Annotated in this window: 38 protein-coding genes and 2 pseudogenes; 15 read left to right on the top strand and 25 right to left on the bottom strand. The window is 70.6% G+C overall.

The genetic code is table 11. From position 1 onward, the window contains the following. The 5 genes from ABFX54_RS40450 to ABFX54_RS40430 form a co-directional block, all read right to left on the bottom strand. A partial coding sequence (locus ABFX54_RS40450) for a hypothetical protein (RefSeq protein WP_428834623.1) occupies window positions 1-310 on the bottom strand: 310 nt, incomplete at its 3' end. Window positions 311-334: 24 nt separating this feature from the next. Next, a complete protein-coding gene (locus ABFX54_RS40445; protein WP_346112141.1) occupies window positions 335-1,345 on the bottom strand; it encodes a phosphotransferase family protein in 1,011 nt (336 codons plus the stop codon). Continuing rightward, window positions 1,345-2,364 (bottom strand): MupA/Atu3671 family FMN-dependent luciferase-like monooxygenase, encoded by a 1,020-nt coding sequence (locus ABFX54_RS40440; protein WP_346112140.1) that lies wholly within the window; start codon window positions 2,362-2,364, stop codon window positions 1,345-1,347. Before ABFX54_RS40440 ends, ABFX54_RS40445 begins: the two co-directional genes overlap by 1 nt. Further along, window positions 2,354-3,817 (bottom strand): AMP-binding protein, encoded by a 1,464-nt coding sequence (locus ABFX54_RS40435; protein WP_346112139.1) that lies wholly within the window; start codon window positions 3,815-3,817, stop codon window positions 2,354-2,356. Before ABFX54_RS40435 ends, ABFX54_RS40440 begins: the two co-directional genes overlap by 11 nt. Beyond that, window positions 3,814-5,535: a condensation domain-containing protein gene (locus ABFX54_RS40430; RefSeq protein WP_346112137.1), complete on the bottom strand. Its 1,722-nt coding sequence runs from the start codon at window positions 5,533-5,535 to the stop codon at window positions 3,814-3,816. The genes ABFX54_RS40435 and ABFX54_RS40430 overlap by 4 nt, the downstream gene beginning before the upstream one ends. 297 nt (window positions 5,536-5,832) lie before the next feature. On the opposite strand from ABFX54_RS40430, the gene ABFX54_RS40425 reads away from it, so the two are divergent. Continuing rightward, entirely contained in the window at window positions 5,833-7,611 is a 1,779-nt protein-coding gene (locus ABFX54_RS40425) for an ABC transporter ATP-binding protein (RefSeq protein WP_346112136.1), read from the top strand. Next, complete coding sequence (locus tag ABFX54_RS40420; protein WP_346112134.1) at window positions 7,608-9,359, top strand: ABC transporter ATP-binding protein; 1,752 nt, start codon at window positions 7,608-7,610, stop codon at window positions 9,357-9,359. The genes ABFX54_RS40425 and ABFX54_RS40420 overlap by 4 nt, the downstream gene beginning before the upstream one ends. Before the next feature lie 6 nt (window positions 9,360-9,365). Here ABFX54_RS40420 and ABFX54_RS40415 read toward each other — a convergent pair whose 3' ends face one another. Further along, window positions 9,366-10,103, bottom strand: a complete 738-nt coding sequence (locus tag ABFX54_RS40415; RefSeq protein WP_346112133.1) for an NAD-dependent epimerase/dehydratase family protein — start codon at window positions 10,101-10,103, stop codon at window positions 9,366-9,368. Between the two features lie 310 nt (window positions 10,104-10,413). Here ABFX54_RS40415 and ABFX54_RS40410 point away from each other — a divergent pair, with 310 nt between their 5' ends. From ABFX54_RS40410 to ABFX54_RS40400, 3 genes are all read left to right on the top strand, one after another. Further along, the gene (locus ABFX54_RS40410; RefSeq protein WP_346112132.1) at window positions 10,414-12,138 is read left to right on the top strand and encodes a protein kinase domain-containing protein; all 1,725 of its coding nucleotides are present in this window, start codon (window positions 10,414-10,416) and stop codon (window positions 12,136-12,138) included. A gap of 30 nt (window positions 12,139-12,168) precedes the next feature. Further along, a complete protein-coding gene (locus ABFX54_RS40405; RefSeq protein ID WP_346112130.1) occupies window positions 12,169-12,519 on the top strand; it encodes a hypothetical protein in 351 nt (116 codons plus the stop codon). Between the two features lie 87 nt (window positions 12,520-12,606). After that, window positions 12,607-13,197 (top strand): DUF1707 SHOCT-like domain-containing protein, encoded by a 591-nt coding sequence (locus ABFX54_RS40400; RefSeq protein ID WP_346112129.1) that lies wholly within the window; start codon window positions 12,607-12,609, stop codon window positions 13,195-13,197. 39 nt (window positions 13,198-13,236) lie between these two features. Here the strand turns inward: ABFX54_RS40400 and ABFX54_RS40395 are convergent, their stop codons facing one another. From ABFX54_RS40395 to argH, 8 genes are read right to left on the bottom strand one after another with little or no spacing between them, the layout of a single operon-like run. Continuing rightward, window positions 13,237-14,544 (bottom strand): MmgE/PrpD family protein, encoded by a 1,308-nt coding sequence (locus tag ABFX54_RS40395; RefSeq protein WP_346112128.1) that lies wholly within the window; start codon window positions 14,542-14,544, stop codon window positions 13,237-13,239. Further along, window positions 14,541-15,380 carry a polysaccharide deacetylase family protein gene (locus ABFX54_RS40390; protein ID WP_346112127.1) on the bottom strand — a complete coding sequence of 280 codons (840 nt, stop codon included), beginning with the start codon at window positions 15,378-15,380 and terminating at the stop codon, window positions 14,541-14,543. The genes ABFX54_RS40395 and ABFX54_RS40390 overlap by 4 nt, the downstream gene beginning before the upstream one ends. Further along, entirely contained in the window at window positions 15,364-16,152 is a 789-nt protein-coding gene (locus ABFX54_RS40385; protein WP_346112126.1) for a polysaccharide deacetylase family protein, read from the bottom strand. Before ABFX54_RS40385 ends, ABFX54_RS40390 begins: the two co-directional genes overlap by 17 nt. Window positions 16,153-16,195: 43 nt before the next feature. Beyond that, a complete protein-coding gene (locus tag ABFX54_RS40380) occupies window positions 16,196-17,035 on the bottom strand; it encodes an ABC transporter substrate-binding protein (protein WP_346112124.1) in 840 nt (279 codons plus the stop codon). An 8-nt stretch (window positions 17,036-17,043) separates the two neighbouring features. Further along, window positions 17,044-17,796, bottom strand: coding sequence for an amino acid ABC transporter ATP-binding protein (locus ABFX54_RS40375; RefSeq protein ID WP_346112123.1), 753 nt, complete (start codon window positions 17,794-17,796; stop codon window positions 17,044-17,046). After that, the gene (locus tag ABFX54_RS40370; protein WP_346112122.1) at window positions 17,793-18,614 is read right to left on the bottom strand and encodes an amino acid ABC transporter permease; all 822 of its coding nucleotides are present in this window, start codon (window positions 18,612-18,614) and stop codon (window positions 17,793-17,795) included. The genes ABFX54_RS40375 and ABFX54_RS40370 overlap by 4 nt, the downstream gene beginning before the upstream one ends. 10 nt (window positions 18,615-18,624) lie before the next feature. Further along, window positions 18,625-19,191, bottom strand: coding sequence for a helix-turn-helix domain-containing protein (locus ABFX54_RS40365; protein WP_346112121.1), 567 nt, complete (start codon window positions 19,189-19,191; stop codon window positions 18,625-18,627). After that, window positions 19,188-20,606: an argininosuccinate lyase gene (argH, locus tag ABFX54_RS40360; RefSeq protein WP_346112119.1), complete on the bottom strand. Its 1,419-nt coding sequence runs from the start codon at window positions 20,604-20,606 to the stop codon at window positions 19,188-19,190. Before argH ends, ABFX54_RS40365 begins: the two co-directional genes overlap by 4 nt. A gap of 106 nt (window positions 20,607-20,712) precedes the next feature. Here argH and speB point away from each other — a divergent pair, with 106 nt between their 5' ends. Then, window positions 20,713-21,645: an agmatinase gene (gene speB, locus ABFX54_RS40355; RefSeq protein WP_346112118.1), complete on the top strand. Its 933-nt coding sequence runs from the start codon at window positions 20,713-20,715 to the stop codon at window positions 21,643-21,645. Between the two features lie 37 nt (window positions 21,646-21,682). Further along, window positions 21,683-23,257 carry a thiamine pyrophosphate-binding protein gene (locus ABFX54_RS40350; RefSeq protein WP_346112117.1) on the top strand — a complete coding sequence of 525 codons (1,575 nt, stop codon included), beginning with the start codon at window positions 21,683-21,685 and terminating at the stop codon, window positions 23,255-23,257. A gap of 217 nt (window positions 23,258-23,474) precedes the next feature. Here ABFX54_RS40350 and modA read toward each other — a convergent pair whose 3' ends face one another. From modA to ABFX54_RS40335, 3 genes are all read right to left on the bottom strand, one after another. Further along, window positions 23,475-24,284, bottom strand: a complete 810-nt coding sequence (gene modA, locus ABFX54_RS40345) for a molybdate ABC transporter substrate-binding protein (RefSeq protein ID WP_346112116.1) — start codon at window positions 24,282-24,284, stop codon at window positions 23,475-23,477. A gap of 207 nt (window positions 24,285-24,491) precedes the next feature. Next, entirely contained in the window at window positions 24,492-25,034 is a 543-nt protein-coding gene (locus tag ABFX54_RS40340) for a hypothetical protein (protein ID WP_346112115.1), read from the bottom strand. A gap of 288 nt (window positions 25,035-25,322) precedes the next feature. Then, the gene (locus ABFX54_RS40335; protein WP_346112114.1) at window positions 25,323-25,604 is read right to left on the bottom strand and encodes a DUF1876 domain-containing protein; all 282 of its coding nucleotides are present in this window, start codon (window positions 25,602-25,604) and stop codon (window positions 25,323-25,325) included. 326 nt (window positions 25,605-25,930) lie between these two features. Between ABFX54_RS40335 and ABFX54_RS40330 the strand changes: the two genes are divergently transcribed. After that, on the top strand, window positions 25,931-26,218 hold the full coding sequence (locus ABFX54_RS40330; RefSeq protein ID WP_346112113.1) for a hypothetical protein: 288 nt from the start codon (window positions 25,931-25,933) through the stop codon (window positions 26,216-26,218). 160 nt (window positions 26,219-26,378) lie between these two features. Here the strand turns inward: ABFX54_RS40330 and ABFX54_RS40325 are convergent. The 3 genes and pseudogenes from ABFX54_RS40325 to ABFX54_RS40315 all read right to left on the bottom strand — a co-directional run. Next, window positions 26,379-26,761: pseudogene (locus ABFX54_RS40325) on the bottom strand (ATP-binding cassette domain-containing protein); the annotation flags it as partial. Window positions 26,762-26,878: 117 nt separating this feature from the next. Beyond that, entirely contained in the window at window positions 26,879-28,135 is a 1,257-nt protein-coding gene (gene nhaA / locus ABFX54_RS40320) for a Na+/H+ antiporter NhaA (RefSeq protein ID WP_346112112.1), read from the bottom strand. A 178-nt stretch (window positions 28,136-28,313) separates the two neighbouring features. Continuing rightward, entirely contained in the window at window positions 28,314-29,666 is a 1,353-nt protein-coding gene (locus ABFX54_RS40315) for a TrkH family potassium uptake protein (protein ID WP_346112111.1), read from the bottom strand. 595 nt (window positions 29,667-30,261) lie between these two features. Here ABFX54_RS40315 and ABFX54_RS40310 point away from each other — a divergent pair. From ABFX54_RS40310 to ABFX54_RS40300, 3 genes and pseudogenes are all read left to right on the top strand, one after another. After that, window positions 30,262-30,720 (top strand): annotated as a pseudogene (locus ABFX54_RS40310) (CocE/NonD family hydrolase); the annotation flags it as partial. Between the two features lie 284 nt (window positions 30,721-31,004). Continuing rightward, entirely contained in the window at window positions 31,005-31,139 is a 135-nt protein-coding gene (locus ABFX54_RS40305; protein WP_346112110.1) for a hypothetical protein, read from the top strand. A 393-nt stretch (window positions 31,140-31,532) separates the two neighbouring features. Next, complete coding sequence (locus ABFX54_RS40300; protein WP_346112108.1) at window positions 31,533-33,965, top strand: PEP/pyruvate-binding domain-containing protein; 2,433 nt, start codon at window positions 31,533-31,535, stop codon at window positions 33,963-33,965. Between the two features lie 148 nt (window positions 33,966-34,113). Here the strand turns inward: ABFX54_RS40300 and ABFX54_RS40295 are convergent, their stop codons facing one another. The 4 genes from ABFX54_RS40295 to ABFX54_RS40280 all read right to left on the bottom strand — a co-directional run bounded on the left by ABFX54_RS40295 (window position 34,114) and on the right by ABFX54_RS40280 (window position 37,628). Continuing rightward, complete coding sequence (locus tag ABFX54_RS40295) at window positions 34,114-35,679, bottom strand: ABC transporter permease (protein ID WP_346112107.1); 1,566 nt, start codon at window positions 35,677-35,679, stop codon at window positions 34,114-34,116. Next, window positions 35,676-36,548, bottom strand: coding sequence for an ABC transporter ATP-binding protein (locus ABFX54_RS40290; RefSeq protein WP_346112106.1), 873 nt, complete (start codon window positions 36,546-36,548; stop codon window positions 35,676-35,678). Before ABFX54_RS40290 ends, ABFX54_RS40295 begins: the two co-directional genes overlap by 4 nt. Beyond that, window positions 36,545-37,207 carry a TetR/AcrR family transcriptional regulator gene (locus tag ABFX54_RS40285; RefSeq protein ID WP_346112105.1) on the bottom strand — a complete coding sequence of 221 codons (663 nt, stop codon included), beginning with the start codon at window positions 37,205-37,207 and terminating at the stop codon, window positions 36,545-36,547. Before ABFX54_RS40285 ends, ABFX54_RS40290 begins: the two co-directional genes overlap by 4 nt. Window positions 37,208-37,418: 211 nt before the next feature. After that, window positions 37,419-37,628: a hypothetical protein gene (locus ABFX54_RS40280; RefSeq protein WP_346112104.1), complete on the bottom strand. Its 210-nt coding sequence runs from the start codon at window positions 37,626-37,628 to the stop codon at window positions 37,419-37,421. Between the two features lie 242 nt (window positions 37,629-37,870). On the opposite strand from ABFX54_RS40280, the gene ABFX54_RS40275 reads away from it, so the two are divergent. Further along, window positions 37,871-38,314, top strand: coding sequence for a CBS domain-containing protein (locus ABFX54_RS40275; protein ID WP_346112103.1), 444 nt, complete (start codon window positions 37,871-37,873; stop codon window positions 38,312-38,314). Further along, window positions 38,311-39,600 carry an ArsB/NhaD family transporter gene (locus tag ABFX54_RS40270; protein WP_346112101.1) on the top strand — a complete coding sequence of 430 codons (1,290 nt, stop codon included), beginning with the start codon at window positions 38,311-38,313 and terminating at the stop codon, window positions 39,598-39,600. Before ABFX54_RS40275 ends, ABFX54_RS40270 begins: the two co-directional genes overlap by 4 nt. Window positions 39,601-39,831: 231 nt before the next feature. On the opposite strand, the gene ABFX54_RS40265 is transcribed toward ABFX54_RS40270, so the two are convergent. Beyond that, window positions 39,832-41,058 (bottom strand): cation:proton antiporter, encoded by a 1,227-nt coding sequence (locus tag ABFX54_RS40265; RefSeq protein ID WP_346112100.1) that lies wholly within the window; start codon window positions 41,056-41,058, stop codon window positions 39,832-39,834. Window positions 41,059-41,326: 268 nt separating this feature from the next. Between ABFX54_RS40265 and ABFX54_RS40260 the strand changes: the two genes are divergently transcribed. Further along, window positions 41,327-41,779: a GbsR/MarR family transcriptional regulator gene (locus ABFX54_RS40260; RefSeq protein ID WP_106247049.1), complete on the top strand. Its 453-nt coding sequence runs from the start codon at window positions 41,327-41,329 to the stop codon at window positions 41,777-41,779. Further along, a complete protein-coding gene (locus tag ABFX54_RS40255) occupies window positions 41,776-42,993 on the top strand; it encodes a glycosyltransferase (protein WP_346112098.1) in 1,218 nt (405 codons plus the stop codon). The genes ABFX54_RS40260 and ABFX54_RS40255 overlap by 4 nt, the downstream gene beginning before the upstream one ends. Window positions 42,994-43,384 lie beyond the last annotated feature (391 nt).

The following is a 43,384-nucleotide window of genomic DNA, read 5'->3' as shown; positions in this document are numbered from 1 at the left end:
TGGGCCTGGTCTCGTCCGTCTCGCGGAGCAGCCGTTCGAGCACCTCGATGTCCAGCTCGGCGGTCACCCGGTCTCTGCCGTAGTCGCGCAGGAAGCCCTGGTCGTTCCACTGGAAACAGTGGTCGCAGCGCAGGTTGCAGGAGTAGGTGAGCTGCAGGCTGAGCTCATTGGGCAGGTCGGTGGCGTAGCCGGGATCGGCTCCGACCCCTCTCTTGGTCCGCGACCGCACCGTGAGCTTGCGCCGGACGTCGGCGAACTCGGTCGGGGTCAGCGTTCTGCTGGATCGATTCTCGGTAAGCCGTCTCTCCACCTTTGGTCATCTCCCTGCGCGGTGTCAGCGGATCAGCTGTTCGAGGAGCCCTTTCACGATGCGGTCATGGCGGTCGGCGTCATCGAATCCCCGGGGCTTCTCCTCGATGATCATGATCAGATAGAGGTAGGTCCGGTAGAGGGCGAGCCGGGTGAGCGCGCCCTCGGTGAGTTCCAGGCGACCGCCGGCCTGCCGGTAGCCCCGCAGCAGGTCCGGGTCGTGCTCGGCCCTGCCGTACACGTCGAGGGAGACGAAGTCGGCCAGCGGGTCCCCCCAGAACGCGCGTTCGTGGTCGATCAGCGCCGCGATGCGCGGCGGCCGGCGGTCCCGGTCCCGGTCCAGGTCCAGGTCCAGGTCCAGGTCCAGGTCCAGGTCCAGCAGGATGTTGCCGGGCCACAGATCGAAGTGGACCAGGGCCGGCTCGGTGACCTCGTCGAGCGCGCCGGCGCCGGCCCGTACGGCATGCGCGATCTCGCCGGCCGGCCAGGGCAGGTCGGCGTCGAACCGGACGGCGTCGGCGAGGAGGCCGTCGACCATGGCCAGGAAGGCCTCCTTCCAGGTGGCGGCCCTCATCCCGGGCAGGTGCGGGTAGCCGAACTCGGTCCCCTTGACGCGATGGAGCGCGGCGACGTACTGCCCGAGCGTGCCGCGCAGCCGCCGGGACTCCTCCTCGGCCAGCCGTTCGGCCGCCTCCGACCACGGGATGCCCTCGACCGCGGTCATGATCAGGTGCGGTACGGGGTCGTCGAGGCAGGCGTGCAGCAGCCGGGGCTGCGGCACGCCGGTCCCCTCGGCGAGGGGGTAGAACATCGCCTCCGTCCGGATGATGTCCCGCTCGTAGGCGAGGAGTGCGGCATCGCCGGGAGGGCTCAGCTTGACGACCACCTCGCGGCCGTCGTCCAGCCGGACCCGCCACAGCGCGGCGAACGTGCCCGCTCCCAGCTCCCGCGCGGCGACGGCGCGCCGCCCCAGCGCGCGGTGGACGAGCCCGTTGACCTCGGCCTCGGGCAGGTGCCTCTTGGTGTGCGCGTCCATCAGCGATCACCGCTGTCCAGCAGCTTGCCCAGCTGGTCCAGGCTCCCGAGGACCGCGGACGTCTCCAGGCCGAAGTCGATGAGGCAGGCGATCTCGTCCACCCCGATCGCGGCCAGCCGGCGGACGCGTTCCGCCGCGACGTCCAGTTCGCCCAGCAGGCCCGCCTCGTCGAAGAAGCGTTTGACGGCTCTGCGCGTCATGAACTCGACGCCCTTGCGCCCGAGCGCGGCGGGGTCGACGCCGCGCGCCGAGCCCGCGCTCGAACCGAGGTGCAGGCCGACCGAGCTGCGTACGTACGCCGTCAGCGCCTCCCGCACCGCGTCGGTCACCGGCCCGAGGTGGGTGTGCAGCATCACCACGACGTCGCCGGGCCGGCCGGCGAGTTCCGCACGGTATTCCTTGATCTTGAGTGCCAGTTCGTCGACGCTCTGGCTGAGCAGGTTGGTCAGGACGCCGACGCCGAGGGCGCCGGCCGTACGGAACGTCTGGACGCTGCCGGAGCTCGTCAGCCAGACCGGGAGCTCCGGCTGGACGGGCGGCGGGAAGACGCGGACCCGTTGCTCCTCGCCCACCCCGGTGACGACGCTCACTTCCTCCCCCCGCCACAGCCGGCGGACCTGTTCCAGCGTCTCGACGGTGATACGGGTCCTGTCGGCGTACCCGCCGGGGTTGAAGGCGAAGTCCACCGCGTGCCACCCGGAGGCGAAGGACACGCCCACCCGCCCGCCGGACAGGTTGTCGACCACGGCCCAGTCCTCCGCGATGCGGATCGGGTGATGCAGCGGGGCGACCACGCTGCCGGCGCGGACAGCCACGCGTTCGGTGACCGCGGCGACGGCCGCGCCGGTCACCGCTGAGTTCGGATAGAGCCCGCCGAAGGCGTGGAAGTGGCGCTCTGGCGTCCACACGGCCGTGAAACCGTGCGCGTCCGCGTAGCGTGCTCCCTCCAGGAGCAGCTCGTAGCGGTCGGCGGAAGGCTGCGTGCTGTCGTCGGCGAAGTAGAACAGGCTAAAACGCATCGGCTCTTTCTCTTCCGCGGGGCTTGTCCGGAGGCTGGGGCAGCCGGGGGCGGTCGACCTTCCCGCTCAAGGTACGTGGCAGCTCGTCGAGCCAGACGAACACGGCGGGAATGACGCCGGGGGGGAGCTGCTCGCGCAGCTGGCGCAGCAGCCGCTGCTCGTGGGGGCCGTCCTCGGCGACCACGTACGCGCAGAGCTTCTCACCCGTGAGGACGACGTGGGCGTCGTGGACCCCGGGACAGCGCATGAGCACGTTCGCGACGTCGTCGAGCTCGACGCGCACGCCGTTCACCTTGACCTGCCGGTCGCGTCTGCCCAGGAGCTCAAGGGAGCCGTCCGGCCGGAACCGCCCGAGGTCGCCCGTCCGGAACCGGTGCGGATCGGACGGGTCGAAGCCGCCCTGCCGTTCCCCGAGGTAGCCGTGGAGCGGGAAGGGCGTGCGCAGCTCGACCTCGCCCGGCTCCAGGAGCCGCACCGCCACGCCGGGGAGCGGCCGGCCGACGGGGACCGAGTCCGCGGTCGCGTCCGCGGCGGTTATGCGGTGGAAGAGCTTGGTCATCGTGGTCTCGGTAGGGCCGTAGAGGTTGATCAGCTCCTTCTCCGTCCCGAAGAGCTCCTGCCAGAAGCGGACGTCGGAGGGGCGTACCGGCTCTCCTGCCAGCAGGACGGCGCGCAGCTCCGGCAGCGACCCGGGGCCCAGGCCCGCCGCCCGGAGCGTGCGGAACACCGTGGGAACGCAGTGGAGGATCTGGACGCGGTTGCTCTCCAGCCAGCGGGCGAGCCCCTGGCCACCGCGGGCGCTGTGCGGAGCCACGACCATCGTCCCGCCCGAGCACAGCGGGACGAAGGCGTCGCGCAGGAAGGCGTCGAATCCGGCGGAGGTGAGCGAGGAGACGCGCGTGCCCCTGTCCGCGTCCAGGAGGTCGATCTCCCAGGTGACGAAGTGCGTGATCGCCGGGAGGCTGCCGATGACCCCCTTCGGCCGGCCCGTGGTTCCCGAGGTGAAATAGACGTAGCCGGGGCCGTCCGGCTCGTCGCGGTGCCATCGTGCCGGATCCACGGCGTGGTCCCGTACGTCCCGGGCGTCCAGGGTCCGGAACCCCTCCCTGCCGGTCGCGGCCACGACCGGAGATCCGGTCCGGTCGGCGACGACCGCTCCCGGCCGCAGGTCGTCGATGGCCATGGCCAGCCGCGCGGGCGGCGTCCGTACGTCCGCGGGGGCGAACACGCGCCCGCAGGCCATGGCCGCGAGCATCGCGGCGACGGTCTCCACCGGATCGGCGCACACGATGAGCACGGGATCGCCGCCTGGGACGGCATCGAGTTCCGCCAGGTGCCCCGAGGCCCGGGTGGCGAGGTCGTGGTAGGTGGCGACCCGGCTCCTGCCGTGGATCGCGACGTCTCCGGGATGGGTCTGTACGTGGCGCATCCACCGGCCGGCGACGCCGGTCATCCCGGGTGCCCCGTCGTACGGCCCGCGCCCTGCGCCACCACGGGCCGGCTCAGCCAGGCGTCCAGGTCGGTCACGTCGTCCGGGGCGCGATCGCAGAGCACGTAGCGGCGGGGTGTCATCGCGGTGGGCCGGTGGGACAGGCCCTCCATGCAGAGCGTGTGCGCCTCCTCGGCGGATCGGACCCGCGGGCCGCGGGCGAGGAAGGCCACCAGCGGCTCGCCCCGGACCTCGGGGAAGACCCGGGCGGGCAGCGGCGCGAGCACCTCGTCCAGGAGCCGCTGCACGTCGCCGAGCTGGATCCAGCACGAGTCGACCAGCAGCCAGTCACCGTCCCGTGGGAGCGGGTCCAGCCCGGTGACCTCGTCCATTCTCGGACGGCTCAGATCCTCCGAGGCCGCCGACAGGAGGAGGTTCTCGATCGCCAGCAGGATGCGTTCGAGCTCGCCCTTGGGGACCCGGTCCAGGTGGCCGGTCCACAGCCGCAGGCGGAGCGTTTCCGCCGCGGCGAACAGGTCGAACCTGAGCATGACGTCGGTGTCCACCATCGGCGCCCAGGTCACAGTGGTCCCGGCCGGTGCCTCCTGAGGCGGGGAGTCGATCCCGCCCACCACGAGATTGTTGAACAAGGGCTCGAAGCAGAAGCGGACACCTCGCCGATGCTCGGCCCGCGCGGCCAGGCGCGAGCGTTCCTCGACGTCGTAGATCCCGTGCCTGCCCGCCTTCACGGTCGCCAGCCAGGCCTGATGGACACAGCCGTCGAAACTCATGGCCGCCAGGTCGACGCGCATGGGGGCCGACTGGACGAGGGTCCCGAGGTAGTCCGCCGACCGGCTGTCGTACCGGTTGCTGGAGAGCGTCAGGAAGTCACCGGCACTCCGGCCGGTGCGCTGGGAGAGCACGATGCAGACCGCGGCCAGGACGATCGCCGGGAGGCCTGACCCGGTACGCGCCTCTATCGTGGCCAGGGCCGCCGCCGCGGCCGGAGAACACAGCTCGGCGGCGACCGAGCCGCGCGGCGCGCCCGTGGAGGCGGCCGTGTAGAGGTGGTGTGGCGCCCGGTTCAGCACGCTCTCCCACGCCGTCAGAGCGCTCGCCGTACGGCGTGCCAGCGGCGCCCGCCGCTCGGCCCGGGCCTGGTCCAGCGGCTGATGGCGGGCCGGCCCGGCCTCGCGGTCCGCGGGGTGACGCAACAGGTGCGCGAACTCGCGGCCGAAGACGGCCAGGCCGAGGAAGTCCGCGGTCAGGTGGGAGAGGTCCATGACGCCGGCGAGGACCTTGCCGCCACGCGTGGCCAGGGCGACACGCAGCGGATGCGTCTTGGGACTGTGCGGCGCGCGCGTGTCCAGGAGGTGCCCGAGCTCCGCCGCCTCGACCGGTCGTGTGCCGGCGTCGAAGCGGTGGATGACGAGCTCGCCCGCCGCGGCGACCCGCTGGGCCGGGGGAGGGCCGGCCGCGTAGGTGGAGCGCAGCCCTTCATGGCGGGCCAGCAGAACGGCGAAGGTCTCGGTGACGTCGTCCAGGCCGGTGCCCTCGGGCAGCTCCAGCTCCCACCGCATCCAGCCGTGGGAGTCGGGGAAGGCGTCCAGCCAGCGCAGGATGTTGAGCTGGCCGAGGGTCAGGGGCCCGTCACCGGCGCGATCGCCCTGGAAGGGAACGACGATCGGTTCGCACTCCGTCAGCGTGAGCTCGTGAGCGAGCGCGGTGGAGACGTTCGGCATCGATGCAGATCACCCTCGCAGACACGTGCTTCGCGTGGACTGAAGGACCTTGCTCACCTGCATTCAGCCCATCGCGGAGCCCAGCTGCCGAAAGTTTCGGACTACCCCCGATAAGCTAGCCGGAGCGTATGTGAGCGCTTTCTGGTCGTCAAGAGCTGTGTTATCGGTAATCGCGGCGTTGAGCGGACAGCTGCCGCAGAGGAAAGGTGTATTGACCGATTCGCAGAACCGGACATACGCTGCGCAAGATTTCGCGAGGGAATGGAAAGTTTCGTCGGCCTTGCCTGAGGGATGCCCATGCGAGAAAGGCTGGACCTGCTGGGGCTCTTCCGCCATGCGGGCCCGGCGGTGACTATCGCGTTGACCGCGATGGTCCTCATCGACGCGGTGGTGCCCGCGGGCATCGCGATCGCGGTCCAGGAGCTGGTGGCGGCGGACGGCCGATCCGCGCTCGGGCCGGTGCTGCTCATGAGCGGCGTGGTCCTGGCCGGACAGCTGGCGCTGGCCTTCCGGTTCCCCGTGGGACGGCTGGCGGCCGATCGTATCGACGGCGCGCACCGTACGCGGATCGCCGCCCTGGTGATGGGCGTGCCGACCGTGGACGTGGCCGAGCGGCAGGACGTCCAGGACCGGGTGAAGACCACCACCGCGGAGCCGCGGGACTGGGTCGACCGGACGTCGGGCGACGGCGCCGTGAGCCAGCTGGAGCTGGTGGGCCACGCCGTCGCGCTGGTGTCTTCCTCGGTGGTCCTGTCCTGGTGGTCGTGGTGGCTGGTGCCGGCGACGGTCATCCCGGCGGTGTGCTTCCGTACGATGCACGGCCGCCAGTGGGTCCGGCATTTCCGGATCTGGGTGGAAGGAGTCCTGTACCACCGGCGGTGGAAGTACTGGGGCGAGGTCGCCACCACGCCGGCGGCAGGCCGGGAGCTGCGCGTCTTCGGAGCGGGCGAATGGCTGCTCGGGCACTACACGCGTGACATGCGCACCCACGTGGACCCCGTGTGGGAGGACGACCGGCGGGTGCTGCGCGGGCTGTGGCTGGCCCTGCTCCTCCCGCTGGCCGGATGCACCGTGGCCTTCACCTGGGTGGCCCTCGGCACGGCGGCCGGACAGGGCACCATCGCCCTGGAGGTGGCCGTGGTGACCGCGGCCTGGTCGGTGTTCAGCGTGGCCATCAGGACCGACGACGTGATCTCCCTGGAAGGGGCTCGGCCGGTCAGGCGGGCCGCCGCTGAGCTGGAGCGGATCAACCCCGCGCCGATCCCGCCGCGCGCGCACGCCGGGACGGCCGCGGCGCCACCGCCGCTGGTGCGCTTCGAGAACGTGTGCTTCAGCTATCCGGGCCGGCAGGTGCTCAACGGCGTCGACCTGGAGATCAGGCCGGGGGAGTCGCTGGCGCTGGTCGGGCTCAACGGCGCGGGCAAGTCGACGCTGACCAAGCTCCTGGCCGGGCTGTACCGGCCCGACTCGGGCAGGATCCTCGCCGACGGGACGGACATCGCCGACATCCCCGGCTGGCAGTCCCGGTTGAGCGTGGTGTTCCAGGACTTCCTGAAATACCCCCTCTCCCTGCGCGACAACATCGCGCTCGGAGCCGACGACCCCGGCCTGCTCACCGGCGTCGTCCGGGACGCCGGGCTGGCCCCCGTGGTGAGCCGGCTGCCCGGCGGGTACGACACGCCGCTGTCGCGCAGCCGTACCGCGGGGGTGGACCTGTCGGGCGGGCAGTGGCAGCAGGTCGCGCTCGCCCGCGCCCTCTACGCCACCCGCCGGGGCGCCAGGATCCTGGTGCTGGACGAGCCCACCGCCCACCTGGACGTCCGCACCGAGCACGACCTCTTCCAGCGGCTGCCGGACATCACCGAGGAGATCAGCGTGGTGCTGATCTCGCACCGCCTGTCGACGGTACGGCAGGCGGACCGGATCGTGCTGCTCGACGGCGGCCGGATCACCGAGTCCGGAACGCACGAGGAGCTCATGGCCGGGGGCGGGCAGTACGCCACCATGTACGCGCTTCAAGCCCGGCGCTTCAGCCAGGGATACGAGGACCGGCTGGACGAAGGAGACCTCGCGTGAGGAAGTACGCGCGCTTGTGGCGCGAGCTGATCGTGCTGTGCCTGCGGCGCTATCCCGGGTCGACCGCCTTCCTGATCGGCTGGCACGTGGTCTCGACGGTCATGTTCGCGGCGGTGGGGCTCACGCTGCGCGCGCTGGTGGAGGCCACCCAGGCGGGCACCGCCACCGCGATAGGGGTGGCGGCGCTGGGCGCCGCGCTGGTGCTCACCCTCAACCTCGGCGTCGAGCACATCGCCTACCTGCGGACCATCCATCTGGTGGAACGGATCAGCCTCACCGAGGTCGAACCCCGGATCCTGCGCGCCTGCGCGGAGCTGCCGCAGGTGCGGCACCTGGAGGACCCGGAGTTCCTGGACCGGGTCACCACGTTGCGCGGCCAGTCCGGCGCGCTGGTGGACTGGGCGTGGTCGGTCCTTCAGGCCATCGCCGCCGCGATCGGCCTGCTGGTGGCGCTCGCGGTGCTCGGCGGAGTGAACCCCTGGCTGCTCGCGCTGCTGCCGTGCGCGGCCGTACAGCTGGCCATGGAACGGCTGGGCCGCAAGAAGATCGCCCAAGAGGACCTGGCCTCGGCCGAGGACCTGCGCCTGCACCGTGAGCTGTACGACGACATCTGCGTGAACCCGGCCGCCCTGAAGGAGCTGCGCGTCTACGGCGCCGCGGCGCAGGCGCTCAAGCTGCAGGCCGAAGCCTGGGAACGGGTGACGCGCTCCCGCGCCCGCGCCGCCCTGATCGCCGCCGGCTGGTCCTCGGCGGGCTGGCTGGTCTTCGGCGCCGGATTCACCCTGGCGATCTTCCTGGTCACCGCGGCGGGCCGGCCGGGGGACATCATCCTGGCCGTGTCCATGGGCGTCCAGTTCCGCAATGTCGTCGAGCACGCGCTGCACCGATCGATGCAGGTCGGCGGGTACCGCCGGCTGCTGCGGCCCTACCTGTGGCTCATGGAGTACGCCCGGACCCACCGCGACACCGCCGACGCGGCCCCACCCGCCCGGCTGCGGCGCGGGATCGAGCTGCGGAACGTGTCCTTCACCTACCCGGGGACCACCAAGCCCGTCCTGGAGGACCTGTCCGTGCACCTGCCCGCCGGAGCGGTGGTCGCGGTGGTCGGCGAGTACGGTTCCGGCAAGACCACGCTGGTCAAGCTGCTGGCGAAGATGTACGCCCCGGACTCGGGCAGCATCCTCGTCGACGACGTGGAGCTGTCGGCCCTGGACACCGCCGGCTGGCGGGCCTCGATGAGCGCCGCCTTCCAGGACTTCGGCCGCTACTGCACCACCTTCGAGGACTCCGTCATGATGGGCGGCCGGGGCGACCTGAACTCCACGGTGCGCGACGCCGACGCCGAAGCGCTGGTCTCCCGCCTGCCCGACGGTCCCGCCACCGAGCTCGGCCGCCGTTTCGGCGGGATCGAGCTGTCGGAGGGCCAGTGGCAGAAGGTGGCGCTGGCCCGCTCCGGCGCACGGCCGCGCCCCCTGCTGTTCGTCCTGGACGAGCCCACCGCCTCCCTGGACGCTCCGAGCGAGCACGCCATCTTCACCCGCTACGCGCGGCGTTCCCGCGAACTCGCGGCCTTGAACGGAGCGATCAGCGTCATCGTCTCCCACCGTTTCTCCACCGTGGCCGACGCCGACCTCATTCTCGTGATGGCCGCGGGAAAACTGGTGGAGTCGGGCAGGCATGACGAGCTGCTCACCCGGAACGGCATGTACGCGGATCTCTACGGCATTCACGCGGCCGCGCACGCCTGAATTCCCTCAGCGACGGTAATAGCGGTCGATGACGTTTCTGTAGTAGGTCGGCGAGAAACCCATCCGGGCCGTCGAGGGCGCGTGCCGTGTCATTTTTTTCGTCGACACATTGTAGTCGTTGGCCGGGACGTCCACGTAGACCTTGGTGGCGGCCCGGCCGGAAATCTCCAGCAGATGGGAGACTATTTCATCGGCGGTCACCGGATGGCCCGATGCGATGTTGACCGTCGCGTGACGGAGGTCGCCACGAAGGATTTCCGCGGCGATGGTCACGAGGTCCGCGACGTCGACGAGATCGCGCCGCGCGCCCCGGTAGACGGTCACGACACCCTCGTTCACCTGGTCGGACAGCGCGGGCAGCAGTTGGTGCCGCCGCTGGTGCGGCCCGACGACCTCCGTCACCCGGAGGATGAGATGGTCCACCCCGGAGGTCCTTATCAGGTGCTCCATCGCCACCTTGTGGCGGCCGTACGCGGTGGTGGGGTGAACCGGGTCCTCTTCCGAACGGGGCGACCCGTCGCCGTTTCCGTAAAGATGCGCCGACGCGGTGGAGAAGTAGAGGAGCCGGCGCCGCCCGGCTCGGGCATCGCCTATCGTCTCATGGAGCAGATCGGCTTCCCGGCCGAACTCCGTCGCTTCGGTGGTGGTCGACCGCGACACTCCGGCGGCGAACACCACCACGTCCATCCGCATCCTTGAACTGACGAAAGCCCGGGCAATCATTCCGTCACCGACGACCTCCATGAAATCTATTCTCATATGCGGACAGGATTTCCGGGAGTGCGCCTGCCCAAAAAATGCCGCGCGCTCGCCGGCCATCAGGAGAGAGCAGGCACGACGCGTACAACGCGCCCGGCACTTGCGCACGGGGGAGGCCCGAAACGCCGGCACCGTCGTCCCGAACGTCCGCGATCACCCGAATTATCGCGCTGAGATCACCTCGGTGAAGTCCATCCGAACCGATTGATGGCGACCGGACGAGCCGCGTCTTCTCCGTGTCAGGGGCTTGACTCGTCGAACGCACATTTCGCGGATGGGACGGCTCATGGCGCGGATGTCTGCGAGAACGTACGCGAAAGCCCTGCTCCAGGAGATCGAGGACCCTGGCCCCGAGCGGCGCGCGCGCCGCCTCATGGAGCAGGACGAGGCGACCACGCAAAAGGGCGCCGAGGCCTTTCTCAACGACATCCTCGACCACATCTCCAATTACGAGATGGAGCAGCGCACCGATTTCATGACCGCCTGCGAGGACGCGCGGCGCAGGATCTCCGCCCTGCCCGGCTCGCTGCTCCACGGCGTCATGGCACTGGTGTGCGTGACGGTCAAGCTGCTGGACCGCCGGTTCAAGTCGCCGGACCTGGCGGCGCAGCGCGAGACCGACGAATACTGTGCGGAGTTGTTCGCCGACCCGTGGCTGAAGGAGGCGATCCGGGTCGTTTACCGGCCGGTGGACCGCCCGGAACAGTCCGCCGAGGCGCGCACGTGGGACGACATTGACTTCAGCAGCATCGAGTACCACAAAGCGGGCACCACCTCGTTCATCGTGAAAGGCCGCGGCAGCCGGGCGGTGAACGAGGCGGGCGCCAGGCCGCTCCTGGCCATAAAATGCGTGCTCTTCCCGTGGAACAAACTCGCCGCCATCGCCAGGGCCACCGACACGTACGCGGCCACGTACGGCGCCGACGAGATGACCTCCGTCGTGGTGAAGCCCATCTCCTCCTCTGACCGCTGGGTCGTCATGCCGTTCCAGCGAGGGGAGACGCTGGGCGAGCACCTGGCGGCCTTCGAGGCCGAAGAGCCCGGCATCGCCTCCCGGCTCAGGAAGGCCCAGCAGATCGCCGCGAAACTGACGACCGCCCTCCACCTGCTGGCCGGCGGCGCCCCGGTGGACGCGAAGAATCCGCGCGGCCAGCACCTCGACCTGTCCCCCAACAACGTCATCCTCGACAGGGAGACGGCCGAGGTACGCCTGATCGACCTCGGGATCAATCACCTCTACAGCCGTCAGGTGGGCATCGCCGAGCACGACGACTCGGTCTACATCGCGCCCGAGATCAAGAACAGGCGGCCCGAATCCGTCACCGCGGACGCCTATTCGCTGGGCATCATCCTGATGGAGATCCTGACCGGCAGTCCGCCGAGGGACGGCAGGACTCCCGACGAGATCTGGACGACGAGCCCCATTCTGGGCCGCGTACTGGAAGACCTGATAGACGAGCGCCCCGAACGACGGCTGTTGCTGCTGCCCGATGGCGAGGAATTCTCGTTCGCCGCCCTCGGCGAGCACCTGGACTTTCACTTCGAACTGGTACAGCAGGAATCCGAGGTGCAGGAGAACGACTTCGCCCGCCCGTTCGCGAAATACGCCCCCACCTCGCGCGAAGTGGCCACGCAGTTCAAGCAGGTGCTGGCGTGGCGGAACCTGGGGGAGCGGCGACCGCGGCGCGAGGAATACCTGCTGCTCTTCTCGGTGCTGGCCACCGCGTCCTGGTGGTTCATCGCCGCGAAGACCGCGCTGCTGAAACTCGACGACCTTCTCACGGGCGAGCTGGACCTGGCGGAGTTCACCGCCGACGCCGGGCTCGCGGCCAACATCATCGCGTTCTGCCAGGGCTTGGCGGCGGCCAAGTACTATCAGACCATTTTCGCGAGACTCTCCGTCAGGGCCGTCCCCGGCGGGCTGGCGACGACGGCGGAAGTCCTCATGGGCTCAATGGCGATGGTGGCGATTCCCACGACGATTCTCTCGACGTTCTCGAAGGAGCTGTACTGGACCTAGCCGTGGACCTCCGCGGCGGGCGCCCTCGCGGTGACGGCGTGCAACGGCGTCACGCTCCTGCTGGCGACGCGGACCATTCGCGACTCACGCAAGGAGTTCTCCACCATTCCCGAGCGCGGAAAGGTCTTCGCCCGCGGGTTCGAGCAATGGTGGTGGACGATGCTCATCTACGCCGTGCTCATCATCATTCTCGCCTCCAGCTACACCGCCGGCCTCTTGGTGGACATCTGGGCGTACGTGTTCATCGCCGTCGTGGTCACGGTGGGCGTTCATTACATCTCCAAGTGCGTGGGCGCCGGAGCGGCGGTTCGTGGCAGCCTCGCGCGGGCCTTCTTCGCGGGCGAACGCATGGCGATCCTGGCCCGGCGTCGGCTCTCCTGAAGAGGCGGACGCCTCGGCTGTAAGTTGTGGTTCGGTGAAAGGCTTCTCGACCACGCCACAGGCGACACCTGTCCGTATTATTGGGACATGACTGCTGGCCCGCAGGAACCCGCCGGGGAGTGGCGCGTCTCGCATGACGAGCGTGAAGCGGTGGTGGAACGGCTGAACCGGGCGGCCGCCGAGGGCCGGATCGACCTCGCCGAGCTGGACACGCGGCTTGGCCTGGCGCTGAACGCCAAGACGTACGCCGACCTGGCGCCCCTCACCGCCGATCTGCCGCCGGACGTCCCGGTGGATCAGGAGCCGCTGGTCCTCAGAGGCGGCATGAACGGCCTGACCCGTTCCGGGCCCTGGGAGGTGTCCGGGCGCATCCTCGTGTACGGCGGGATGGGCGCCGTCAAGCTCGACTTCACCCAGGCCGAATGCCGGCTGCCCGAGATCCAGATCGAGGCGGAAGGTCAGATGGGCGGCGTCACGATCGTCATCCCCGACGGCTGGGCGGCGGAGACCTCCCGGATGACCGAGGGCCTCGGGGGGTTCAGGGACAAGACGACGTCGCAGCGGCTCCCCAGGACGCCGCTGGTCCGCCTCTCCGGCACCGGCGGCGCCGGAGGAGTGGTCATCCGGCATCCCAACTCCTGGGAACGCCGTAAGCAGCGGCGCCTTCAAGCACGCTGAGGGCGGGCAGGCGACCGTACTCGGTGAAGCCCAGCCGTCCTAGCGCGCGCCGCACAGAAGGGGGAGCAGGTCTCGCGCGTCGGAGCGGGTGTCGAGGGTCATGACGTGCTCCGCCAGGTGCTCCCTGCCCGGCGCGAGGCCGTGGAACTTGGCCAGGAGCCGCTCGTCGGAGAGAGGGTTGGCGGGGGAGCCGAGCGGATGCCTCACCCTGGCGCGACGGACGGCGCCCGAGGTCGTGGTGACGGTCAGGGCCGGCTCGTCGATGCCGCCCATCGCCGTGTCCACTTCCAGGTCGATGAGGTTCATGAGCTCGGCGGCCCGGGGGTCGGCGCGTCGTTCGGGGGAGTAGGCGGCCAGGTCGGCGTCGCCGTACAGGACTCTGGCGGCGATGCCGTACGGCAGGCTGAGCTGGGCGCGGGGGAGGGTGGAGACGTCGCGTCCGCCGCACATGCCGGCCACGAGCGGGCTCAGGCGCACGTGGATGCGGGCGATCTCGCCGGGGTGCAGGTTCAGGCCGCCGATCGCGTCGATGGAGGAGTGGGTGCTGCGGCAGGACGCGTACGGTTTGATCGAGCAGCGGGAGATCCGCCACTCCTTGCCGAGGTCGCGGGTCAGCGCGCCGGGGTCGGCGTCGGGGCCCGCGTAGGTGCGCAGGAACCCCCCCCACACGCCGTCAAAGACGGGGCCGGGCCCGTGCGTGCCGGCGGCCGCCAGCAGCGCGGCGGCCAGGCCGCCCTCGGCGGCGCGGCCCGCGTGCAGCCGCTTGCTCGGTGCGCCGTCGTGCACGAAGGCCCACAGGCCGCCGGAGAATCCGGCCGCCAGGCCCAGCGCGTCGGCGGGCCGCGCGCCGTCCAGCCCGAGCAGTCGCGCGCCGGCCGCCGCCGCGCCGAACGTGCCGCAGGTGCCCGTCGAGTGCCATCCGGCCTCGTTGTGGGCGGCGTAGCCGCCGCACGCCTCCAGCAGGCGGCGGGCCACCTCGTAGCCCAGGACGACCGCCGCCAGCAGTTCGGAGCCGGGGACCGGGCGGTCGGCGAGGCTGAGGAAGGCGAGTGCGGCGGGCACCACGACGGCTCCCGAATGGTCGCAGCCGCCGGTGTCGTCCAGCTCCAGCGCGTGTGCCGCGATGCCGTTGAGCAGTGCCGCGTCCCTCGGGGCCACGCTCAGGCCGGTGCCCCAGACGGGTGCGTTCCCGGGCGCGGTCAGGCCGGGAGCCGGCGTGGTGGCCCCGGCCAGGGCGGCGCCGAGCGTGTCGAGCAGGTGCCGTTTGGCCCGTTCGATCACCTCGATCGGGAACGGGGCGGGCGCGGCGACAAGACCGGCCAGCTCGGCAAGGGGGTGGCGTGTCATGAGGTCAGCTCCGCGAAGACGTCGGCGGGATGGCCGGGTTCGTTGCCCGTGCGGGTGGCGCGCCAGTGATCCGCCGCCTGGCTGCCGGTCGCGAACCACACGCCCGGCCGTTCGCGCATGACCGCCAGCAGCGACCGCAGCAGCCCGATGCGCCCCGGCGTCCCGATCACCTCGGGCTGCAGGCGCAGCACGTAGCACAGTCCGAAACGATGGTAGGCGTCGAACTCCTGGATCCAGTTCTCCAGCACCGCGGCGTAGGGGGAGATGCGCGACTGCCCGGCGGGGAAGGGCGGGTCGAGGTTGAACATGAAGGCGGGGTGGTCCTCCAGCTCGTGGTGGAGCGGGAGCTCCACCAGGCCCGACGGATGGAAGTAGGGCAGGTCGTCGCCCCGCCACGAGGAGGACCAGTCGATGCCCAGCGCGGGCAGCCCGGCCGCGAGCCCAAGCTTCCATTCGCCGGCCGGGGTGCGGAAGCCGCGTGGGAGGGAGCCGGTGGCCTCGGCCAGCGCGTCCTGGCCGCGCCTGACCGCGTCGAGCTGTCCGGCGAGGTCGAGCGGGTCGAAGTCCTCGTGCGCGTGGCCGTGGTTGGCGATCTCGTGGCCGGCCTGGTGCGCCTCGCGGACGAGGCCCGCGTTCATGCCGGGCGTGAACCAGGTCGACGGCACCCCGTCCAGCGCGCCGAGCAGCCGTTCGACGCCGCGGGTGGCGCCGTACCGGCCGACGGAGAGGGTTTTGACGCGGTCGCGGGTGCTCGCGTCGGCGGCCAGGATCGCCAGCTCGGTGTCGAGGTCGACGGTGATCAGTACGGCGCAGCGCGCCTCATCCGGCCAGGCCATGTCGCTCCTTCCACCAGGCGGCCACGTCATGGCCGGTGGCGAACCAGACGTCGTCGTGCCCGCGCATGTGCTCGAACAGCCGCTCCAGCAGCAGGATCCGGCCCGGTTTGCCGGACACCTTGGGATGCCACAACGTGCTCAGGCACAACCCCTCGGCGTGGTAGCCGTCGAACTCCCGCTTGAAGTTGTCGAGCGTCGAGCCGTAGCCCGCGATGCGGTCGAGCCCGGCGGGGTAGTCGGGGCGGCGGGTGTAGGCGAGGTAGGCGTAGTCGTCCATGTCCCAGCGGACCGGGATCTCCACCAGTCCGCCGGGATGCAGGTAGGGGCGGTCGTCGCCGCGCATCGAGCTGGAGTAGAGGAACCCCTCCTCGGCCAGGATCCGCGCCGTCACCGGCGACCAGTCGCCCGACGGCGTGCGGAAGCCGGTCGCCTCGACGCCGAGCACGTCCATGAAGATCGCCTGGCTGCGCGTGAGGATGTCGCGCTGCTCGGCCTCGGACCTGCCGAAGTACGGCTCGTGCCGGTAGCCGTGGTGGGCCACCTCGTGCCCGCGCTCCACGATCGCCCGGCAGCGCTGCGGCCACGTCTGGACGATCCAGGCGGGGGTGTAGAAGGTGGCGGGCAGCTTGAAGGCGTCCAGCAGGTCGAGGATCCTGGGCAGCGCCCGCCACGGCCCGTACGAGCCGAGCGTGAAGTATTCGGGCTTGGCCCAGATGCTGCCGTCCAGCATCGCGCCGCCCGTCGGCCCGTCGAGGTCGAAGGCCAGCGACACGCACGACCTCTTCCCGTGCGGCCATCGGCTCACGAGCGGGCTCTCACGCGGCGGCCCCGTTGAGGGTGACCTGCTTGATGGCGTTGCCCTGCAGGCCCCACTTGTCGAGCAGGCGCGCGTACGTGCCGTCCTGCTGCAGGGCGCGCAGCGCCTTGATGACCGCGTCGCGCAGGCGCGGGTCCTGCTTGCCGAAGCCCATGGCCTGGTTGACCTGGGTGAACGGCTCGCCGATGACGTTGAACTTGCCGGGGTCCTGCTTGGAGATGTACGGAAGGGTCTCGCTGCCCTGGACCGCCGCGTCGAGCCTGCCCTGGGTGAGCTGGGTGCGCGCGTCCGCGGAGCCCTCCGTGCCGACGACCTTGATCGGCTTGGCGGAGCAGTTCTGCTCGCTCCACTTCTTGATCTCACCGGGGAAGGAGGTACGGCGGCTGGCGCCCACGGTCTTGCCGCACAGGTCCTTCGGATCGGCGACCTTGGCGGTGGAGAAGAACTGCGCGCCCGAGCTCATGTAGCCGACCAGGTCGAGCGTCTCGCGGCGCTCGGGCAGATCGCTCATCCCTGAGAGGATCATGTCGATCCGCCCGGTGGTGACCGCGCTCTGCAGCTGCTCGAACGAGGTCTCCTGCCACTTGACCGTGACGCCGAGCTGCTTGCCGACGGCCTCGCCGAGGTCGATGTCGAAGCCGGTGAGCTTGTTGGTCGCGGGGTCCTTGAACTCCAGCGGCGGGTAGTTGGGCACGTTCCCGACCACCAGGGTCCGGGATTCGGCGATCTTCGGCGGCAGGCCGCCGTCCGAGGTGGCCTTGAGGTTCTCGGGCGCTTTGGCGGTGCAGGCGGTCGCGGCCACGGCGAGGCAGGCGAGCAGCAGGACGGGACGAGACAAGGTGACTCCTAAAGGACTGCTGAGAGGAAGGTCTTCGTACGCTCGTGAGCGGGATTGGCCAGGACCTGGTCGGGCGTTCCCGTCTCGACGACGCGGCCGTCGTCCATGAACACGACCTGGTTCGCGACCTCCTTGGCGAACCCCAGCTCGTGGGTGACGACGATCATGGTCATGCCCGAGCCGGCCAGGTCGCGCATGACCGCCAGCACCTCGCCGACCAGCTCGGGATCGAGCGCCGAGGTGGGCTCGTCGAACAACATCAGCCGCGGCCGCATCGCCAGGGCACGGGCGATGGCCACCCGCTGCTGCTGGCCGCCCGACAGGGTCGAGGGGTAGGCGTCGCCCTTGTGCTTCAGCCCCACCCGTTCCAGCAGCTCCAGCCCGCGGGCGCGGGCGCTGTCGCGTGATTCGCGCAGCACCCTGATCGGGCCCTCGACCACGTTCTCCAGCGCGGTCATGTGCGGGAACAGGTTGAAGCGCTGGAACACCATCCCGATGGGGCGCCGCTGCCGGGCGATCTGGGCGTCGCTGAGCTGGTGCAGCCTCCCGCCGCGCTCCACGTACCCGAGCAGCTCGCCGTCGATCCAGACGGCGCCCTCGTCGATCGTCTCCAGCTGGTTGATGCAGCGCAGGAACGTGCTCTTGCCCGAGCCGGACGGCCCGATGACGCACAGCACCTCGCCCGCGGCCACCTCCAGCGAGATGCCCTTGAGCACGTGGTTGGCGCCGAAGCGCTTGTGAACGTCGACCGCCTTGATCATCTCTTCACTCCCCGGGAGAAACGGCGCTCGACGACCAGCTGGCCCAGGCTCAGCAGGCTGACCACGATCAGGTACCAGAACGTCGCCACGAACAGCAGCTCCATGACGCGGTTGTTGGCGTAGTAGATGTTCTGGGCGCTGTGCAGCACCTCCTGGTACTGGATCGCGCTGGCCAGGGACGTGAGCTTCACCATGCTGATGAACTCGTTGCCGATCGGCGGCAGGATGACCCGCATCGCCTGCGGCAGCACGATCCTGCGCAGCGTCTGGAAGCGCGTCATCCCGATCGCCTGCGCGGCCTCGGTCTGCCCGTGGTCGACCGAGAGGATGCCGCCGCGCACCACCTCCGAGGTGTAGGCGCCCTGGCAGATGCCCAGCCCGAGCAGCGCGGCGACGAACGGGGTCATCAGGTCGACCGTGCGCGCCTCGACGATGCCGGGGATGACGAAGTAGGGGAAGACGAGCGCCAGGTTGAACCAGAGGAAGAGCTGCAGCAGTTGCGGCGTGCCGCGGAAGATCCAGGTGTAGAGGTAGGAGACGCCGCGGGTGACCGGGTTCTGCGACATCCGCATCACCGCGAACAGCACACCCAGGGCCAATCCCACGATCATGGCGAGCACGGCCATGACGATGGTGTTGACCACGCCGGTCAGGATGGCCTGCGCGGTCAGGTACTGCCCGACCACGCTCCACTCGATCTGTCCGCCGGCGAACGAGACGACGATCGCCACGAGGACGGCCACCACGACGATCGCGGCCACGTACCGGCCGTAGTGTTTGCGCGCCACCCGGGGCAGGTGGGCGACATCTAGGGACATGGGGATCTCCTCACGAGCGAGAGGCCGGCGCGGGCGCCAGCACCCACAGGACTCGGGTGACCTCATCGCCGGGGTTGGTGAAGGTGTGGGGGGTGTCGCCGGGGAACAGGAACGAGTCGCCCTCGCGCATCTCGACCCGCTCGCCCGAGGCGTCGATCGTGAACAGCCCCTTGAGGACGTGCACGAACTCGATGTCGACGGGAAGCGCGTACGGCTCGTGGCCCGACCCGCCGCCCGGCTCGATCTCGCTGAGCAGGACCAGCAGCCTGCTCTCGTCCTTCGGCGTGAGCTGGTACTCGGTCATGCCGGTGCCGCCGAACTCGAGCCTGCCCCGGTTCCCGGCCCTGACCAGCCGCCCGCTCGATCCGTCGAACAGGTCGGCCACGTCCAGGTCGAGCGCCGAGCACAGGCGGAGCAGGGAGGCGACCGAGATGGACACCTGGCCGCGCTCGAACCTGGACAGGAAGCCCTTGGTGAGCCCGGCCCGCTCGGCCACCTCGGTCAGGCTGAGCCGGCGCCGGCGCCGCAGCTCGCGGGCCCGCGGGCCGAGGCCCGGGGTGTCCGGAATCGAGATCACGTCGTGGGGCCGGCGTAGTCGCGTGCCCAGGCGCGCTGCCGTTCCAGCAGCGCGGTGAGGCGGTCGATCTGCTCGAGGACCCGCTCCGGCGCGGTGGCGCCGTGGCCGGTGCGCGCGGCGAGCGCCGCCTCGACCGTGAGGTGCGGGCGCACCTCCGGCGTCAGCCGCGCGTCCACCGCGGCCAGGTCCGCGTCCGACAGCTCGTGCAGGTCCAGGCCCTTGTCCTCGCACGTACGCACGAGCGCGCCGGTGATCTCGTGGGCCTGGCTGAACGGCACGCCGCGCCGCGAGAGCCAGTCGGCCACCTCGGTGGCCAGCGTGAAGCCCATGGTGGCCTGCCTGCGCAGCTCGTCGGCGTTCACCGACAGCGTGCGCACCAGCCCGGCCATGGCCGGCAGCACGATCGCCAGCGTGTCCACCGTGTCGAAGACGGCGGCCTTGTCCTCGGCCAGGTCCCGGTTGTAGGCCAGCGGCATCGCCTTCAGCGTCGCCATCAGGCCGTTGAGGTTGCCGAGCAGGCGGCCCGCCTTGCCCCTGGTCAGCTCGGCGATGTCGGGGTTCTTCTTCTGCGGCATGATGGAGCTGCCGGTGGCGAAGGAGTCGTGCAGCTCCACCCAGCCGAACTGGCGGGCCGCCCAGAGGCAGACCTCCTCGGCCAGCCGCGACAGGTTCACGGCGAGCATCGAGGCGGCGAAGAGAAACTCGGCCACGTGGTCGCGGGCGGCGACGGCGTCGATGGAGTTCTCGCACGGCCCGTCATAGCCCAGCTCCGCCGCCGACAACTCCGGATGGACGGCTATCGCCGAGCCCGCCAGCGCGGCCGAGCCCAGCGGGGACAGGGCGGTGCGCCGATCCCAGTCCCGCAGCCGGTCGGCATCGCGGGCGAACGCCTGCGCGTGGGCCAGCAACTGGTGCCCGAACACGATCGGCTGGGCGGGCTGCAGGTGGGTGAAGCCGGGCGCCGCCGTACGGACGTGCGCGCGGGCCTGTGCCACCAGCGCGTCCTGCAGCCCGGCCAGGGCCAGCACCAGCTTCCTGGCGTGATCGCGCAGGTAGAGCCGCAGGTCGTTGGCCGTCTGGTCGTTGCGCGAGCGGCCGGCGCGCAGCTTGCCGCCGACCTCGCCCAGCCGCTCGACCAGCACCCGTTCCAGGAACGTGTGCACGTCCTCGTCGTAGTCGTTCGGGCCGACGCGCCCGGCGCGGACGTCCTCGTCCAGCGTGTCGATCGCCGCCAGCAGCCGCTCCGCCTCCTCCTCGCCGAGGATGTCGGCTCTGTGCAGCTCACGGACGTGGGAGCGCGAGCCCGCCAGGTCGTACGGGGACATGCGGAAGTAGCTGTCGGGCGCCCGGGACAGGGCGAGCAGGGACGGGTCGGCCGGCGAGCGGAAGCGTCCACCCCAGAGCTGATCGGACAACGCGGTTGCCTTCCGGTAAACGAGGTTTTCCGACATAGCGGTCTGCGTTGCCATGGGTGTCAATAGCGCCCTTTATGCCGAAATATGCTGTTCACAAGGGAGATTCATGTCTCAGGGACCCGTCGACGCCTCGCAGGTGCCACGCTTCGCAGGGCCCGACACCTACGCCAGACTGCCCCGTATCGATCAGGTGGAGCGGGCCGACGTCGCGATCGTGGGCGTGCCGTTCGACAGCGGGGTCTCCTACCGTCCCGGCGCCCGCTTCGGCCCGGCCGCGGTGCGTCAGGGCAGCAAGCTGATCCGGCCCTACAACCCGGCCCTGGACGTCTCGCCGTTCGCCGATCTCCAGGTCGCCGACGCCGGGGACATCGTCTGCAACCCGTTCGACATCGGCGCGGCCATCGAGACGATCGAGCAGGCGGCCGGGGAGTTCGACGCCGGGCTCGTCACCATCGGGGGCGACCACACCATCGCGCTGCCGCTGCTGCGGGCGGCGCACCGCGCGCACGGGCCGCTGGCGCTGCTGCACTTCGACGCCCACCTGGACACCTGGGACACCTACTTCGGCGCCGAGTACACCCATGGCACGCCCTTCCGCCGCGCGGTGGAGGAGGGCATCCTCGACACCGAGGCGCTCAGCCACGTCGGCATCAGAGGCCCTCTGTACGGCAAGGCCGACCTGAAGGAGGACCGCAGGCTCGGCTTCGGCATCGTCACCTCGGCCGACGTCATGCGCCGCGGCCCCGACGAGATCGCCGAGGCCCTGCGGCAGCGGATCGGCGAGCGCCCGCTCTACATCTCCGTCGACATCGACGCGCTCGACCCCGCCCACGCCCCGGGCACGGGCACCCCGGAGGCGGGCGGCCTGACCAGCCGCGAGCTGCTGGAGATCCTGCGCGGGCTGGCGGGCTGCAACCTCGTTGGCGCCGACGTGGTGGAGGTGTCCCCCGCCTACGACCACGCCGAGATCACCGCCGTCGCCGCCGCGCACGTCGCGTACGACCTGATCAGCCTGTTCGCGCTGCGGAGCCGGGCATGAGGGCGGCGGGCGACCTGGTCGCGTGGGCGAGGCGGGCGTGAGGACCGGGGGCGACCTGGTCGCCGAGACCCTGGCCGCGCTCGGCGCCACGACCGTGTTCGGCGAGCCGGGCCAGCACGCGCTCGCGCTGTTCGACGCGTTGCGCCGCTCCCCGCTGCGCTACGTCGGCTGCCGTACCGAACTGGGCGTCGCCTTCGCCGCGGACGGACACGCGCGGGCCACCGGGACGGTGACCCCGTTCATGGTCTCGACGGGCCCCGGCGCGCTGGCGACCCTGCCCGCCCTGATGGAGTCGCGCCTGGCCTGCGCGCCCGTCGTCGGGATCTCCAGCCAGATCCCGTCCGACGGGCTGGGCGGCCGCAGGAAGGGCTACCTCCACGAGCTCCCCGACCAGGCGGCCTCCTTCCGCGGCGTGGCCACCTCGGTCCAGGTCGTGCGGGCGGCCGCGCAGATTCCCTCCGCCCTGGCCCAGGCGTGGGAGGCGGCGCTCGGCGTGCCGCAGGGGCCCGCGTGGGTGGAGATCCCGCAGGACGTCCTGCTCGCGCCCACGGACGTCCCGCCGCCGGCCGACCTGAGCGTGCGCCCGCGCATGCCCCTTCCCCGTGCCGAGCTGGTACGGCAGGGCGTGCAGGCGCTCGACTCCGCCGCGAACCCCGTCATCCTGGCAGGCGGCGGGGCGTCCCTGTCGGGGGCGGGGCCGGAGCTCCTCGCCCTGGCCGAGAAGCTGCGCTCGCCGGTGGCCACCACGTTCGCCGCGAAGGGCGTCTTCCCCCATGAGCACCCGTTGTCGCTGCGGTCGTGGCTGGAGGACCGGTACGTCACGGACTTCCTGGAGCAGGCGGACGTGCTGCTGGTCGCGGGCACCGGGCTGGGGGAGTTGTCCAGCAACTACCACACGATGCGCCCGAAGGGCCGGGTCATCCACATCGAGGCCGATTCGGGAAAGCTGGAGGCCAACACGAGCGGTTCGCTCGCCGTGCACGCCGACGCCAAGGTGACGCTGGGCGCGCTCGCCGAGGCGGTGCGGCCGAGGGAAGCCGACGGGCGCGCGGAAACGGCCGTGGCCGGCGTCCTGCGGCGGGTGCGTGATCGGCTCAGCGGCCACGAGGAGGAGTTCGCGCTCCTGGAGGCCATCCCCACCGGCGTGCTGTCGTTCTGGGACATGACGATCCTGACCTACTGGGCATGGTCGGCCTTCCCCGGCCCCATGTGGTCGGCGCAGGGCGCGGGCGGCCTCGGCTACGCGCTGCCCGCCGCGCTCGGCGCGGCCTCCTCGGGCCGGCGCGCGCTCGCGATCTCCGGCGACGGCGGGGCGATGTACGGCCTGGCCGAGCTCGCCACCATGCGCCAGCACGACCTGGACGTCACCTGGCTGATCGTCGACGACGGGGGTTACGGGATCCTGCGCGAGTACATGACGGACGCGTTCGGCGCCCCTACCGGCACCGAACTGGTCAGGCCGGACTTCACCGCCCTGGCCGCCTCGTTCGGCATCCCCGCCCGGACCGCCACCCCTGCCACCCTGGCTGGGCAGCTCACGGACGCACTGGACGAATCCGGGCCGAACGTCGTGGTCCTGCGCGCTCGCCCCCGGATGTTCGCCCAGACCTAGGACGGAATCCGGCGGTGGAACCATTGGCCGGGCCGCCGAGTACTCCGGTGACATTTCGCGAGGTCGGGTCTGCGCTGGCAGTGACAGTGCCGTGCTGTGGCCTGGTGGCACCGGCGCCAGGGTGAGCGCGGGCGAAGGTGTGCAGGTTCCCGCCTGGCACGTGCCGCCCGCGCCCATCTTCGGTTCCCGGCCCGCCTTTCGCTCTCGGGCGAGCTCGTCAGGGGGCTTCGAAGCCGGCCTTGGTCAGTACGTCCTTGCCCTGCTGCGACAGCACCAGGTCCACGAACCGCTTGGCCGCGTCGCCGGCCGGCGCCTTGGCCAGGGTGGCGATCGGGTAGTCGTTGATCGCCTGGTCGGCCTCGGGGAACGCGATGCCCTGCACCTTCCCGGCGGAGGCGATCACGTCCGTCTTGTAGACCAGCGCCGCGTCCACCTCGCCCAGCTCCACCTTGGTCAGCGTGGCCTTGACGTCCTGCTCCAGGGTGACCGGCTTGACCTCCAGCTTGGCCGCGTCGAGGGCCTCGACGGCCGCCTCGCCGCACGGCACCTGCTCGGCGCAGAGCGCCACCTTCACCTTGGGGTCGGTGAGGTCCTTCAGCTCGTCCACCTCGGCCGGGTTGCCGGCGGGCACGGCGATCTGCAGCTTGTTCTTCGCGAACGTGGTCGGCGCGCTCGCCAGGGACGCGTCCGTGACCGTCTTCATGGTGGCCGGGCTGGCGGCGGCGAACACGTCGGCCGGCGCGCCCTGGACGATCTGCTGCGCCAGGGTCGCGCTGGAGCCGAAGTTGAACGTCACCGCCGTGCCCGGATGCGCGGCCTCGTACGCCTTGCCGAGCTCGGTGAACGTGCCGGTCAGCGACGCCGCCGCGAACACCGTCACCTCCTTCGCCGCTGCGGTAGCGGAGGCGGACGCGGCCCCGGATGCCGTGGACGCGGCCGGTTCGCCGGAGCCGCAACCGGTCAGGCCCGCGAGCGCCAGCGCGACGGGCAGGGCGATCGCCCATCGGGACATACGCCTGAACACCAAGAGGGCTCCTTACAGGTAACTCGCCGCGCGCTCGTGGCCGCCGACCCCGAGCAGCGCCGCGGTCTCACTGATCCGAAACGTCGCTGCAGCCCTCACCTTACCTGGCGCACTTGCAAGATTGAATGTCAGTTTTTCATCGTATCAGCAGCCTGATCTGCGGTACCGGCATGGCATCCACGAGATGGAGCGCGTCTTCGCCGGCCCTCGCTAGCGGGCGTGCTCAAGTCGACCCGGACGTCCTCGACCTATCCCTTCGGTCCCGGAGGCGGCGGCCGGGGCCGAAGGGACGGGACGGGTCAGGCCCGGGTGGAGCAGGAGTGGGCGCCGGTGCCGGCCAGTGCGCCGCCCTCGGCGATCAGGTACTCCTCGCGGATCGCCGTGCCATCCAGCCACGCCTCCCAGGATCTCGCGGGTGCCGGCGGCGATGTTCCAGCCGCCGTCCAGCACGGTCCGATGGGCGGGCAGGTAGTTGCGGACCAGGGACGGGATCATCATCACGACGTGCTCGGCGACGCTGATGCTGTTGCAGCGGGTGACCTCGGCGACCGTGATGCCGCGGGCGATGGCGGCGTCCAGGCCGACGTGGTCGGAGCCGATGCCGGCGGTGACGGCCGGCTTCAGCCCGGGGGCGCGGGCGATGCGCTCGGCGGTCGGGTACGCGGGCCAGAACGGCTGCGAGATGATCGGGCGCCGACGCGCGGCCGCAGGCGCACGTCGCGCAGCCCATGGCCTGACCTGACATGGCGGCACCCGCCTGGCGGGGAGTCCGGCGCGGGTGACCCGCCGTCCAGCAGGGTCGCTGTCATGAGGTTGCTGCCATCATCGGGATGGGGACTCGGCGGCTTGGCAGCCACTCCGTGGGCTTTCCTGTTGTCCGGTTCGGGGCCTTTCCCGGAGGCAGAGCTCCGGGCCGCCCGCCGTCCCCGCCGCAGCGGGTGTCGTACTGTCATGATCGCCTGTCCCGACGCCGCCATGCAGGGCCTTTCGGCCCTGGCGGGCGCGCCGATGGACCCATCGTTCCTGAGCTGCCTCGCGGCTTCACCACGAGCGGCTCGCGACCGGTGAACCGGCGATCTCGGCGATCTCGGCGATGTCGCGTTGCGTGACGACCGCCAGCTTGTCGGCGAGGTCGGCCAGCGCGCGTGAGGCCGCCAGCTCGTCGCCGATCTCCGGCACCGACGGGTCGGCCGGGTTACGGCGGGCGTGACCGGTGCCGGTCAGGCGATCCCGCCCGTCCCTGGTGGTCAGCACCGCGCGGGCATGCGTGTCGTCGCCGACCTCGCTCAGATGGATCTGCACGGTCCATTGCTTGGCTTCCATGATCATTTCCCCCTTCACGATGGTTCACGTGCTTTCATCGCACCGCCCGGTACGTCGGGACGGCAGAGGCGAATGTCCCGATGTACCTGCCAAAGGGACTCCTCCCCACGTGGCGAGGTGGTATGCGGCCGCTGGAGCAGCCGGGTCGAGCACGGTCACGGGACCGGCTCGGGTTGTCTCGGATGGTCGGCGGGCGGTGGCGAGGCGTACTCCTACCAGGATCAGGACGACCCCGGCGACCAGCAGGATCCCCGTGGTGACGAAGAGGGCGGCGGTGGCCCAGGCGCACTGTGGTGGCGGTGCGCACCGGCGCCACAGTGCGCGTGGTGGGTGATCTTGTCGGCGTGGTCGGCGAAGAACGCGTCGTACGGCTCGGCGATCCCCGGTGGCCCGCCGTGACGAGCTCGGAGTACGTGGCGTCCACCCCGGACGGGGTGTCGAACTCGAAGCACGGCAGGGTACGCGGCCCGCCGGTCGGCGCGCTCCAGCCGGGCAGGAACCGCGTGCGGAAGCCCTCGGTGTCCAGCATGACGTGCAGCCCGTCCGGCAGATCGCAGCCGGCGTGCTCGGGCGAATGCTCGTCGAGCTTGCACTCCAGGCCCAGACGGGCGTAGAAGGCGATCGAAGCGTCCAAGTCGGACGCCACGCTGTCGATCGTGTTCAGGATGGGATGCATGAGGCGCTCCTTCGAGCTCGGCCGGTGAGGTGAGGGCCAGGCGGCCCCGCGAGATTCCCCGTTCGGGCTCACCTCGCCTGACCACGAGCCGACGCTGCCAGGCCCGAGGTGGGCTCGTCGAGCAGCAGCAGTTCGACGTCCGATGCGAGCGCGGCGATCAGAGCCACCTTCTGCCGGTTGCGCTTCGAGCAGGAGCGGCCCTTCCTGCTGGGATCGAGGTCGAAGCGGTCCATCGGCGCCGCCTTGCGCCGTGGGTCGAGCCCGCCGCGCAACCGGCCGAGCAGGTCGATGGCCTCCCCGCCGGACAGCACGGGCCACAGGACGACGTGGTGGTCTTGCCCGAGCCGTTCGGGCCGAGGAAGCCGTGCACCTCGCCGGTCCGTACGGTCAGGTCGAGCCCGTCCAGGGCACGGAGCTTGCCGTAATGCTTGGTCAAGCCGCTGATGAGAACGGCGGCGTGTTCGCCATGAGGCGCCTCCACGAGGCTGGTCCGATACGACGTTGCCGACCAGACTTCCCGGCGCTCCACGAGCGACGGTAACGGCGTCGTCGGCTCTTCACCAGAAGGGAAGGCGTCGTCCGTCACCGGCCGTCCCGGTCATTCCTCCGCGAAGGAGGCTTGCTCGATGCGGCGGTACGCGTTGTTGCGCAGGCGGAGGATCGCGGCGGCGAGAAGGGCCGCGGCGAGGGAGCCGGTCAGCACCGCGATCTTGGTCAGGCCGTCGCGTTCGCTGCCGATGCCGAAGGCCAGCTCACCGATGAGCAGGGAGACGGTGAAACCGATGCCGGCCAGGATCGACAGGCCGAGCACGTCCACCCAGGCCAGGTTCTCGTCGAGGTCGGCCCGGGTGAAGCGGGCCATCAGCCAGGTGGCCGCCATGACCCCCACGGGCTTGCCGATGACGAGTCCGGCCACGACGGCCAGGGCCACGGGGTCGGCCAGCGCCTCGGCCAGGCCGTCGGGCCCGCCGAGCGGCACGCCCGCCGACAGGAACGCGAACACCGGCACGGCCACGCCCGCTGACAGAGGCCGGAACCGGTGCTCGAAATGCTCGGCCAGGCCCGGACCCGGTCGCCTGCCCACGGCGACGGGAACGGTGAAGGCGAGCAGGACTCCGGCGACGGTGGCGTGCACGCCGGACGCGTGAACCAGACCCCATGCCAGCGCGGCCAGTGGCAGCAGGAGCCACCAGGAACGAACCCCGCGCCGCACGAGGAAGGCGAAGACGGCCAGCGGAGCCGACGCGGCCAGCAGGGGGAGCGGCGCGAGATGCTCGGTGTAGAAGAGAGCGATGATCACGATGGCGAGCACGTCGTCGACGACGGCCAGAGTGAGCAGGAACGTGCGCAACGCGGCCGGCAGGTGGCGGCCGATGACCGCGAGCACCGCCAGCGCGAAAGCGATGTCGGTGGCGGTGGGCACCGCCCACCCCTTGGCGGCCTCCGCGTCGGCGCCGCTCGTGATGAGCAGGTAGACGGCGGCGGGCACGAGCACCCCGGCGACCGCGGCCGCGATCGGGATGGCGGCGCGCCGGGGATCGCGCAGGTCTCCGGCGACGAACTCGCGCTTGAGCTCCAGGCCGGCCACGAAGAAGAAGATGGCCAGCAGCCCGTCCGCGGCCCAGGTGGCCAGGCTCAGATCCAGGTGCAGTCCGGCGGGGCCGATCTTGACGGCGCGTAGTCCTTCGTAGGCTTCGGACCAGGGCGAGTTCGCCCAGAGCATGCCGAGCAGCGCGCCCGCGAGCAGCAGCGCGCCACCGACGGTTTCGGTGCGCAGGATGTCGACGACACGTCGGGCTTCGCTCCAGGAACCGGGGCTGAACAGGCGAAAGCCACGTGGCGGTGCTTGGGTCAAGGGAGACTCCAGGAAGGGTCGGCGACAGAACAGCCGACCAGGCTTCCCGGCACACCACGCCCTAATCTACCCGCATTCCACTTCTGTACGCGAATATCCCTGTTTGTCGTTTTGCGGGGTCTCCCTCTGTGGCCCCGGTCACGGGCAGCAGGATGATCGGCCGGTCGCTGGCCGGCTGTCAGCCAAGGATCACCTTTTCCTCTGGCAGTTCGTAACGGCGGGTGCGCTGTTTCAGCGCGAGTGCCGACCCCAGCGTGAGCGGGCCGATGCGGCCGATGTACATCAGCACACTGAGCAGCACGTGCCCGGCCAGGGAGGTGTGAGCGGTGATGCCGGTGGACAGGCCGTTGGTGGCGAAGGCGGAGATGACCTCGAACAGCACCTGGTCGAGGCCGTGTGGCGTCATGATGAGCAGCAGCCAGGTGGAGAGGGTGACCAGGATGACGCCCAGCAGGCCGATGGACAGTGCCTGGCGTTGAGTCGCGGAGGGCAGCCGCCGGTGGCCGATGTTGACCCGATGCTCGCCGCGCAGTTCGGACCAGATGATGAAGAGCAGGAAGCCGAATGTGGTGACCTTGATGCCGCCCGCGGTTCCGGCGCTGCCGCCGCCGATGAACATCAGCACGTCGGTGACCAGCCAGGAGGAGGGGTACATCTGGCTGATGTCGAGGGTGTTGAAGCCGCCGGAGCGCGGCATGACGGCGGCGAAGAAGGCGGCCAGCAGCTTGCCGGAGTCGTCCAGCGGGCCCATCGTGCCCGGATTGCGCCACTCGGTCATCAGGAACGCGAGGGTGCCGACGCCGAGGAGCATGGCGCTCGATCCGACGGTGATGCGGGTCAGCACAGACCAGCGCCACGGGTATCGCCAGGTGCGCAGCAGCTCGAAGACGACCGGATAGCCGAGGCCGCCGACGATGACCGCCAGGGCGATGGTCAGGCAGATCCACGGGTCGGTGACGAAGCGCATCAGGTTGTCCGGCCAGAGCGCGAAGCCGGCATTGTTGAACGCCGATACCCCGTGGAAGACGCCGAGATAGACGGCTCGGCCCAGTGGCTCGCCGTACCCGGTGATGAACCGTACGGCGAGGACGGCGGCGATGGCCGCCTCGCAGATCAGGCTGAACGTCACGACCTTGCGCAGCACGTGACGCAGATCGGCGGCGACCACCGACTTGGTCTCCAACTGGGCGGACAGCCTGGCCCGCAGGCCGATGCGGTGGGCGACGATGACCATGATCAGCGTGGCGAGCGTCATGATGCCCAGCCCGCCGGCTTGGATGAGCAGGACGATCACTACTTCACCGAACACCGACCAGTGCGTCCCGGTGTCGACCACGACCAGGCCGGTCACGCAGACGGCGGAGGTGGCGGTGAACAACGCGGTGAGCCAGTGGGAGCTGTCGCCGTCTGCGGTGGCCAGCGGGGTGCCGAGCAGGAGCGTCCCGATCAGCACTGCCGAGCCGAACCCGGCCGCGATGACCACGGCCGGATGCCGGCCACGGCCCGGCACAGCCGGGCGGCGCCGCATCATGAGATCGTCCGGCGTCGCGGCTTGCCGGACATGCTGACAACGCCGTCATCCATCGCGGAGGCTCCGTTCGGTCGCGCGACCATAGACGTCGCCGACCAGACTTCCCGGCACTCCGGGCCATACCGTAGCGCAGTGCGGCGCACGAGCGGAACAAGCCGGCCCGTGCCGAGCGCCGATGGTCAAGTGCCACGTGCCCGACTCGGGGCCCCAGGGTGCAGAGTCCGCATGCGTACGTGTCGCCAGGCACGTGTGCGGCGCGACCGTGACGCGTGCGTCCCGCGTGATCATGGCCGGCAGTAGCGCCTTCCCTTCGCTGACCAAATGGTTAGCATGCTGTCCATGCGATCAGCCGAGAGCGCCATCACCACCTCACTGATCGGGTCGAACGCCTACGACCTGCTCCACCCTGGCGGCGCGATGGCCCTCGAGCTCTGCCTCGCCTGGATCAGCATGGTCGCCCACCAGGAGAAACCGGTAGCCGCCTATCTGTCCTCGATGACGCTCGCCGGGAAGAAGCGCGCAGAGGCCGCCGGCCGGCTCCCGCTGACCGAGGCCGACACCGTCGCCATCGGCACCACGGCGCCGCACCGGCGGGACATGGCTCGCGCACCCCGACGCCGGCGACCCGTGGTGGGCGCCCGGCGACCACAGCCAGGCGGTCCCCGCGGTGGACGCTCCCAAGCACCTCGTCAGCGGCTGGGACGACATCGCGCTGCCCGCCCTGCTCCGCGACTACCAGGCGCTCCGGAAGGCGGGGCGCGAGCCGTACCTGACCATCGGGCCGTGGCAGCACTGGGACGCCGAGCTGTCGATGGCCGCCCTGCGTGAAAGCCTCGCCTGGTTGCGCGCCCACCTGCTGAAGGACGAGAGCGGGCTGCGCGCTGCGCCGGTGCGGATCTATGTCAAGGGTGCCGAGGAGTGGCGGGACCTGCCGGCCTACCCGCCCGCCGAGGCACGTCCGCAGCGCCTGTACCTCCACCCGAACGGCGGTCTGGGCGGCAATCCGCCCCCGACCGCTACCGCTTCGACCCCGCCGATCCCACCCCCGCTGTGACCGGCATGTCACGCCTGATCGGCATACCACGCAAGACCGGAGAGCGCGTCCTGTCCGGGCGCGACGACGTCCTCGCCTTCGCCGGCGAGCCCCTGCCCGCGATCCTTCTGGTTCGTGCTGCTGCCAGGTCTCGGCGAGGCGGGCCAGTCGGGCGGGCGCGGCGATGCCTCGCACGGTCGCGATCCCGCCGTCGGCAGGAGCCCCGCAGCCGCCCGACAGGTCGCACACCGCGCCCGAGCAGGTGGCGCCGCGGCCGATCAACGGCGCCGACAAGCGCTGGTCATTTGCGGACTGCCCGGCGTCCCTACGACGACCACGACTTCTTCCAAAGCTGCACCAGCATGCTGGTGCAGCGGAGCTCGGCGGAAGAGCGCCGGCGCGCCCTCGCCGAACTGCGCGCCTACCTCAACAGGCCGTGATCGCGGCCGATCCGGACAGGACGCCCATGGCCGTGGAGGAGCTGCTGCGCTGAAGTGACGGTGGCGGCGACGCTGAGGTCGTGCGCGACGTCTCCGACTCTCCAGCGCTCGACCCGCACGTGTGTGTGTTCGGTCACCTCGGTCACGCCGGCGGACCAGGTGCCCTCGTCGCGTGCGCTGCGGTCAGAGTCAGGGACCGCAGCGGGACGGCCGGCTCCTGTGCGCGAGCCGCGTTCCGGCCACGTTGTCGCGGAGCGATGGCATGGTTCTTCGCGACGGACGGCGGCGCTGCTCTGGTGCGCGAACTTCGGCGGTGCTAACGTCCGCAATGGAGCGCCGGGAAGCCTGGTCGGCATGGTTCGCGAACGATGTCAGCTGTGGGGAGAAGGCGCGATGGAACTGATCCGGTTATCTGACATAGACGGCTCCATGCTCGACCTTGTAGGCGGTAAGGCCGCCGGGCTCGGGAAGATGATCAGAGCGGGGGAGCGCGTCCCCGACGGCTTCTGCCTGACCGTCGAGGCCTACCGGGCGGGGCAACTGCCCGAAGAGGAGCTGGTCGAGGCGTACGAGCGGCTCGGCGGGGGCCGGGTGGCGGTGCGCTCCAGCGCCACCGCCGAGGACCTGCCGGAGGCCAGCTTCGCCGGCCAGCAGGACACCTTTCTCAACGTCGAAGGCCCCAGCGACCTGATCGACGCGGTACGCCGCTGCTGGGACTCGTTGTTCACCGAGCGCGCCGTCGCCTACCGCGCCGCCGCGGGCATCGGCGAGGCGGCCATGGCCGTGGTGGTGCAGCGGATGATCGACCCGGTCACGGCCGGGGTGCTGTTCACCGCCAACCCGATCACCGGCTGCCGCTCCGAGATGGTCGTCGACGCGGCTCCTGGCCTGGGCACCGCCATCGTCGAGGGCACCGTCGTGCCCGACCACTACGTGCTCGATCAGCGGATACCGGCCGTACCGGATGACGGCGGGTGCTTGAACGCGGAACAACTCGGCCGGTTGCGGGCGGCCGGGCAGCGGCTGCAGGAGCATCTCGGCTCGCCGCAGGACATCGAGTGGGCGATCGACGCCGAAGGCACGCTGTGGCTGCTGCAGTCGCGGCCGATCACCACGCTCTTCCCGTTGCCGCCCAGCACCGGAGACACGCGGCTCTACCTGGAATTCGGCCACATTCAAGGCATGCTCCGCCCGTGCACCCCGATGGGCGTGTCGCTGCTCAAGACCGGCGGAAGCATGTGGTTCCAGGCCGCGGGAGCCAAGGTCGACCGGCGTGACCCGCTGCCCCGAATGGTGTCGATCGGTGGCCGGCTCTACTTCGACGTGACCGACTTCCTGCGCAGCAAGGCCATGCGCGATCGTCTCGGGACCTCCCTGGAGGTCTACGGACCGAGGGTGCAGGGCGCCGTGCTGCGCATGCTCGACGATCCGCGGTTCGCGCCGCGGCCCGGCCTGCCCTTGCATCTCGGCAGCGTGGTCAAGGGCATGGTGCGGATGGTGCCCGCCGGGCTGGCCGGAGTGGTGTCGAGTCTGTCCAACCCGGCTCTCGCGCGCGCCCGCGCCCACCGCGGCGTCGCGGAGATCAAGCGGATGATCGTCCCGCCCGGCGAGTCCGCGACGGCCGCCGAACGGCTGCGCTGGGTCGTCGAGGACTCCCACAAGGCGGTCATGAGCATTGACATGCACGGGATCGTGTGGCCGCTGACGGCAGGCATGATCGTCGGGACGCTCCCGGCCGCGCTGCTCAAGGGCATCGCCACGGACGAGGAACTCGACACGGTCCTCGGCGGCATGCCGTACAACGTGACCACGCAGATGGACCTCAAGCTGTGGGGCCTGGCGGTGCGGGCACGCGAGCACCGCGACCTGTTCCTCGGCACCCCACCGGAGGATCTCGCCGCCATGTACTTCGCCGGCGAGCTTCCCGACATCGGGATGGCCGGCTTTTTGGCCGCGTACGGCATGCGCGCGGCGGCCGAGATCGACGTCGGCGTGCCCCGCTGGGGCGACGACCCGGCGCCGCTGTTCGCCACCATCGCCAACTATCTGCGCGTCGAAGACCCCGAGCAGGCGCCCGACGTGCGGTTCAAGGCGTCGGCGGCCCGGGCGGAGCGAATGGTCGAGACGCTGTCGCGGCGGGCGCGACGCAGGCGTCCCATCCGCGGCCGGCTGGCGGCGTTCTTCATGCGGCGCTCGCGACAGCTCACCGGCCTGCGGGAGATCGCGAAATTCGCCTGGCTGCCCGTGATCCAGGAGTGCCGGCGCCAACTCCTCCTGGCCGGCGCGGACCTGGCCGACCGCGGCCGGCTGGAGCGCGCCGACGACATCATGTTCCTGACGCTGGAGGAGGCACGAGCCGCCGCTCACGACGCGGACCACCGGGGACTTGCCGCGATACGGCGCGCCGAGTATGGACGGGAACTGCGCCGGCGCACCGTACCTGGCGCGCTTCTGTCCGACGGGACCGACCTGGAGGCGCTCGCCCCCGCCGAGCCGGCCCAGGACGGCGTGCTGACCGGCATGTCCGGAGCCGCCGGGCAGGCGACCGGCAGGGCGCGGGTGATCCGTGACCCGGCCGGCGCGCGCATCGAGCCGGGGGAGATCCTGGTGGCACCCACCACCGATCCTGGGTGGACCCCGCTGTTCATGACCGCGGCCGGCCTGGTGACCGAAACCGGTTCCCCGGTGGCGCACGGCCCTACGGTGGCCCGCGAGTACGGGATCCCCGCCGTCATCTGCGTCCGCGACGCCACACACGAGATCAAGACCGGGCAGTTGATCACCATCGACGGCGCAGCGGGCACCGTGCGCGTGGAACCGGGATGACCGTCAGCGGGGTGTAGTGGCCGGCGGCGTGGTGCTGTGCCTCCAGCAAGTCGCCGGCCGGCGGCGTGGTGCTGTGCCTCCAGGAAGTCGCCGGCCGACGGCGCGCGACGACAGTCGGGCCGGGTGTTCACGCCCGGCCCACTGGGGTTCACAGGGCCAGATCACGGCGGCGAAGCCCGTACAGGCCCACTGCCACCAAGCCGGCCGCCGCCAGGGTGAGGCCGGACAAGGTGCCCAGCCCGAAATCGGCCGAGTAATGGACGTGCGCGAACGGGGAGATCAAGAAGTACGTGTCGTTGACCAGGCCGATCTCCCAGCCGACTTCCACGGCGATGGCCAGCGCCAGGGCGGTCCATGCCACGATCGTTCCTGCCCGCCGCAACAGCCCGAATGCCGCCACAGCGACGGCGGCCATGACCCAGATGCCGGGCAGGACAGCCGTCGTGATGGCCAGGCCGCCGGCGAAGTCGCCGTCGCCGAGGCCCAGTCCGAGGCCGGCGGTGATCAGGACGGCGACGGGCACGGCCACCGCGAACAGCAGATGGCCGGCCACCCAGCGGACCCGGCTCACCGGGCCGGACAGGAAGAGTTCGGTGGCCTGGTCACCGCGCAGGCGCAGCACCGTCATGATCCCGTACAGGGAAAGCGAATACACCGCCAGTTTGTAGACGATGAGTTCGAAGAAGATCTCCGCGGGATCGTCGGTTCCTGTCCGTCCGGCCCAGAAGTCCAGTCCTCCGCTTTGACCGAACGTCGCGATGGCGCTCTGCCCGCCCAGCCCGATCGCCGCGCTGATGAAGGCGGCTCCCGCGATCCAGGCCAGGGCCGTGCCCCGGTGCAGCCGCCAGGCCAGGCCAAGTGGCCCGCGCAGGCCGTGGGCTGCCCGGGCGCGGCCGGAGTGGGGCGGCACGAGGCCGGCGCCGAGGTCGCGGCGGGCCGACAGGGCGTACGCGGCGCCGATCAAAACCGCGGCGAATGCCGCGACCAGGATGAACACCCACCATCGCTCGCCGCCGAAGGGGTGCGTGCGCAGGATCCATCCGGTCGGCAGCAGCCAGCCCAGCCATTGGGTGCCCGGGCCGCCCACGTCGCTGACGCCTCGGAGGAGGTAGGCCACGAAGAACACGGTGAAGGCCACGGATCCGCCGATTCGGGCACTTTGGGTGATCTGTACGGCCACCGCGGCCAGCGCGGCGGCGACCCAGCCTCCTGAGGCGGCCAGCAGCCCCCAGGCGAGGGAGCCGGACAGGGGTAGCCCGGCGCCTGCGCAGACGACGGTGATGAGTACGGCCAGGACGGCGTTGGCGGCCAGCACGACGATGAGGGCGGCGGTCAGCGGGGCCTGCCTGGCCACGGCGGCCGAGCCGATGAGTTCCTGCCGTCCTCGTTCCTCGTCGGAGCGGGTGTGCTTGACCAGGAGGATCACGCTGGCCAGCGCGGCAAAGATCATGGTGGCGGCGCCGCGCTGCTGGGCGGCGGCGGCGCCGAGGCTGTCGCCGTAGGCCGGCCCTTGCATCAGGAGGATGACGGGGTTGGCCGCGATCTCGCGCGTGTAGTGCAGGCGTGCTTGCGCGGTGGGGAGCAATTGCTGGATGGTGGCCACCGTGGTGGCGACGAAGAGGGCGACCGAGCCGATCCACAGTGGCTGCCAGACGCGGTCGCGGCGCAGGATCAGCCGGATCAGCGCCGCGGTGTTCGGTGGCAGGGCCTTCATCGGTAGTGCCTCATGAACAGCTCTTCCAGGGTGGGAGGCTGGGCGGTGATGTCGCGCACACCGTAGTCAGTCAGCCGGGCCAGCACGTCCCCGATGTGGGCGGTGTCGGCTTGGAAGCGCACGCGATGACCGTCGATGCTGAGGTTGTGAGCACCGGGCAGGCCGTCGGCCGGGATTCTGGCGAGTTCGGCGGTGACCGAGGTGCGGGTGAGATGGCGGAGCTGCGCGAGCGTGCCGGCCTCCACGATCCGGCCGTCCCGGATGATGCTGACCCGGTCGCACAGCATCTCGACTTCGGCGAGGATGTGGCTGGAGAGCAGGACCGTGCGGCCCGCGCGGCGTTCCTCGGTGATGACCTCGCGGAAGACCGCCTCCATCAGCGGGTCGAGTCCGGAGGTCGGTTCGTCCAGCAGCAGTAACTCCACGTCGGAGGCGAGCGCGGCGATCAACGCGATCTTCTGCCGGTTGCCTTTGGAGTAGGTGTGGGCCTTCTTGCGTGGATCCAGGGCGAACCGTTCGATCAGTTCCTCGCGCCGCTCGGCGTCGGTGTGACCCCGCAGCCGGGTGAGCAGGTCGATCACCTCGCCGCCGGACAGGCTCGGCCAGAGGGTGACGTCGCCGGGAACGTAGGCGAGCCGCTGGTGCAGCTCGACGGCTTGTGACCACGGGTCGCCGCCCAGGAGCTGGACGTGACCGCCGTTCTTGCGCAGCAGGCCGAGCAGGATGCGCAGAGTCGTGGTCTTGCCGGCGCCGTTGGGGCCGAGGAACCCGTGGACCTCTCCTTCCTGGACGGTCATGTCCAGGCCGTCCAGCGCGCGGATCCGGCCGTAGTTCTTGATCAGCCCTTGGATTCTGATCACATCGGTCATCGAGGGTGCTCCTTGCCGTGGTGATCGGCGACGGCCTGGCGGATCTGGCTTCCCGGCCCTGAGGTGATCCACTCGCCCAGGTGCGTGTAGACCTCGGTCATGGCCATGCTGAGCCGGGCGAGGTTTGCCCGGCTCAGCGCTTCGGTGCCGAACCGCCGGGACAGATGCTCGTGGAGCACGATCGTGCTGAGGTGCATCGCTGCCATGACCGCGGCGCTTTCGCGGACCTTCGAATCGTGCTCGGGGAAGTCGTCCGGCCAGTTCTGGGTAAGGAACCGTTCGGCGGCTTCGGCGCCTTCGTCGAACATCGCCGCTGCGATGGGCGAGCCCTCTACGAGCGCGCGCGCGAGATAGCGGACGCTGAGCTCGCTGGCCTGGTACATCCCCCGGAGGAACTCGGGGGTGACATCCTCCCCCTCCTGGACCTGGCCGGCGGCGCCCAGCACGGTGTCGCGGACGTGCGCGTCGCAGGCCTCCCGCAGGCTCGCCTTGGAGCCGAAATGGTGCTGCACCAGGCCGACCGAGACGCCGGCGACGTCGGCGATGGCCTGGATCGTGGCGCCCCTGAAACCGCGCTCGGCGAATTCCGCCAAGGCCGCGTCCCGGATCCGCGCGCGGGCGGTCAGGTCCCCGGGGGGCCGATCACTCGTTGAATGCATAACCCGGATACTATATGAACATATGGCTAACCATAGATCTATATTGCACGCTTGGTGCTGGTCGCGCTCGGCCGGAAAGCTGGCCGGCTGGCTGAGTTGTTCTCCTCGTCCGTCGGGCGCCTGGTAGAGGAACGCCTGAAGGGAGCACTCGGCACAGATCGGCTCGGGCCCCGCGATCGGCGTCCACCACTGGTCAGACGTCCACCACAAGTCAGCGGTCGAACCAGCGGGTCGCTGCCGGCGGCAGCAACGCGACGACGACCTTCGGGGGATACGGCCAGGCCACAGGGTTCGCGAATGAGGGGATGTAGAGGACCGCGTAGGGCAAATTCACGAGGAGTACCGCGGCTTGGAGGATCATGATGAATCGGGCTGCCCTGATGACGACCGAGGCTCGTTCAGCTTCGCTGAGTTCATCCATGCCAAGCGGCGGACATTCCATCCATCTTGCTCGTGATCAATGCCCGCCTCGGTCGGCCACCCTCGCTCATCGCGGCATACGGCCTTCCGCTGCTGTGTGTATGAGTGCCCCGAAAGCCATCGCGGGTCGCCAGGGGCGAGGGCGAGCAGCCCGGTTCGGATCTTTGTTGATACGTTGTCGGAAGGTGTGCCGGGAAGTCTGGTCGGCGAGTTGCTGTCGTCGTACCCGAGCGAGGCTTCCTGATGCGTGCGCGCGATCTGATCACCGACCTTCCGACCGTTACCCTGGACACATCCATTGCGGCGGCGGCACGTCTGCTGGCCCAGCAGCGGCTGCCCGGGCTGATCGTGGTCGATGAACGAGGGCTGCCCTTGAGCGTCCTGCCCGGCACGCAGGTACTGCGCCTGGCGGTGCCGGACTACTGTCAGGAAGATCCTGCGCTTGCGCGGGTGGTGGACGAGGAGCACGCCGATCGGTTCCTGCGTTCGTCGGCCGACCGTACGGTGCGCGACGCGCTGCCGCCCCAGCCTCGTGAGCTTCCCATCACCGATCCCGATGCCACGTTGCTCGAGATGGCTGCGTTGATGGCCCGAACGCACAGCCCGCTGGTGGCCGTGGTGGACGACGGTCAGCTCAGCGGCGCCGTGACCCTGCAGACACTGCTGGACCGGGCGGTGTCCGCGTGACGGTCACTGCCTGGGCGGCGGTGGCGGTCTTTCTCGGCACCTACACGCTGATCGCCAGCGAGAAGATCCACCGCGTCGCGGCGGCGCTCGGCGGGGCCGGGATCATGCTGCTGATCCACGCCACCGACGCCGAGGCCGCGTTCTTCTCCGAAGAGACCGGCATCGACTGGAACGTCATCTTCCTGCTGCTCGGCATGATGGTCATCGTCGGTGTGCTCAAGCAGACCGGCGTTTTCGAATATCTGGCGATCTGGGCGGCCAAGCGCGCCAGGGGCCGGCCGTACCGGCTGATGGTGTTGCTGGTCGTGATCACCGCCTTGGCGTCGGCGCTGCTGGACAACGTCACCACGGTGCTGCTGATCGCGCCGGTGACGTTCCTGGTGTGCGAGCGGCTGGCGCTGCCGGCGGCGCCGTTCCTCATCGCCGAGGCGATGGCCTCGAACATCGGCGGCGCTTCCACCCTGGTCGGCGACCCGCCGAACATCATCATCGCCAGCCGGGGCGGTCTGAGCTTCAACGACTTCCTCGTGCACATGGCGCCGATGGTCATCGTGCTGATGATCGTATATGTCGGTATGTGCCGTTTCCTGTTCCGCAAGTTCTTCGTCTACGACCCGGAACGGGCGGCGGAGATCATGGCGCTGAACGAGCGGGAGGCCATCGCCGACCGCCGGTTGCTGTGGCAGTCGCTGGCCGTGCTGGCGCTGGTCATGGCGGCGTTCGTGCTGCACCCGGTGCTGCACTACGAGCCGTCGGTGGTCGCCGTGCTGGGTGCCGGGGTGCTGGTGGCCGCGACCCGGGTCACCGCTGAGGAGGCGATCCGCGAGGTCGAGTGGCCGACGCTGGTGTTCTTCGCCGGGCTGTTCGTCATGGTCGGGTCGCTGGTGGAGACGGGGGTGATCCCGCAGATTTCCAAGGCGGCGGCCGAGGCCACCCAGGGGCAGCTGGGATTCGCCACCATGCTGTTGCTGTGGGCATCGGGCGGGTTGTCGGCGATCGTGGACAACATCCCGTACGTGGCCACCATGAGCCCTATCGTCGCCGAGCTCGTCCAGGCCAACGGCGGCAATGAGCACGCCCAGGTGCTCTGGTGGGCTCTGGCCTTCGGCGCCGACCTCGGTGGCAACGCCACAGCGGTGGGCGCGGCGGCCAACGTGGTCGTGCTGGGCATCGCCGCCCGCAACGGCACCCCGATCAGCTTCTGGCAGTTCACCCGCTACGGCCTCGTCGTTACCGTGGTGACGATCACGTTGTGCATGCCGTACTTGTGGTTGCGCTACCTGTGAGGCCGCAGTCCCTCGGCTCCGGCGCTCGGGTACCGGCCGAACGACTTCCGGACGACGACCGGGCCGAACGCATCCGCCAGGCGCACACCACCTTCGAAGGGATGGCCAAGGTGTTCCAGAACGCGCCACTTCCCGGGGAGGAGACATGAACGGGCACGCGATCGTGGTGGGCGGCATCGGCGGCGCGCTCGGGACAAGCTGGGGAAGTGGTCGTCATGGTGTCTTCTCGTGTCAGTGGGGAGGTCGTTCCGGCCGGCGGATCTTGCGGGTGATGGTGCCGTACCAGGCGGGGAGGTCTCGTTCGTCGTCGAACCAGCGGGCGACCACGATGTCGGTGGAGGAGTGCAGCAGGATCGACAGCACGATGGTCACGGCGACGAGCTGGAACACCGGCACGGCGGCGGCGATGCCGGAGCCAAGCACCAGTAGCCCGTAGACCACGGAGGCGAATCCCTTGGGGCCGAACCAGGCCACGGCCGCCTGCTCGCGTACGCCCAGTCCTGAGCGCAGGAACGACAGCCAGATCGCGACGGGGCGGGCCACGATCAGCGCGAGTACCGCGAACAGCCACCCCTGCCAGCCGACCGAGCCGAGCAGCGCGGGGGTGATGAGCGCGCCGAACACGAGCAGCGCCGCGAGTTTGAACACCTCGGCGATCAGCTCGCCGAAGTGTTCGAACGACTCGCGCTGCCGGGGCCCGAAGGTGGCCACGGTGATCCCGGCGGAGAACGCGGCCAGGAACAGGTTGCCGTGCGTGGCCTTGCCGACGGCCAGCACGAGCAGGCCGATGGCCAGGGCGTTGAGCGGCTCGTAGGCGGTGGAGGCGGCGAACCAGCGGGTCCGCTCCAGCTTGATCGCCACCCACGGGATGGCGACCCCGATGACGATGCCGAGCCCGAGCTCCAGGCCCAGCTCTCCCAGATGCAGGTCCTCGGATCCGGCCGCGACCGCGAGGAAGAGGATGACGAACGGCAGCGCCAGGCCGTCGTTGACGCCGGACTCGACGTTGAGCAGTTGCCGCAGCCGGGGCGGCACCTTCTCGTTGCCGACCAGGGCGGCGGCGAAGACCGGGTCGGTGGGCGCGAGGATGGCGCCGATCAGCAGCGACTCGATCCAGCCCAGGCCGAGCAGGTAGTGCGCCCCGGCGGCGGTGATGACCAGGGTCAGCGGCAGGCCCCAGCCGAGCGCCCGGCCGGGCAGCCGCCAGGCGCTGCGCAGTTCGGCCCAGCCGACCCGCATGCCGTCGGTGAACAGCACGGTGAACAGCGCCAGCTCGGCCAGCGTCGCCACCAGCTCGTCACCGGGCCGCAGCGAGATGACGCCGAGCACGCCGTCACCCAGCACGAACCCGGCCACCAGGAACAGCGCGGCGGTGGACAGGATGGTGCGGTGGGCCAGACTGGACAGCAGCACCGCCAGCAGCAGCACACACGCGAAAGCGGTCAGCAGCACACCCATCACAGGCGCCGCATGGGGGTCGTCATGGAACGGCCTTTCCAGTCGGTTACTCGCACGATCTTGCCGACCAGACTTCCCGGCGCTCCGCGCCCACCTTAACAGGGGCTGCCGTCACGATGGTGCTCGTCGCTCCACAAAGGTGACCAAGGACGACAATTCGCAATAAAGGAGCGTCAACTCGGCTTGGGCCGAGCAGTGAACCTGGGCGAAGGGAGCGTGATCGCGCACTTGGTTCGGAACTATCCGAACAAGTCGATATGCTCGGCTCGTGAGCGTTGATGAGTTTGTGGAAAACGCCGGGCTCTTCTACGAGCGGCTCGGGCTGAGCCGCACGTCGGGCCGCGTCATGGGCTGGTTGCTGACCGCCGACACCTCCGGCGCCGACGCGCCCGCGCTGACCGAGGCGCTGGCCGTGGCCAAGAGCAGCATGAGCGTCGCGCTGCGGCAACTGGAACAGGCGGGCCTCATCGAGCGGTTCCGGGTGCGCGGCGAGCGGCGCGACCGCTACCGGCTGGCCGAGGACGTCTTCGCCCGCGCCTTCCGCGCGAAGATGGCCGAGTTCGAGGGCTTCCTGGCCCTGGCCGAGCAGGGGCTGCGCGCGGTGGGCGACGACCCGGAGCGCCGGCGGAGGCTGGAGCTCATGCGCGACATGTACGCGTTCATGATGGACCGCTTCCCCCGCCTGCTGGACGAGTGGGACGAGCTCAAGGAGCAGCGATGAGACCCTTACTGATCACTGTGGGCAGCCGCGGCGACGTCCAGCCGTACCTCGCCCTGGCCTGCGGGCTGCTGGCCGCCGGGCACCGGCCGCTCCTGGCGGCGCCCCGGCGCTTCGAGCCGCTCGCCGCCGCCCGCGGGGTGGACTTCGCGCCGCTGAACGACGAGATGCTCGCGCTGCAGGACAAGGTCCAGGGGCAGGGCGTGCGGGCAGCCATCACCGCCGCCCGCACGGTCAGGCCGATGCTGCGTCGCCTGCTCGACGACCAGGCCGCGCTCACCGCGCACGAGGCCGACGTGGTCGTCTATCACCCCAAGTCGCTCGGCGGCCCCCACGTCGCCGAGAAGCTCGGTGTCCCGGCTCTGGCCGGTCTGCTGCTGCCGCTCTACCTGTCCACCGCCGCCTTCCCTTCCCCCATCCTCCCGGTACGGGTGCCGCGGGCGCTCAACCGGGCGAGCTGGCGCGTCTCCTCCGCCGTCGAGGCGCCCTACCGCGGCACGGTGCGGGACTGGCGGGCCGAGGCCCTCGGCCTGCCCCGGAGGTTCCAGCCGGTTGCCGACCTGGTCGAGGGGGGCGGCGTGCTGCACGCCTGGAGTCCGCACCTGCTCCCGGCACCCGCCGACTGGCCCGCTCAGGCGCATCCCACCGGCTTCTGGACGATGCCCGCTGACGACTGGGCACCGCCTGAGCGACTGGCCCGCTTCCTCGACGCCGGGGACCCGCCGATCTACGCCGGATTCGGCAGTTCCTTCGCCGGCGACCCGGAGGCGCTGACCTCCGCGGTGCTGGAAGCCGTCCGGCTCAGCGGGCACCGCGCGATCCTCGCCACCGGCTGGGGCGCCCTGCGACCGGGTGCACAGCCGGACGGCGTCCTGGTGATCGAGGAGGCCCCGCACGCCTGGCTGCTCCCGCGCGTCTCCGTCGCCGTACACCACGGCGGCATCGGCACGGTGGCCGCCGCGCTGCGCGCCGGCGTCCCCCAGGTGGTGCGCCCTTTCCTGGGCGACCAGCCGTTCTGGGCCGAACGCCTGGACCACCTCGGCGTCGCGCCGCCACCCGTCACCGGCCGGCTCACGCCTGGCCGGCTGGCCGCGGCGATCGAGAAGGCGGTCACGCTGGCACCGGCCGCCCGCGCGCTCGCCACACCAATCCGAGCGGAGGACGGCATCGCCGCCGCCGTCACCCGCATCACTCGCGCGGACGCGGCCCGGCCGTGAGGCTGGGTTCCAGCGCTCGCGATCGCCGCGGCGGCGCTGCCGGAGGATCGTCGAAGGCGGTGTCCTCGCTGAGGTGGTGGCTGGGCGAGATGCGGCAACGCGGCGGAACGCCGCCAGGAACGTGCTCGCAGCCGGGTCAGGATGCACTGGCGCACCTCGATGGCGCGCGGGCGTCGAGGCTCAAGGAGTCCGCCTCAAACACCCTCACTGCCTTCGGCTGAGGAAAGTCCTCCTGAGGAGAGTGAGGACCAACGCGCGCCCATGGAGGACTTTCGCCTCGTCCGCGGCCCGGCGGCGCTTGCCACGCTGGGAGCAGGCGAGTCATGCGGAAGGTGGTCCCCCATGCGGAAGAAAGTGCTGGTCCTGGGCGGGAACTTCGGCGGGCTCAACG

This window comes from Nonomuraea maheshkhaliensis, assembly GCF_039529435.1.
Classification (GTDB): Bacteria; Actinomycetota; Actinomycetes; order Streptosporangiales; family Streptosporangiaceae; genus Nonomuraea; species Nonomuraea maheshkhaliensis.
The sequence above is the reverse complement of the archived record's forward strand: the minus strand, read 5'-3'. Positions and strand labels throughout refer to the sequence as shown.

What these genes read in the sequence shown, in the direction of transcription:
- ABFX54_RS40445 (WP_346112141.1), bottom strand. Translation starts at nt 1,345, where the DNA reads ATGGACGCGCACACCAAGAGGCACCTGCCCGAGGCCGAGGTCAACGGG.
- ABFX54_RS40440 (WP_346112140.1), bottom strand. Translation starts at nt 2,364, where the DNA reads ATGCGTTTTAGCCTGTTCTACTTCGCCGACGACAGCACGCAGCCTTCC.
- ABFX54_RS40435 (WP_346112139.1), bottom strand. Translation starts at nt 3,817, where the DNA reads ATGACCGGCGTCGCCGGCCGGTGGATGCGCCACGTACAGACCCATCCC.
- ABFX54_RS40430 (WP_346112137.1), bottom strand. Translation starts at nt 5,535, where the DNA reads ATGCCGAACGTCTCCACCGCGCTCGCTCACGAGCTCACGCTGACGGAG.
- ABFX54_RS40425 (WP_346112136.1), top strand. Translation starts at nt 5,833, where the DNA reads ATGCGAGAAAGGCTGGACCTGCTGGGGCTCTTCCGCCATGCGGGCCCG.
- ABFX54_RS40415 (WP_346112133.1), bottom strand. Translation starts at nt 10,103, where the DNA reads ATGGAGGTCGTCGGTGACGGAATGATTGCCCGGGCTTTCGTCAGTTCA.
- ABFX54_RS40410 (WP_346112132.1), top strand. Translation starts at nt 10,414, where the DNA reads ATGTCTGCGAGAACGTACGCGAAAGCCCTGCTCCAGGAGATCGAGGAC.
- ABFX54_RS40400 (WP_346112129.1), top strand. Translation starts at nt 12,607, where the DNA reads ATGACTGCTGGCCCGCAGGAACCCGCCGGGGAGTGGCGCGTCTCGCAT.
- ABFX54_RS40395 (WP_346112128.1), bottom strand. Translation starts at nt 14,544, where the DNA reads ATGACACGCCACCCCCTTGCCGAGCTGGCCGGTCTTGTCGCCGCGCCC.
- ABFX54_RS40390 (WP_346112127.1), bottom strand. Translation starts at nt 15,380, where the DNA reads ATGGCCTGGCCGGATGAGGCGCGCTGCGCCGTACTGATCACCGTCGAC.
- ABFX54_RS40375 (WP_346112123.1), bottom strand. Translation starts at nt 17,796, where the DNA reads ATGATCAAGGCGGTCGACGTTCACAAGCGCTTCGGCGCCAACCACGTG.
- ABFX54_RS40370 (WP_346112122.1), bottom strand. Translation starts at nt 18,614, where the DNA reads ATGTCCCTAGATGTCGCCCACCTGCCCCGGGTGGCGCGCAAACACTAC.
- speB (WP_346112118.1), top strand. Translation starts at nt 20,713, where the DNA reads ATGTCTCAGGGACCCGTCGACGCCTCGCAGGTGCCACGCTTCGCAGGG.
- ABFX54_RS40335 (WP_346112114.1), bottom strand. Translation starts at nt 25,604, where the DNA reads ATGGAAGCCAAGCAATGGACCGTGCAGATCCATCTGAGCGAGGTCGGC.
- ABFX54_RS40315 (WP_346112111.1), bottom strand. Translation starts at nt 29,666, where the DNA reads ATGATGCGGCGCCGCCCGGCTGTGCCGGGCCGTGGCCGGCATCCGGCC.
- ABFX54_RS40300 (WP_346112108.1), top strand. Translation starts at nt 31,533, where the DNA reads ATGGAACTGATCCGGTTATCTGACATAGACGGCTCCATGCTCGACCTT.
- ABFX54_RS40295 (WP_346112107.1), bottom strand. Translation starts at nt 35,679, where the DNA reads ATGAAGGCCCTGCCACCGAACACCGCGGCGCTGATCCGGCTGATCCTG.
- ABFX54_RS40290 (WP_346112106.1), bottom strand. Translation starts at nt 36,548, where the DNA reads ATGACCGATGTGATCAGAATCCAAGGGCTGATCAAGAACTACGGCCGG.
- ABFX54_RS40285 (WP_346112105.1), bottom strand. Translation starts at nt 37,207, where the DNA reads ATGCATTCAACGAGTGATCGGCCCCCCGGGGACCTGACCGCCCGCGCG.
- ABFX54_RS40280 (WP_346112104.1), bottom strand. Translation starts at nt 37,628, where the DNA reads ATGGATGAACTCAGCGAAGCTGAACGAGCCTCGGTCGTCATCAGGGCA.
- ABFX54_RS40275 (WP_346112103.1), top strand. Translation starts at nt 37,871, where the DNA reads ATGCGTGCGCGCGATCTGATCACCGACCTTCCGACCGTTACCCTGGAC.
- ABFX54_RS40265 (WP_346112100.1), bottom strand. Translation starts at nt 41,058, where the DNA reads ATGGGTGTGCTGCTGACCGCTTTCGCGTGTGTGCTGCTGCTGGCGGTG.
- ABFX54_RS40255 (WP_346112098.1), top strand. Translation starts at nt 41,776, where the DNA reads ATGAGACCCTTACTGATCACTGTGGGCAGCCGCGGCGACGTCCAGCCG.